The following is a 49420-nucleotide window of genomic DNA, read 5'->3' on the forward strand; positions in this document are numbered from 1 at the left end:
AATATCTCGGGTCAAAGATGACTTTGTTGTTGCCGAGCAGCATAATTTTTGCGATCGCGCTACTTGTGAAAGCAGAGAAAATTATTTGGCACAAGTCCCGAGTATTTGGCACAAGTCCCGAGCCAATCAGCTAGCTCGATGAAGATGACTGTTCGCCGTTGGCGAAGTTTTTAGTAGGTACCGAAGGTAGTGCTGGAGAAACAGAATCGTTTCCTTCCAGTGTTTGTTGCCAGTGAGGAATGTTGCCACTTAGCTGATGCATTAAGCTTGCCATTTCTAAGGCACTAAGAGCATAGTTCCAACCAAGATTACTCTTAATTCCCGCTCTTTCTAGAGCTTGCTGCATAGTGTCTACCGTCAAAATTCCAAAAACTACGGGAACTCCAGTTTGAAAACCAGCAGCAGCGACTCCTTTAGCAGCTTCTGAAGCAACATAGTCAAAATGAGGTGTTTGTCCGCGAATTACAGCACCCAAGCAAATTATGGCATTATATTGCCTAGAAAGAGCCATTTGGCGGGCTACCATAGCAATTTCAAAGCTGCCGGGTACCCAAATGTAATCGACTTGAGTGCCATCGGGATTGACATCAATTCCGTGACGCTTGAGACAGTCTTGACATCCTGCTAATAATTTTTCAGTTACTAGGTCATTAAATCGACCGATGACGATCGCCAAACGAAATATAGATGGATCTGCTGTAAAAGTACCTTCAAAAACGGTCATAGTTTGATAATACTAAGTAATAATTTGCATACCTACCTCTTAAGTTTAAACACATTTCGTCCCTTGCCAAACTAGAGCGAAGCGATCGCTCAGACTAAAAAGCGATCGCTTCAGAGCGATTGAGTGATGAAGATCTTGGCGGGCCTAAATGACAAAAAAGTTGAGAATTGCCACTAGCACTACCAACAGCGTCCAAATACCAGAACCCAAATATAACAATGTTTTGGATTGCTCCCAATTTTGGGGAGAAGCGTATGCCACTGGTACTCCAATAACCATTACAAAAGAAAACAGCACTAACGCCGATAGTGTCAACTGAAACAAAATAGTCATAGTTTATTCTCCTGAGACTGCCAAGCAAAATTAGCAGAGGGTTTAATAAAATTTTAATTTGATGAAATTTTTCCTGAATATTACGCTACCAAATATTGACTACATCTGAGAAGATCTATTCGGCGATAAGCTTAAATAATCTTCGCAACAGCTCAAACAGAGTAAAGATATTTAAAGATTTGTAAATTAACTTTAAACCAAGGCGAGCAAAAAGCTAAGGTGACTGATGAATATGGATTAAGGGAAAAGTTTAGCGATTATCAATGTTAAATTCTAGAGCTAGCGGTATTTTGCTACATCCCACATCTCTGCCTAGTCCCTATGGTATTGGTGACTTAGGCGAGTGTGCATTTAAGTTTATTGATTTTTTGGCAGATAGTCATCAGCAGGTATGGCAAATTTTGCCCATCGGACCGACTGGTTTTGGCAACTCTCCCTATTTATCCTATTCGGCATTAGCAGGAAATCCCATGCTAATTAGCCCCAGTAAATTGAAAGATCTGGGCTTACTCTCAGAAGAAGATTTAAATAATCTACCAGACTACCCCCTCGATCGCGTCGATTATGAATCGGTCAATTCTACCAAGCCACCACTACTAGAAAAAGCTTGTCGAGCCTTTCAGCAAAGAGGAACCAAAGAACAGTTAGATGACTTTCATCAGTTCGCCAATCGTCATAATGATTGGTTGAGCGATTATGCCTTATTTATGTCGCTTAAAGAAGCACATAATGGTAGCAGTTGGCATCAGTGGGACAAAAGCATCGCCAAGCGTCAGCCAGAAGCCATGACCGAATGGGCTAGTCGTCTCAGCGATCGCATTTTTTATCATCAGTTTCTACAGTATCAGTTTTACCGCCAGTGGCAAGACTTAAAACACTATGCCAACAGTAAAGGAATTAGTATTTTTGGAGATATTCCAATTTATGTCGCCCACGATAGTGTGGATGTCTGGGCACATTCAAATATTTTTCATTTAGACCCAGAAACGGGGAAACCTTCATTAATGGCAGGCGTACCACCAGATTATTTTAGTGAGACGGGACAACTCTGGGGCAATCCGGTGTATAAATGGGAAGAATTACAAAAAACTGAATTTCACTGGTGGATTAGAAGGATCCGAATTATCCTCGAATATGTAGATATGATTCGCATCGATCATTTTAGAGGTTTTCAAGCCTATTGGGCGGTAAAACAAGGAGAAACCACTGCCACCAATGGAACCTGGCTAGAAGCTCCAGGGGCAGAATTTTTTACCGTGTTAGAACAGCAGATGGGCAAACTGCCGATCGTTGCAGAAGACTTGGGAGTAATTACCCCAGAAGTAGAAGAATTGCGAGATAAGTTTAATTTTCCCGGAATGAAAATTCTGCAATTCGCTTTCGACGATAACCGCGAAAATGGTTTTCTACCCTTTAACTACGAAAATCACAACTGTATCGTCTACACGGGCACTCACGATAATAATACTACTGTCGGTTGGTTTTACGAGCGATCGCCTGAAGCTCGAGCTAGGATTGTAGACTATTTAGGCTGTCTATGTGATGAAGGTATTCACTGGGGTTTGATTCGTTTGGCACTCGGTTCAGTGGCTAAAACCGCAATTTTTCCTTTTCAAGATATTTTGGGCTTAGGAGCAGATGCCAAAATGAATACTCCTTCACAAGTGGGACATAACTGGGAGTGGCGTTGTCGCCAAGAAGCTTTTAATCAAGAACTAAGTGGTCGTCTGCGATATCTTACTTATCTTTACGGGCGCACGCCAAAAATAACCAACCAGTAGCGAGGGAGCAGGGGCAAATAGAGAAAGGATAGAGAAAGGGAAGTTTTTTAGGAAACAGGGTGATAGAGTAAAGACTCAAAGTTATGTCTCTAGATAACGTGAGGCGCGATAAGTTCTGCAACTTGAATGATGTGGAGTGGTTAACGGGACTTAAATAAAAATCAAGCCCAAACAAAGCCCAAACTCGCTTTATAAGCTGTGAATAGGTCAAGATTTTGGTTGAGCCATTTGAGATCGGTTTTTTTTTCTCTCGCTTTCGCCCAATAATCCCCCTAACCTAAATAGTTTCTAAATTCCCTTTTCTGCGATTTGTTTTTGAATAAATCATCAAATTTTTGAGACCATCTATCAAAACACGGTGGCATTGCTGCGGGAGTTGTTTCGTTCATAATGGCGAACGCTGTTAATAATAATGCTAAAGTTAATCAGCAAAAGCATTTTAACTCATTTTAGCCACCAAAATTGTCTAAGTACCGATAGCGTCAACAATGCCATCACCCAGACTAGGGTAAATCCCAGCGTAGTTGAATCATTGGGCGAAATGTATTTAGATGCCGAACTTACTAGGTTCTGTTGACACAATTAACGCAACCAAATTAAAGCCGAAGCAAATTCGGCAAATCCCAAATAACATTCGTCAGTTTTGTCAAAACGGCTGAAAACGCGACGATAGTATTTAAGTTTGTTAAAAAAGCACTCAACTAGATGTCGCTCCTTGTACAGATGTGAATCGTAATCTCTAGGGTTGAGGCGACCAGAACGAGGCGGAATCACGCCTTGAGCACCAGTTTCCTCAATCAAGACCACAAAAGCATCACAATCATAGCCTTTATCGGCAATTACCTGTTGAGCTCGATAACCAGCCACCAATGCCTCTCCTTGACTGATATCGGCGGTTTGCCCTGGAGTCAGAAGCAACCGCAGCGGATTGCCCAACGCATCTACCACAGCATGTAACTTGGTACTAAATCCGCCACAAGAACCTCCTAAAGAGTGTTTTTCTGACCCCCTTTTGCTCCTGCTGCACAGGGATGAGCACGAATCATGGTGCTATCGGGAATTAAACTTTCTAAGTCAGCAGAGTGGGACATTTCTTGCAAGAGACGATGCCAAACTCCCTTCTGACACCAACGCCGATATCGTTTGTAGAGGCTGTTCCAGTTGCCAAAACGTTTGGGTAATTCACGCCATTGAGCACCTGTGCGAGTAATCCAGAGAACCGCATTCAGAAAACGACGACAAGCTTTGGGGTCTTTGATACGGATGTCTTGTTGGTGGCTCAGAACAACGAAAATTTGCTGCCAAGCAGAATCGTCCAACTTAACACGAGATTTCATGAAGAATTTTTTGACTAAAATCAGCAACTTCAGGTACTTTCTCATCTTTGCCTCTTTACGTCAACAGAACCTACCAGACTCAAACAAAATCCGATTGTTGTTAAGCCATAAGTAGGCGTCAATTTAGACAATTCTTCAATCTTGCTTAAGGAAAATAGCGATAAACATCTCGCCGATGAAGCACACGTGAAAAAGTCACCTTTTCCTTTTGAATAAAAACACCAATCCGATAATCACCAACTCTTATACGATAGGCATTTTTATGTCCCTTAATTTTTTTAAGACTTTTGATTTCGGTGAGATTCTGACAGTCGGGAATGGTTTGAAATACTAAATTTTTAATTTCTGAATAAGTAGGTGTTTTTTTAAGTTTTTTGAGGTCTTTGGTAAAGCTGGGAAGATATTCCGTTTTCATTCTTCTTCAAGTGCTTTTAACGCTTCCTCTCGACTCATAGGCGTTTCGTCGATCGTTGTTTTCATAGCCTGATAGAGTGCCTCATCCTCTAATCCTTCTAACAATTGTTGATAGTCATCGAAGTTGAGAATAACTTGACGAATATTACCTTGAGTATCGGTAATCAGTTCTTGAGCAAAGGGATAATTACTATTATTCATATTTATTGTCGGGTAATTTTATCGATATTTAGAATTACAGGATAGCGATTCTAAGTTCTACTATGTCTTACCTCTTTTACCATTGTGGTAATTTCTGACCTAGTAGGCTGTTCTTCGTCTGTACCCAATTCATCTACTTTTTGCCACAGAGAAGATAGTTTATCTTGAGCGCGAGGTTGTATTTGCTTAAAAATCATCATCGCCACCTCATTCTGTTTTCCATCTGGAAGCTTTTTCAGTTCGGCGTAGCGAAGCCATGCCCTAAGGCTTATCGCTTTGTCTAATAGTTCGGTCATGGCATTATCCTGTTTGTTTCTATAATAAATTAAAGTCTTTACTGTTCTGTACCCATAACAGCCCTTGCCCTCTCAACTATGCGATCGATGTTTTCCTGACTAATCCAGGTAGACTTCATCGAACCGCGAAAAAGATCGACCTCTATCTGCATTCGCTTTAACTGAGAATTGAGTAGCTGATGAACCATTTCTCCCGCAGCGATCGCCATTTGCGAATTAATATTGAGGCTTTGCCCGTTTAGTAAAGCTCGTTCCGCGCAGGATAGAGTCTCATTGTCATCGGTTTGTAGCAGCAGCTCGGGATATTGAATGGTAGGTAAAGGCAAAGTAGTGCAGGTAGCTGGTTCTAAAATATAATCATCTAACTCCAGAGAATACCAGTTACCAATAGTCACTTGACCGTAGGTATAATCATTGCCACAATCAATCCACCAGCAAGGTATCTGACTAAATCCGTGAGCCATTAAACCAGAATATTCAATCATCAGTTCTTCAATACTCTTTCTGGCAGCAGCATTATCTACACAGCCAATAATCACCGTCGGCGCACTGCGATCGAGACTAACTACCGATGCCCCTGAAGCGATCGCGCCAATCTTTAGTTTGGGGAACATGGCTTTGTAACGTACAGCCAAAGCCTGGGCTTTGTTGTAGCCTAATTCATCCTGACAAAAGTTCTGTCGGTAAAGGTTTTTCTCTTCAATGCGATCGAAGTCAATTAAGGTAATCGAGATCTGTTTGTCCGCATCGTAAAACCAATTCGCCAGACGACAAAGGTGAGGCACGAGAAAGCTACCAGTTCCACCACAGCCAACTACATAGATACTAACCGAGGGGTAATTAAAATAGATCGGTTTGGCATTAATAATCGATAAATCAGAAAATTCTAATTGCAAATGTTTAGAAGGGGATGACATGGGAACAATAACTATTAATATTTTGATAAATTCGGTCGGAAGCCACATCGAGAAATAGTCCGTGGGCGCAGACTCTGCTGACAATTTCTAACCGATCCTTACTTCTGCCAATTACCGTACTAATTCTGCAACGATTCTCTTCTCGGTCGTCGGTAGCAGAAAAGAACGCCCTCATAGCTCCGTGACTGTGAATTTCAATAGCAGCGGGTTCGAGATGCTGTTCTAAGCATATGCAGGAAGTTGGCGTACATTCTTGTTCGGGACATATTACCTCCCAAGCAGTACCGCGCCAATAAAGATAGAATAATTGTTCTAAATTTGGGTATTGGTTAATGCGATCGATGATGCCTTTAACCTTGTTCTGTGGAACTTGTGGCACTATTAGTTCAAAGCTTGGAGATAATTCAGCTAAACCAGGAGTAGTAACCAGACTATGAGCTATGGTTGCGTTAAATTCGGTTCTTTTTACCGAACGAAAAATACCATTACCAGCCCAAAGATAACCAGAAGGTAGATCTTGAGCTGATTCTGGCTTGACTATGGAATGATTTAATAACACGGCTTGAGAATTTATCAATTATTTAAAGTACAACTAGACTACTGGCGAGAATATTCAGAAAGAAATTTGAGCCTAATGGAAATCTAATTAGGCAAAGTTGATTAATTTGTTTCGTATCGCAAGAAATGGGTGGCTTTACGTTATTAGCGTTGATAAAGTCATTAACAGAGAATACACAGATCGAACTACACAATTTTTAAGTATTAGGTGTCTATGAAGAACGAAGATTATCAGCGAATTGCCAAAGCGATCGCATTTATTCGTAAACATCACCTAAGTCAACCAGATTTAACAACTGTGGCACGACATATTGGACTCAGCGAATACCATTTTCAAAGATTGTTTACTCAATGGGCAGGTATCAGCCCCAAACGTTTTTCACAGTATCTAACTCTTGAATACGCCAAATCAAAGATCGAGCAGACTAAAAATTTATTAGACCTAACGTTAGAAACAGGTTTATCTAGCCCTGGGCGATTGCACGATCTATTTGTAAAGTTAGAAGCAATGTCTCCTGGGGAATATAAAGCAGGTGGAATAGGTTTACAAATTCGTTATGGTATTCATGACAGTCCATTTGGCAAATCTTTAATTGCTATAACTGCCCGTGGTATTTGCAATCTTCACTTCTTAGATCTAACTAACGAGCAGATGGCAGAACAAATCATTCGGCAATCCTGGTCAAATGCAGAAATTATCCATGACCAATACGCTACTCAAACTTTGTCTGAGAGAATTTTTGATTCAACAACTTTTGGGTGTAGAAAACCATTAACGCTTTTAGTTAAGGGTACTAACTTTCAAATTCAAGTTTGGCGTGCGCTATTGCAAATATCCTGTGGAAAAATATCCACTTACCAAACTGTTGCTGAAGCGATCGATCGTCCTACTGCTACTAGAGCAGTTGGCAATGCTATAGGAAAAAACCCTATCGGCTATCTTATTCCCTGTCATCGAGTAATTAGAAGTTCTGGCGAGCTTGGTGGCTATCACTGGGGGCAAGAGCGTAAAGCTACTATTTTAGGTTGGGAAGCTAGCCGTAACGTTGATGAAAAATAAAGATGGAGTAATGAAAATGGATCTGTCAATAAGTTTGTGTCAAAGAAAGTTAAAGTGGAAGCCGTCCTTCAAACTCGATGGCAAATCGATTTAAAGCAGCTTTCCAATCCCGTAAAGGTCTAGTCCATCTCTGAGATAAGTTATTAATCGCAAGATAAATAACTTTGAGCGCAGCTTCATCTGTTGGAAAAATCCGATGATTCTTCAACACTTTTCTAAGAGTCATATTCATCGACTCGATCGCATTAGTGGTGTAAATAATGCGACGGATTTCTGGAGGAAACTGGAAAAACGGAATCACGTGCTGCCAGTGAGCCAGCCAAGACCTACTAATTGGGGCATAAGTGGAGTCCCACTTGTCAGCAAAAGTTATTAGTGCCTGTTCGGCTTCAGCTTCAGTAGCGGCAGTGTACACTCGTTTGAGGTCAGCGGCAACAGCTTTACGGTGTTTGTAGGAGACATAGCGTAGGGAGTTCCTGACCATGTGTACCATACATAACTGTACGCGGGTTTGCGTAAATACCGTTTCAATCGCTTCGGCGAAGCCCGTCAGACCATCGATACAAGCAATAAAGATATCCTTGACTCCACGATTCTTTAACTCAGTTAACACCGACAGCCAGAATTTTGCCGTTTCTGTCTGGGTCATCCACAGCCCCAATAACTCCTTATCGCCTTCGATGTTGATTCCCAGAGCTAGATGGACGGCTTTGTTGATGACTCTTCCCTCCTGTCTGACTTTGACGACCAAAGCATCAAAAAAGATAATTGGATACACTGCCTCTAGGCTGCGATTTTGCCACTGGAGTCGCTCTTCATGAACCGCATTGGTTACTTGAGATACCAGGGCTGGCGATACTTCTACTCCATAAAGGTCTTGTAGTTGGGCTTGGATATCACGAGTGGTCATTCCTCTCGCATACAGGGCGAGAATCTTGTCATCGAAGCCTGTAAAACGAGTTTGTCCTTTTTTGACCATCTGAGGCTCGAATTGGCGATCGCGATCGCGAGGCACGGCAAGTTCCGCTTCGCCAAACTCCCCCTTAATGGTTTTACGGCTGTGTCCGTTGCGTCGATTTTGTCGCTCTTTTTTGCCCCGCTCTGCCTTCTGAGTCTCTAGATGTACGTCTATTTCAGCTTCTAAACAACGCTCTACGAGTTTTTTGGTCAGTTGTTTGAGGATTCCTCCTTCTCCAATAAGGTCTTCTGGTTTTTCATAGTCTTTGAGCAGTTCATCAATTAACTCTGGTCGAAAGGTCATAGTCTCATTCCTCACATTAATTCTATTTATTAGAGTGTGTTTTGACCTTTGACACAATTTATTTGGTACTGTTGCAAAAACTTAAGACAAACTTGTAGTATTTAACAAACGTAAATAACTACTAGACCAGATGAACTCAAAGCAACCATTTAAGTGGAAACATTTTCAAGGAGAAATAATTTTACTTTGTGTGAGGTGGTATCTCCGCTATGGTTTGAGTTATCGTGATTTAGCAGAAATCATGCAAGAGCGAGGACTATCTGTAGACCACACCACGATTTACCGATGGGTGATGATTTATGCACCACAAATAGAAAGAAGAGCCAGAAAGCATCTCATCTCAACTAATGACTCTTGGCGAGTAGATCAAACTTATCTCAAGGTCAAAGGAAAATGGAAATATCTATATAGAGCAGTTGACAGCAATGGTATTACCATAGAGTTTATGTTTAGTGCCAGGAGAGATAAACAAGCTGCTAAAAGATTCTTGAAGAAAGCCCTGAAATCGAGACATAATAAGCAGCCAAGAGTTATTAACGTAGACCAAAATCCTGCTTATCCCGCAGCAGTTGAAGAACTTCAAACGGAAGAAATTATCTCTAGTGAGTGTGAATTGAGACAGAACAAATATCTTAATAATATCATCGAGCAAGACCATAGATTTCCGAAAAAGCAGGCTAAGTATAAATTATACTTTCAACATTTCCACTCAGCATGGCGGACATTAAAAGGGTATGAAATCATGAATGTGATTCGCAAAGGGCAAATAAAAAATATCGCTAAAGGTGACATCTTGGGACAAAGAAATTTTGTCTATTCTCTGTTTGGGATCGCTGTCTAAAAAATTAGTTAATCACAGGTATATTCTCTCTGTTCGGATTTTTTGCAACAGAACCAGCCTATCTCTAATCGCCGGACTGTTTCTTTCTAATTATCCTGAAGCACTGTCGAGTTCCATTGGTATGCACCATCAAGGACTTTCATGGCGGCGCGTCCTGTTGATGTGGACTTCGGTAGTGGGGATTGCCGGAATTGGAGCAGCAGTAGGGAGTCTTTTTTTAGTGGGCATCTCATCGCTGTGGTTTTTCTTCCTTCAAGGCATAGCCGTAGGAGCCATCTTGACCGTGATTGCCGAAACGATGCTCCCGGAAGCGTATTTTAAGGGAAATTCGATTACGGGCTTCTCGACATTATTGGGGTTTTTAGCGGCTATTTTACTCAAAACATCTCTTTAAAGATAAACCATCTAATTAGTATGCTTAATTTATTCATTAACATAGCTCTTCGTTATTCAAAGTCCGATAATATATTGAAGAGATCTTAACTTTAAAGCATAATTCTCGGAGTCCATCCATTATGTAACCCAAACACTTTGGTTTGAATCATTACTTGACGAACCTTACTCCTGGAATTCGGCAGTATGGCGTTTATGACTGCTTTTGGAACACTGAGACGTTGTTTGATAGCGCAGAGCGACTCTGCTCCAGCTTCATCCTCCAATGGCAGCTTTCAATTTGTGTTTATGCCAGATACTTACCTGCGCCGAGAGTTTCACTCTGCTGCAGGACTCGCCGCAGTTCCAGGGGTGTAACTGAGCTGGTTTTGCGTGATTGAGTTCGAGCTTAGAGCAGTTTTCAGTTCACATCTATCGATAACAGAGTCAATACCGAGAGGAGAATACAAGTGATTTGCGACAAGAGAAGCAGTAATAGGTCGAGCAATCGGACGTTTCAGGACGTACTCCAGGTTAGAATGTTTCGGCGAAACGTACTTGCTCGTGGTACAGCGCTGTCAGCCACTGGCTTTTTAGCCGCACTGGCTGGGCATCGGGTCTTAGGTCGAGGTGCGGTTGCGGCAACTGCTGCAGGTTCCGGAACTTCTACCAACCAAGTTTCTGGTACGACGATTGTTCGGCGTCCAGATAGTCCTCTGTTCGGCTTTGCACCCGTTGCTGCGGCTGAGGCAGCCAAACCCGTACTCGCCATTTCCTCTGACTACCAGTATGAGGTACTAATCCCATGGGGAACCCCACTTCAGCCTGGTGCTCCAGAATATACTGGCGATCCCAATATCCGCCCGACAGCAGAGCAGCAGGCCGAACAGATTGGCATCGGTCACGACGGTATGTGGCTCTTCCCAATTGGGAACGGCAATGACCGGGGCATGTTGGCGATTAACCATGAGTTTGGCGGCAACACCCATGTGCTAGGGAAAGAAATACCCGAAAGCCTCGAAGATGTGCGTCTCTCTCAACATGCTCACGGCGTTTCCGTTATCGAGATTCAAAAGATTAACGGTAAGTGGCAGAGGGTTAACAACGCTAATAATCGCCGCATTCATGTCAACACACCTGTGATATTTAGTGGACCCGTTGCGGAGCATCCACTGTTACAGACACCAGCGGGCAACTCCCCGCAAGGTACTGTCAATAACTGTGCCAACGGTCATACTCCCTGGGGGACTTACCTGACCTGCGAGGAGAACTTCGATAACTATTTCGGCGCTACAGGTAGCTGGACAGCTACAGAAGCGCAAGACCGTTATGGCTTCAGTGCTGAGGAACCGGAATATGGCTGGCACAATTTTGACCCGCGCTTTGACCTCTCGAACGCGGATTACCAGAACGAAGAGAATCGCTTTGGCTGGGTGGTTGAGATCGACCCCATGAATGCTTCGCAAGCACCCGTAAAGCGGACTGCACTAGGACGCTTTAAGCACGAAAACGCAGAGGTTGTCGTGGGAAGAGGCGGACGCGCTGTAGTTTATATGGGCGATGACGAACGCTTCGACTACATCTACAAGTTTGTTTCAGCAGATAACTGGCGCTCGATGCAGGCTCGCGGCATCAGCCCTCTAGACGAGGGGACGCTCTATGTTGCCAAGTTTAACGATGATGGCACGGGCGAGTGGCTCGAACTCTCCACGAACAACCCAGCCCTTACAGCTCGATTTTCAGACCAGGCAGAAGTGTTAACCTATGCCCGGCTCGCGGCTGACATAGTAGGGGCTACGCCGATGGATCGTCCGGAGTGGATTGCGGCTGCTCCCAATGGCGAAATTTATGGTACCCTCACAAACAATACCCGCCGTGAAGAGATTGATGCTCCTAACCCGCAGGCACCCAATCCCTATGGGCACATCATCAAGTGGCAGGATAGCAACAACCACGTCGGCACCAGCTTCACCTGGGACATCTTTGTGCTCGCCGCAGATACTCACAGTAGTGAGGAGAGCGCCTTTGGTAGTCCCGATGGTCTCTGGTCTAATTCTGATGGCAGGTTGTTCGTTCAAACCGACGGGGAGCAACCCCAAATCGAGGGGATGAAATTGAATAATCAGATGCTCGTCGCTGACCCAAGTACGGGTGAAATTCGCCGGCTGTTTTCGGGTGTACCGGGCTGTGAGGTGACTGGCATTGCCACAACCCCCGATCGCCGAACGATGTTCGTCAACATTCAGCATCCGGGGGATGGCGACCCGACGTTAACCAATTTCCCACTACCAGTGGATGGTGTCACCATTCCCCGTGACGCGACGATTGTCATTACTCGTAAGGATGGTGGCATCATAGGCTCCTGATGCTCAATCTGGACTCTGGTCACCGCTCGCATCACCAATAGCTTGACAGCTGTTCCCATGATAGTTATCCTGAATTAATTTTATAGTCATTTCAATTAAGTTTTAGACAACGTATTCTTACTGTGACGAGTCTTTGAACAGTGAAAAGTGTTTCATTTTTATTTGAAATGACTATATTTCTAAAACTAATTCAGATCGAGCTGCTAAATGTGAGTCCAACTATCTATCTAAACTAGGCGGAAAGAGAGCCACTACATGAGGAACGGGACGGGGAATATATCCCACTAATGATTCACCTTGATAAGCTAGAGAAGTACTGGCACCAGAGTCCAACATTACTGCATCTCGTAATCCAACTTTTGCTAGTAACTTGCCCAAGGTTGCAGAATCAATTGGTTTGGCACTAACTCCAATAGTCGGTAGTCCATGGCGATCGATACCCCAAAAAGCTCGAAAACGTAGGGCATCAGAACCGTAAAGCTTGCCAAAACTTTCTTTTGGTTGTGGTCTTCCCGCTTTTACCAACCAAGCAGCCGTGACAAAAGCATCGTTAACCGAGTTAAGTTCGGCTTGTATTCCCTGCTGATGATTGTGCTTCTCGATATCAAAAGGTACGAATTTAGCTACCTTATCATTTATCAAAACCAAAGGACGACCTTGAAGTTTTGGGATCTCTCCTGGATTTCCTGGAACGAAACCCTGTCCTCTCTTACTCAAAACTGGTCCGATCATCACATTAGAGTCGAGATACTTCAGCGAAAAAAATCCACCATCAACGGCGGCAACTGCTCCCGTGCCAGCGATCAGCTCTGGAACTTGATAGCGAGTATCGGCATGAATGGTTTCGGGCTTACCACCAGCAATTAAAATTAACGGAACTTCATCGACCACAACCGTTTCTTTACGGATGGTTGCAGTAAAATTGAAGCCACATTTTGGTAGTAATAAACCTCCCGAAGCTCGAGGAACAACCTCTTCCAAACTGGACTGTCCAAAACGACCAATCGCCAATAAATCCTTAGATTCACCAGCGAAAATTTCTGTCTGGTTATCCATTGCCAATGCAGCCACATATCCTGCCTGTCTGACAAAATCTTTGACGCGATCGTTATGTTTACCTGCTGGATAGGTAAAATAGTCTATAGGTTCTTCTAATTTTCGCTCTAAAATCTGTTTGGACTCTTTAATTTCTCGTTGAAGCTCTGTATAAGATAATTTAGTTAAATCTTGAGGATGAGTGAGACTGTGACTGGCAATTGTAACCAATGGAGACTGGGCCATAGTTTTTAGTTGTTCCCAGGTTACGTGCGAGCGACCCGTATCGATCCCCAGATTTTTTGTGTAGACTGAAAAAACGGCTGGATAGCGATATCTTTGCAACAAAGGATAGACATACTGATAATGACCGCCGTAACCATCATCAAAAGTTAATAAAATGGGTTTTTCTGGTAGGGGATTGCCAGTACGCAAATGTGTTACTAATTGATGTAGGCTAATAGGAGTCAAACCACGAGATTTAATTAACTCAAAATCTGCTGCTAATTCTTCAGGAGTAACATCAAAAAAAACTTCTTTGTTCGGAAGAATATCATGGTACATAACTACTGGAACTTTAGCTTGTTGCGCTCGCTCGTGAATTGAAGGAAAAGGGGCGGCGGCTAAACGGAGAGAATCGGGATAAGCAGTATGTTTGAAGACTAGTTCTTCCGCAGTTGATGGGCGATTTTTTACTGGCTCAAAATTTCTGTTAATAGCTTCATATTTGTTACAAAATTGTTCTAAAGTTAGAGGTTTTTTGATATAATTATTAACTTTAGTAGTAGGCGATACCTCTACTTTTTCTTGAGAAAATTTACTAATTCGATTTATTAATAAACTTAAGGGGACGGTTAGCACCAAACCTAACAACGGGATGTATTTGAAACGTTTATTAGTAAGGGAAGATTTAATGATTTTAGGCAGCATAATTTATCGCTAACGACCGTTAGCACATCAAAACCAAACTAAACGTCACAAACAAATGCGATTGTATTGTTCTTTTGATAAGATTTTGTTGTCGAGTGATGAAGAAAAAAATAAGAAATAATTAACCTGAGTTTTGGATAAGCCTAAACCCTCATGCTCTCGTTGGTATATTCACCATTCTTTCGTAAAATGACTGGCAAAATCGTCCTAACCCAAATTGACGTTATCTGAAGTAAAAGGCGATGGCAAGATCTTTGACAACGTGCCCGAACGTTAACCAACCCCGCCAAGCGGGGTCCTCGATCGCGGCTTCGGGTTCGGCACCGCTCCTTAAGCTATGAGAGCGGCATCCGCTCCCGACACTCCCGCCAGTTTGCTGCCGATGCCCGTGGATGTCTCGTCGAACACGGTGGGGTCGCCGAACTCGAGACCCAAAATATCAGCGATGGCCAGGGTGGGCGCTAAGCCCGCATTGTAGTTACCGTCGAGCGGCGAGATCGTGACCTTGTCGGCAAGGAAGTTGAGACCCTCGCTGTTGGGGTCGTCCGAAAGAACCGGATCCTCGACGGTAAAGCGGAAGGTGTCCGTGTTGCCTGGGATCGGAATTAGCTCGACATCGATGTCCCGTGCCGTGGCCTCGTCGAGCTTGGTGAAGGCGACGTCGTCAAGGCTACCGGCGAGCGGCACGTTAATGTTGAGGCCGAGATCGTCCGTCAGGAAGGCCCCGTCGGCCGGTGCTGTCTCAAGCAGGGAGTCGATCGCCTCGGTTGCGATCGCGGCCGCGTTCGAGAACGCGTCCTCTGGGTTCTCGAAAGGCGATGACGGGAGTTCCGCCGACACTGCGATGGCGGGGATGTCGTTGTCGAAGATGGATGTCACTACCGGCGCGAGCGTCGCCGACGAGTTAGCCGTGATGCCAGTGCTGGGACCGGCACCGACACCCGAAACGACGAGGTCCGGCTCGTCCTCGCCGAGTACCTCCGGGATCAGCACCTCCAGCCCACTCGAAAGCGTCGTATTCGGCGTTGCGTTGACGGCGAAGTCTCCCGGCGCGAACTCCTGGGCGGCCCAGGGACCGAAGATTGTGAGCGCAGTACCCTTTTTCTATTTGTATTAGAGTTATATGAATCGATCCAGGCTAGAGCTTTGGTATACATTTCACGCTCGCAATCGGTGATTTCTATCCTGCGATCGCCTAACATGATATTTCTGAATTTTTGTTCTAGCAGCATTTCTTTTGTTTGTTCGAGTTTGGGATTAAAACTTAAAATTCGCTGCCAGTGACGATCGGCATCAATTATTAATTCATAAGATCTATATTGCGCCAACAAAAGTAAAGAATCTCCAGTTATTTCTTGCAGAAAACCAATAGTTACTTCTTTATTCTCAGTGGTTTCGGAATTGGTAACTAAAACTTTATTATCAGCTTTTAATTCAAGCTTTAAAGATAAAGACATACTGTTTGATAAAAATAAGGTTTTAGTTCATTTTGTCTCAGCTTAAGTCTGGCGAGTGCGATCGCAATCTTTCGATTGGTTCTATACTTAAAGATCTATTACCCAAACCTTCATGGGTTAAAATTTCTCAGGTAAGAACTTTAAGTACTAAAAGATTGGGTAGCGCGATCGCACTTTTAGAAGAAGATTTTGATAACATCGTGTAAGAATTCGCTCGCCTGTGCGGTAGATAGTAGAGAAAATCAAATCCATAATTTTGTCGGTGCAATTGGTTCGATATCTTTGTTCTTGCCGCCTACTTGAAATGTTTGTAGTAGCCATAAAATAGCACCATGTCGCAAGAAGATTTCTGCCAACTTGTCGTTAGCCAAACGGGGTAAGAGCGATCGCCAACTGGTGGAAGCATTGATAATTGTAGTAATGGGACGGTCTTCCAAACGAGTGCCAATAAGAGATTGAGTGGGATCGAGCCAATCTGAGCGAATTTCCCAGGGAATTAATTTATCTCTTAAGGTTTCGTTAAAAGCAAATAGTCGCTTCAAGCGTTGAGTTTGAGGATGTTGGGGATGAGCTTTCAGCCATTGTTGGATTTGGAAATTGTTGTCAATTTCGGCTAAAGTCATGTTAATTGCTTGATAGAGAGCCTGACAAGAATCTTGAACGCAAGAGTTAGCTATACCGACAAAGGTTGCCCCAGTACCATCGCCAGTACGGTAGCGCGCCATCATTTTATCTAGCTGATAGACCAAGGCGTTGAGGGGAAAGCGGCGCAGACCGTCAAAATTGTATTCTTCTAAAATGTCCAGTTTGACGATAATGTCGGTTACGGGACGAGTTCCCAACCAGCCAAATTGGCGATCGCCCATATAGTTAGTCCAGTCTAAATTACCGGCAATTATTCCCGTAGTGTTTTGAGTGTAGACTTGGCTGTAGCTAATTTTAAACATAAGTTCGCCACTTAGAGGATCGCGCATGACTCGAACCAAGCCAAAAGCAAAATGTCCGAAAAAAATACTCAAAGGGGCAAATTCCTGCTTTTTGCCGCCAATTCCACCATAAGTATGCAATACTAACAGGCGATCGCCTTCTTGAAATGAGGAGATTATTTTGGCTTCCTCCAGATTTTGAGGATTGAGTAAAACTGAGTCAATCTGACCCTGTTTTTGCTTTGCCCCCCGCCAATAGCGATCGCGAATGTAGTCGATAGTGCGGCGACGACCTGAAATAATTCGGCGCGTCTGGAGTTGAAATAAAGCGCGAGGCGCGATCGCTCGTACGGTAAAAATTCCTGCTGCATTGTTGGCACCGTAGATGTACCAGCCACTAGCATTTACAGGAGAGCATTCGATCCGATCGGCTCTAGCAGGAAAAACCCCTCGGCGATCGGCAATTACTTGGGGCAGATATATGATTTCTTCTCTGCCGTCAAACTGCTGGGAAACGCGATTATAGTGCCGTACTCGAAAAAGATTCGACTCTACTGGCTCTAAAAAAGTTACCAGCCCGAAGAACTTACCAGTTATGACAATTGGTTCTCGACTGATATACAAACAAGTAATCGATTCTTCTTTGAACACTTCAACAGCTAGACCCAACGAAACCATCACGTCATCGTTTGGTCTAGCACCTGCTAAAGATTCTAAAGGCTGTACCTGTCGCCAGTGATTTAAGCGGATCGGATGAACTGCACCTTTACTCATATTGTCGTATGCTTGTTCGGAAAAATCGATACCGATCTTGACCTGATTGACATAAGCCTGAAGATCCGGGCGATCGCTCCAACGTAAAGATACGGTTTGTCCGATTAAATTTCGATGGTGATGGGGTGCGTGGTGTACTTCAAAATAAACGCCTCGAACTTGGGAGCGTTCTTCTACTTGAGGTAAGATTAAACGTCCCAGCCAATTGCTTACAGGTAGATAATTTGTAGTTAGAGACTGCTCGATGGGATAATAACTCGGTCGATTAAAAGCAGCTTGAAGATAACGCTCGTAATTGCTGAGTGTTTGAGGTTTAGTCGAAATGTAATTTGGAGTCGCCGCCGGAAAAGGTTCTTTACCATCGCTGCGAGTTAGTATTCTGGTGACAATATCTAAAGTTTGGTCAAGATGGCTGCGTCCGTCGGGTAGTATTGCTGTTTCGTCTAAAGGACCTCCTACAGAATCGTGTTTTACGTCTCCCAAAGAAATAAAGCTAATTTCACCACGAATTTTAGCTAGATTCCAATTCGACCAAGAAAATAACGACCAACGTTGGGGAAATAAGTAGGGAGTCAAGCGAGTTACCCGATCTTTTTTGCCAGCTAGATAATATAAATGCTCTAATTTTACGATTTCAGTATTGCCGCTAATCACCCCTGCCAGGCAAATTACTTCTAAAGGAGCGGCTAACACTTTTTTTAAATAGGGTACTGCCCCTAGAGAAATTTGTCCCCCGCCACTGTAGCCAATTAAAGTTACTAATACCCCGCTTCCTGGTTGATAGCCGCGAGATAATAAACTGTCGATAATTACTTCTGCCGCACCCCGATTGTAGATGGGACCATAACGACGGTCTACCGATACCGCTACCTGGTACATATTGCGGAGCAAAATCAGAACCTCTAACATGGCCGTAGCCTCGATTTTTCGCCAGATAGCTGCTAGAGGTCGTCCGAGAGTAAGAGGAAGATTATTAACCGAATAAGGGATGATATCGCGGATTAACAGGCGATCGCTCGGTAAGGATTCTTGTAAGCGTTCTAGAAATTTTTCAACTCTAAAGGAGTAATCAAAAGAACTTTTGCCAATTCCATCTAAATAGACGATGTAGTGATTAATTTTAGAAGCTACTGGCTTAACTTGGATGGTGCTGGCATTGTCAGTAGATAAGTTGGGTAGTGGTAGATCGCGATCTTCGCCGTACCATCCCGCCCACCAACCCAAAGCTTCAAAAGGAGCCAGTAGTCCCGCTATGGTCATTAAAATTAAAATAATTCTGCCCAGATCGAACAGCAGTCCGAACAACTCACCTTGAAGCATTAAATACCATTGCCTCCACCAAAAATTAGCAGGAGACAAAAAAGCAATTATAGTTAAAGCTAAGACAACAAGTACCGAACGTCTGAGTAATTGACCGTTCAAGACTCTTCTTCTCCTAAAAGATTGGGAATATCCGAACTAGCAGGAGGAATTGGTAAGCCGCTATATAGCATTTGCTCCAACTGACTGGAGTCTTTAACCAACTTTACTCCGGCAATCCAATTAACTAGTTTATTGGTAACAGAAGCAATCCCCTTACCAAAAATGCGCTGGGAAAGTTGTAAAACTAACCAGCCAGCCAGACAGCATTCAAATGCCTCCCATATTCCTAGAGGTGAGATCGTACCCAATCCTCTAGCGATCGCCAGAAAAGTCCAAATTGAAAGAACGATTAAAATCGGCATCCCAAAATAGGGAATCACCATTAAAAAGCCAAATAATAAAGGAGCATAGCTAAATCCTAAAGTTTTAATCACCTCAAGCAAGGGAAGAGAAACTTGAAATAGCCAGTCGGCAACCAACCAAGTGCTTAATACCCAAAAATTATAGTTAAAGACAAATAATACTGCGGCGATTGCAATAGACAGCAAAAACCTCAGTGGACGCACCTGATTGACAAACAACATCACGCTTTGTCCCAGAGATTGAGATATACCTGCCAGCAAAACTACCAAAATGCTGGCAACTAAACCTAAAGGTAACTGGTTAATCTCATTTAAAGTATCGGTATTTAGCGTCAAGACACCAGAGACTAAACTCCAAAAGCAATCGAGTGCCGTCTCGCTGGCAATAGTTATCAGAAACATTTTTTAATTCTTTTTGCTCATTTTTTAAATTTGAGCCGCAAAACAAGGGAAAAGACCAAAAAAATTAATTTCTTTCGCTGGTAAAGTTTTTTATGATATAACCCAAAGCTTTCTAGACAATAAATATAATAAATACATTTAATTTATCACATGAGCGTTCGTGCCCTGTTTCGTGCTGCTAAAGTAGCAGATGCTTCTTCTCCCTATGACACCATTCATCTCAAAGTTTTCTATCCCGCTCGCATGTCGGGTGACGAGCGCGAACGGAATTTAGGAATCGTTCCTGCCGATCCCAACCAGTCTCCTTTTAAAATTGTTATCTTCTTTAGCGGTATTAACTGCGGTGCGGAACTATATCAATGGCTGGCAGTAAATTTAGCTAAACGGGGACTGGTTGTAGTTACCTTTAATTGGATTGCTCAAAATATACCCGGAATGGTTGCCGTGACACCTGGTGTCGATCTCAAGGCGTTGTCTCCTGATATCTACGGCACTATTCCTACGTCTTCAGCTTTACCCACGCTATTACAAGTGTTAGAAGATTTGCAATCTGAGGGAGTTTTGGCTGGCTTACTGGACTTAGACAGTATGGTTCTGGGTGGGCATTCGGCTGGGGGTAGGGTAGCAATTGAAAATGCCAAGCCTCAGTTTTTTCCCCAAGTGGTAGCTGCTTTTGCTTATGCGGCACATACAGCAGCAACGGTACAGTTGGGATACGAACCAGGTAGAATTTTGCCTCTAGCCGATAGTCTACGGTTATTGTCGATCGCAGGAACTAATGATGGCGTAATTGCCGAGAGTAGCCATCGCTACGGAGTAACTTGGGAACGAGCGACAACTCCAGTAGAGCGAACTTTCCAAGAAGCGATCGCTGGAGGTAGAGATGATAGTTATTTACTCTTGTTAGAAGAAGCCAACCATTTTACGATCGCCTATCCTTTCGATGCTACTACGGGTAGACCTTTTCTCGACTCTCCCATAACACGCTCGCCAGAGCTGCTGAGAAATTTCATCGCCAAAACTATTGGGTTATTTATCGACGCTCACGTTCGTTCCCAACCCCAAGCGTTGTCAGCACTCAACCAACTGTTAGAATCGAGTCATCCTGCGATCGCTCATATAGAACGAAAATAGTTAAAGCTTTCAAAACCTTAATTATTGGCAATAGCTCGGGCGATCGATCGCTTTCAGTCAGACTCAAGTCAATCTCAGTATCTTTCTACCGCAACTTTCAGCATAAAATGAACTAAAACATACTCAAAAAATTAAACCCGCTAGATGTTCGGCAAGCAACACGATACCTAGAAAAATAACGAGGTAACGGGTCAAGCCAAGCTTTTGCTCTAGCTTTTCGAGAAATTCTCTATTGGTTATAAACAAATTTTTTAAATATATATGATGCTCTTGATTTTGTCTTTCTACTTGCTTTTCAATTGCTCGATGCAGAGGATTAGAGGCATTGGTCAGTTCTAACATCTCATTTAAACCTATTTGAACTTGTTCGTTGACGCGGTCTTGAAAGATTTCTAATCCTTGGCGAAATTCGGTTTTGATGCTTTCGATCTGGAATTCTAATTCATCAAAAAGCTCTTGGCGGTTGAGCGAATTAATTTGAGCGTACTTTTCCTCTAGCTGAGATAAATTGTCAAGATGTTGAATTTCTAATTGAGATAAAAACTTTGAGGTCGATCGTTGCTCTTTAATTAAATCAGAAAACGATTTTTCAAATAGCCCTGGTCCGAGTTGAAAATAACCCCGTTGAATCTGATGAATGGTATTTAGTAGTTCTTTGGTAGAAGTATTTTTAGATACATAACCTTTAGCTCCAGCTTCTATGGCAGCATTAATATATGCTAAATCGTCATGGGAGCTAAAAATGATAACTTTAATTTTGGGAAAACGTTGACTGACCTTACTCGTTAGGGTAATTCCGTCCATCTCAGGCATCTCTATGTCAACCAGAATAATGTCTACCTGCTCGTTTTCGAGATATTTTAAAGCCTCGATGCCATTATTAACTTGACCGGCAATTTCAAATTTGTCTTCCTTTTCCAAGAGAGTTTGAAGAGCTTGTCTAACGAAGTTTAGGTCGTCTATGATTAAGATGCGAGACATTAATTTTTATATTAATTAATTAAACGAACTAAAATAGGCTGATGAAGCTTGATATACTACCTCACAAATATAGCAAATTACTTAATAAATTAATAGTAAAAAATTTAATTTTTTGAACTGTATATTTCTCTACAATAATTTCACCATAATCGCTCGCTAAAGGGATAATTTGCCACAGCTTTAAAACTTAGGAGCAATAAGCTAGTTGTTAGCTTTTCTCCAATTTTCTTCGGGTTTGACACCCAGTTTTTTAATATCGGTTAATTTTACAATAAGATAATTGCAGAGCCAATACTTTACTTAATATTTTTAATATTTTTTGGCTAGAGTTATTAATTATTAAATAAGCTTAATCCCACGGCTATTTCATTCTAAAAATGCTCAAAATGCGCGTACTTACATTTTGAGGGTTGGCAACGATTCGTGAGTGTGACTAGTTTAATTAAAAAGTAGTCCGGGAATTTATTTTAGAACAATTATCTGGCTCGGCATCTTTAAGATCGTCCTGTCAATGCGAAACTTCTACCAAGCAAGAACGGCTATAATAAGGCTCATGGTCGTCTGGAAAAATGAAGGGAGAGTATTGCCGCCGTGCCAGAAGGAGAGGCAGGTTAGAGTAATACGATCTGGGGTTGCGACTCTCATCCATGTGAAGTCAGAACGAAAGTTTTGCCACGCAGATGAAGTACATATAAATTAAAGCAGGGAGCATGACTAAATCGCCGCGAAGAATTCTAATTGTTGACGATATTGGTGAAAGTTCCGAAGAATATAAGCACCAACTCAACCAAGATGCCAACTTTGCTTGCCAGATTTCGATCGAACCCTACAATATTCAAACTTTTGCCTTTTGTTACTCTCAGCAGCTCGATGGAATTATCCTAGACCTTCATTCTTCTCATGGTGATTCCCTCAACTTTCTGAGTCAACTAAAGAAACACCTAGGAGAGAATTGTCCTCCGATAGTGGTCGTTGGTAGCGATGATGCTGAAGTCGCAGTACGGGCATTTAAAAACGGGGCGACGGATTATTTGATCGGAGACAGAATAAGCCCCGACGATCTGCGTTTGGCAATCAGACGTGCCATTGAGAGTGCTCAGTTAAAAGGAAAACTCCAGCGCGATTGGGCACAGTTTCAAATCTCTGTCGAGAATATGATGGACTGTTTTGGTATTTTTTCCTCCCTGCGGGATGAGTCAGGGCAGATTGAGGACTTTCGGATCGATTATCTTAATGAAGCAGCCTGTGAAAATAATTGCATGAAGAAAGAAATGCAGCTTGGTCGAGGGTTATGTGAGTTGCTACCCAACCATCGCGAGTCGGGGCTATTTGACAAATACTGTCGGCTGGTGAAAACCGGAAAACCCTTAATTGAAGAATCTTTGGTTTATGAAGATACCTATGGCGAACAACGATTGGTGCGGGCGTTTGATATTCGGGCAACTAAGTTTGAGGATGGTTTTGTTGCCTCTTGGCGGGATGTCACCTCTCGCAAGCGTTTGGAGTTGGAGTTAAACCAAACGGTAAACCAACTGCGTCAGGAGCAAAACCGACTGCAACGGCTAATTAATACTGCCCCCATTGGCATTGGGATTGGCTCGGTAAATGGTGAGGTCAAGATGATTAACGATGCCATGCTCCGTTTGCACGGGCTAACGCGGGAGGAATTTGAGCAAGCAGGTATGAATTGGCGGCAGTTTATTCCCCCCGAAGAAGTTGACCGAACGGAGAGGGAAATGGCACAGTTTCGGGAACAGGGCTTTGTCCCTTCGCGGGAAAAGTTGCTGTTGCGCCGAGATGGAACCAGAGTTCCTGTTTGGATTAGTGGGATACGTTGGCTCGAGGGGACTGACGAGCATGTATCCTATGCGGTGGACTTAACCCAGCTAAAGCAAACTGAAGCAGCCTTACGCCAGAGTGAAGACCGCCTTCGCATGGCAATTGAGTCCGCCCAATTGGGAACGTGGGACTGGAATCTCGTCACCGAGCGACTGATTTGGGATAAGGGATGCAAAGCTATGTTTGGCTTACCCGCCGATGTGGAAGTGACAATTGAAACCTTTTATGCAGGACTGCACCCAGAAGATCGCGATCGTCTCGAGAAATTAGTACGAGCATCCCTTAATCCAGAAGGTAACGGCAACTACGATACCGAATATCGCACTATCGGCATCCAAGACGGTATTGAACGTTGGATTGCAGCCAAAGGACAAGTTTATTTTGATGGTAAGGGAACGCCTTTACGCTTTGTGGGAACAGTGCTGAATATCACTGAGCAAAAACAAGCCCAAGCTTTACGCGAACGGCTATTAAAACGGGAACAAGCTGCCCGAGAAGAAGCCGAACATGCTAACCACCTTAAAGATGAATTTCTTGCAATTCTTTCCCACGAGTTGCGAACTCCCCTCAATCCGATTTTAGGATGGGCAAATCTGTTACAAAGTGGTAAATTTAGCGAAACGCAAACCAATACAGCTCTGGCGACCATCGAACGCAATGCCCGGTTGCAGTCGCAACTCATTGATGACTTGCTTGATGTTGCCCGTATTCTGCGGGGAAAACTGGTAATCAAGGAGAAAGCGACGGATCTCGCCCAGGTAATCGAAAATGCTCTGGATACGCTTAGAACAGCCGCCGAAGTAAAATCCATCTCCCTAGAGGCAGATTTACCCTCAATTGGGCAAATATCTGGTGATGCTGCCCGACTCCAGCAAATTGTCTGGAACTTGCTAACCAATGCCATTAAATTTACTCCCAGGGGTGGACGGGTAAAAGTTTGCCTCAAACGAGTAGAGAATCAAGCTCAAGTGACTGTCAGCGATACCGGGAAGGGGATTAGTGCCGAATTTCTTCCCCAAATCTTTGAATCGTTCCGTCAGCAGGATGTTTCCATTAACCGTCAGTTTGGGGGACTAGGTTTGGGACTCGCCATTGTCCGCTATTTGGTAAAGGCGCATCAGGGAACTATTACCGCCCACAGCCCCGGAGAAGGGCAAGGAGCGACCTTTACCGTTTCCTTCCCCTTACTCAATCTCCAACTAGAGAACCGCCAAGGAGAGGAGCCTAAGGGGTCAGATATCGATCTGACGGGGGTTCGTGTCCTCGCAGTGGATGATGAACCTGATGCGCGGGAGGTGTTAGCAGCGTCTTTGACTCACTACGGTGCGGAGGTGACAGTGGCAACCTCGGCAATGGAAGCCTTGGAAATTTTCGAGGCGTTTCAACCCGATGTACTCGTTAGTGATATCGGGATGCCGGAGGTGGATGGCTATAGCCTCATAGAAAAGATTCGTGCCCTCCCTCCCGAAAAAGGTGGAGAAGTGAACGCGATCGCGCTGACGGCTTATGCTAGAGAAGAAAACCGTCAACAGGCTTTAACGAGTGGTTATCAAGCCCACATTGCCAAACCCCTCGAACCCGCAGCCTTCGTGCAACTCGTGGCGGAATTGTCTTGAGGGTAGAACCTCGCTCTCCCACACCGATAAACGTGAAAATAAAACAGCCCTGGCTTAATCCAAGCTTTATTTTATTAGTATTTTTTATATTTTTTATTAGTATTTTTTATATTTTTTATTAGTATTTTTTATATTTTTGCTCGCCATAAATAAATTTGACCTTGCCAATCTCCGGAAACAAACATCTTGCCATCGGAACTAATAGTTAAAGCTCCAATATAATCTCTGTGTTCTGCTAAAGTATTTAGAAGAGTACCCGTTTTTAAGTTCCATACTCTAACTGTTTTATCCCAACTACCGCTCACTAAAGTTCGAGAATCGGCGGACAGTTCCACCTGCCAAACCCCATCGGTATGACCTTCTAAAGTATCGATCGCTCGATGGGTATCTAGATTCCACAACTTAATCGTGCCGTCGCCGCTACCGCTAACTAAATTTTTGCCATCGGCACTAATATCTAGAGCCAAAACAGCTAGAGAATGACCGGGCAAAGTAGCCTGCAAATCACCTCCAGCTACATCCCACAGACGAATGATTCCGTCTTGTCCCCCACTAGCCAAAGTTTTGCCGTCGGGAGAAAGGGCGATCGCATTAACTACCCAACCATGACCTTCAAAAATTTTATCTGTTTTACCAGTACTAATCTGCCACTGGCGAATAGTCCCATCCCAACTACTGCTAAATAAAGTATTATCGTCAGTACCAAAAACTAGATCGGTAATTGCTCCCCTATGTCCTTTAAGGATATGAAGCAACTGACCTCCAGCTAAATCCCAGATAAAAATCGTGCCATCTTCGCCACCAGTCGCCAACATCTTACCATTCTCAGCCAGGGCGATGGCATTAACAGAGGATTGATGGGCTTGCCAACTCGATAAGTGCTTGCCCGTTGCCGAGTGCCAAATGTCAATCTTGCCCGCGCTACTACCGCTGATAACTGTTTGACTCAAATCGTTATAAACTAGAGCGTCGATCCCACTAGCTAGACTGATTTTAGCTAGAGTGTAGTTACCCGAATCAACCCGTTGCTCTGCGTTCGGAGACGATGTAGTGGTAGTATGATGATTTTCGCCACCCCGCCACTGCAAATAGGTATCGATCGCAATTCCCGAAGCAATGGCGCGATTGCTGCTTTCATCTAATCTCACTAAACCATTAATTCCAATTAATTTACCCGCGGCATTTAAAATTGCTCCGCCACTCATTCCCGCCCGTACTAGATTAGTGTAGGTTAGAGTGTAACCAAATGTTAGTGAGGAGTCGGTCTGGCGAATTTCTCCGCTAGTAAGCTTAAAAATTGGCTGTCTGAGACTGCCTCCCGAGCGCGGCCAACCTGCAACATAAATAGTTTCTCCAACAGATGGCAGTGAGTTGTCTATGGCTGCAACGGTATAGTTGTTGTTGCTAGTAAACGAGAGTAAAGCCAAATCTAGATTGGGAATGATGGTGCGATCGCCAATCTGATGGCTGACACCATCGGCGGTAATCGCCTGATAATTATCGCTTTGGCTGACGACGTGAGCGTTGGTTAAGATAGTAAATTTGTTACTATCGCGACTTATAATAACTCCGCTACCGCGATTGGATTGACCGACGATTTGTACTGTAATTGGTCTGGCGATCGCTTGAGGTGTAGCAGCGACCAGTGGCGATCGCCCAGACAACGGGATCGGGCTAATAGTTACGATGATGCCTAAAGTCGAAAAAGAATAAAAATTATACACTTTAATATGTACTGATTTGACTGATAACTACAAATATTAATAATGCTCCCAAAAGTAACTTTAGCTTTAGTTTGGATTGGTTTTATCGTTTATGCTTTTACTTTTGCTCCTCCCCAACAACCAGACACTTTCGCTCTGATTACCGCTTTGGCTACGGGTAACTGGGAAGGAATCAATCCTTTAGTTATCGCCCTATTCAATATTATGGGCATTTTGCCGGCGGTTTACGCCTGTATTTTGCTAATAGACGGGCGGGGACAAAAAATTATGGCGGCACCTTTTGTTCTGTTGTCTTTTGGAGTGGGAATTTTTGCGCTGCTGCCCTATTTCGTGTTGCGTCAACCCAATCCCGTCTGGAAAGGCGAGAAAAACTGGTTACTAAAAATTGTCGATTCTCGCATTTTGGCAATTATTTTAGCTTTAAGCGCGATCGCCATTCTAGTTTTGGGCTTTACTCAGGGTAATTGGACGGATTTTGTCAGGCAATGGCAAACCAGTAGATTCATTCACGTTATGAGTTTAGATTACTGCTTGCTGTGTCTGTTTTTTCCCGTAGTAATTAAAGACGACTTAGAGCGGCGCGGCATCTACAACCGGGGAATTTTTTGGACGATTACTTCGCTCCCTTTACTGGGAACTTTGGTCTATTTGTGCCTTCGTCCCCCCTTACCTTCCGGTAACGAAACATCAGTTACCCATAATCAGAAACCGAAAGCGATCGAGCAATCCTGACTCGGTGTTGTTGGCTACAGTCATCTAGATATTGTGTCTGCTAACAATAATATTATGGGCGTTTGCCTGTTTGAGTATATAAAAATACCGACCGAAGTACATGAAACCCAAAATCATTGTCTGTGGCTTGGGACGCACTGGATACAAAATTTATAGTTTGTTGAGGCAGCAAGGAGCGGAAGTAGTAGGTATCAGCGATCGCTCGATAACTACCCGTCCCAATGAAACTATCGTGGTTGGCGATCCACGAGCGGCTACTACTTTAATACAGGCAGGGATCAAACAGGCGCAAACTTTAGTTCTGGCTAATAATGACGATGCCCTCAATTTGGCAATACTCACCCAAGCTAGAACGATCGCGCCTCGAATTCGCATCATCAATCGCTTATTCAATCAAACTTTGGGCGAACGCCTCGATATCACTCTATCAAATCACTTCAGTATGAGCGTTGCCGCTTTAGCGGCACCGATTTTTACCTTTGCCGCTTTTGGCGATCGCGCGATCGGACAGCTCAAGCTATTCAATCGCACTTGGCCGATTCGAGAAGAAATTATTGACAGCAATCATCCCTGGTTGGGTAGACAAATAGCCGAACTGTGGGACAATCCCCATCGGATGCTAATTTATTATCTACCTGCTAAAAGTGAAATCGATTTAGTTTCGGCAATAAATCAAAAAAAAGTTCTCGAAGTAGGCGATCGCCTGATTGTGGGAACTAGACCTACAGTAAGAGTCAGGAGAAACTCTTGGCGGCAAAGAATAGTTAAAGCAGTTTCCAATTTGCCTCAATATCAACGTCATGCTCGACCCGTCGCTTTAGTCAGTCTATCTTTATTAGGAGTTGTAGTTTTAGCCACGGCTGTTTACATGAGCGTCAACTTTAACATTTCTCTAGCTGACGCACTCTACTTCTCTGTAGGAATGATTACGGGGGCTGGAGGTAAAGAGGAAGTTGCCGAATACGCTTCCGATACGATTAAAATTTTTACCGCCATGATGATGGTAGTCGGTGCGGGAGTCATCGGCATTTGCTACGCACTGATCAACGATTTTATTTTGGGAAGTCGTCTCAAACAAGCCTGGGATGCGGCGAGAGTTCCCACTCGCAACCACTATATCGTCTGTGGTTTGGGTGGGATTGGAATCCAAATCGCCCGTCAACTTCACCAGCAGGGACATGAGTTAGTGGCGATCGAGCGAGATCCCAACAATCGCTACATGCACAGTGCTCGTTCTCTGGGGATTCCCGTAATTATCGAAGATGCCAGTCTAGCAGCTACCCTTAAAGCCGCTAATATCCAACGAGCCAAGACTTTAATCGCGGTTACTAGCAGCGATACTGCCAATCTAGAAATTTCCCTAACTGCTAAAGCGATCGCCCCTTATCTGAGAACCATCGTTCGCAGCTACGATCCTCAGTTCGCTCAATCGATGCAGGAAGTGTTTGAATTTGACTGTGTTCTATCGCCGATAGATTTGGCAACCCATTCTTTTGCGGCGGCGGCTTTGGGAGGCAGAATCTTAGGCAATGGTATGACTCAAGATTTACTCTGGGTAGCTCTGGCAACCATGATTACCCCCAGACATCCTTTCTGCCGTCAAGCTGTGGGTACAGTTGCCACCAAAGCTGATTTCGTGCCCTTATATTTAGAAAGAAAGGGAAGAACCATTCATGGCTGGCAACTACTCGAAACTTTTTTAGTTCCTCAGGATGTTTTGTACTTGACTATGCCTGCTAGCGGTTTAGACCAACTATGGCGGATTCCACCCTCGGAAGAGTTGTCCTTAGATCGTGCCTTACTCTAACCTCACACAATGGAGAGTCTATCTTGGTGCACGTTCGGTAGGTGAGCAAAGCGAGTTTCCGACTTGCTCCGCAACCACCAGGGTCGTACCGCTAAACTAGACATAGGGCAGATTTACTGAAAAAAGGGATTATTTTCAGCTTACTATTTGTCCTCTTTCTTATCCCGAACTCAGGTTACTTTAATAAAGCTTGACCGCTTTGAAATAATTCCCGTGCGTAATCCGTCCAAGTACCCTGTCCCCAATAGCGAAAACAACTGGTTTCTAATAACAGGACATAAAGTAATGCTTCTTGATACTCGCGACTTTTGGTAATTTCAGGCTCTTCAGCTACTAGAGAATCGTATTTGGCGTGAAACATGGCACTGAGTTGATTCATCGGTTCGAGAACATTTTCGTAACCTTTAACCCAGCTTAAATCGTTCGTCCAAGAGGCACCATCCATGTGAAATTGATGGTCGGTAGCGGTCAGTTCTTCTATAGCTTTGCCGACTGCTTCTGGTGTAGCTGCATCAGAAGAGACTTTTTGCCAGATTTTGTGTTGCCCTACTGCCTGACAAACAGGATAATCTTCGGGGTTGACCCCTGCAGCTTCAATTAATTCGATGTATTCCGTACCGTTAAGTCCGACCACATCGCTATTATCTTTGATGTCATACCAAACAGGTTGAAAATCACGGGCATATTCGTTCATCATTACTCCGCCATTTTCTCCATCGGCTATTTGAGTGACGCAACTGGGTACGGTAACATTGCCAATTTGCTGTCTATCTCTGCCTTTGGCTTCGTGATATGGTTGCATCTGAGCGACTAACTTAGTATCGGAACCCTGAGTTTTGATTAGAGCAGTAATGCTAATGGTTTCGCCATGAGAATTGCGGGCGACGAGGCGATTGGGAAGATACTTGTCATCGTGATGCAGTGCCGAACCGTCTGGTCTTTCGACAGAGTGTTCTTGCACTAGCAGCCAGCGATAGCCACATTCTTTTAAGGCTTTGATATATTCGTATAAAGTATCGGGATTGTTGGGTAGGTGCATTTCTGGGGGCGAGAATCCCTTGACCCGTTGTAGGGCATCGTAACCAAAAATTGCTGCAAAATATTGTTGCCAAGCTTGAATGTGAAGTTTGATGTCGGGAATGGGAGTAGAAGGAATTACCGCATGACTCCACATCGTCCCCAACCATTCGACATAAGGCTGATATTGAGGATCGCAGGTAATCTTTTTCAAATTATCGAGAATATGGTTGCGTCCCATTTGCTCGATTCCCCAGAGTAAGTTACCAGAGTAATCCAACATGATGCGAGGATTGCAGCCATTACTTACTAGTTCTGGAATCCAATCTCCCATACGGCTGTAGCACCAGGCAAAAACACTGGCGTTGTGATTATCTCCTTCACCCTGATGCTCGAACATATATTGGAGGTTGGAAATTAATTCGCCGTTTGCTCCTGCGGGAATAGTAGGCTGGTGCATATGTAGGGCGCAAGCAAAGCTAGCTTTAATTTTGTCTGGGTTAATCTTGCTGTTGGATAGAAAAACTGGTCGATCGCTGTTTACTAGGGAAGCAATTTCTCTTTCCCAACCGCAAATATTGGGTAAGCCGTGACGAGATGTTTCTAGAGAATCGGAAGTTGTTAGGGCGATCGCCATATGACTGTCCTTTAATTAATTACTGTTTGATGGCTATCATTTTATATCTAATAATTCAGTTGCGTTCAAACCGGTGTAATATCTAATGCACCTGACGGGCGATTTATGAATTGCCTCTAGTGGTCGAGCGCCACTTACCAATTTTTTTTCTAATATTAGGTGTAGTTAATATTCCCTGGCTAGGACTAAATAAAAACGCCAACGAGAAAAATCCAAAAACAACTAAAACTATGGCAGCACCAGAGGGTAAATCGCCATAGTAACTGATATACATCCCGCTAATACTAGCAACCGCACCAATTATCGCTCCTAGAATCATCATTTGCTGTAGTTCTCTAACCAGTAGATAGGCGGTAATTGCCGGTCCTACTAACAAGGACATGACCAGTAAAACTCCTACAGTCTGCATACTGGCAACTATGGTTAAAGTTATCGCACAAACCAAACCTAAATAAAGTAGATTGCACGGCAAACCACAAGCTCTAGCACCGAGAGGATCGAAAGTATAAAATTCTAATTCTTTATAAAATAGTCTGGTTAACAACACGATAATTGCCGTAATCATTCCCGTATACCAGACATCGCTGGGAGTAACTCCCAAAATATCCCCGAATAAAAGAGCTTCGAGATCGATACTATTAGTTTGCAGAGTAGTAATTAAAATGACTCCTAAAGCTAAAAACGTAGTTAAAGTCAGTGCCATCGCTGCATCTACTTTAATCTGCGATCGCTTTTCGATTACTATTACCAGTAAGGCACTCAAAATTCCGGCGATAAATGCCCCAACCGCTACATTAATCTCTAGAAAAAATGAGATCGCCATACCGGGTAAAACGGCATGAGAAATTACGCCACTCATCATTCCCATCTGCTGTAAGATGAGATAGCTTCCTACTACGGCACTGAGAATTCCTAAGAGAAAGCCAATAGCGATCGCTTGCCGCATAAATTCAAAGCTTAGTGGTTCGATTAGCCAAGTAAATAACACTATAAGTAAAAAAATAAAATGACACGATCGAGTCGAGCTGATAAGTTTGCTAGTAGTTAGTGGTTAGTAGTAGCAGTTTGCAGCAACTTAATAAGTTTTAACATTGTTGTCTTTAGTTTGCCCTAGCTACTTAGTTGTCAATGGTTAATGGTTAATTCCTCTTGGCAGCGAGCGCAAATCGGGAACCCATAGGCTTGCTGTAGATTTTCTTCTTTTAATACCTCTTCTCGTTTGCCCGAGGAAATTAGGTAACGGTTTAATAATAATAGTCGGTCGTAGTTATTGAGAGTTTCCCCCAAATCGTGGCTGATAATCAATAAAGTTTTCTCTCTTGCTTTTAGTTCGTCAAAAACATCAAACATAATCGCTTCAGTTTGGCGATCGATATTATTAAACGGTTCGTCGAAAAAAAATAAATCCGCTTCCTGAGCGATCGCTCTGGCTAAAAAGACTCGTTGTTGTTGTCCTCCCGAAAGTTCTCCGATCTGACGCTGGCGATATTGCCACATTCCCACTCTTTCTAAAGCTTGGCGAACGATTAACTCAGAAGCAACTGAAGGCTTTCGCAACCAACCCGTGCGCACGATTCGCCCCATCATTACCACCTTTTCTACAGTAACGGGATAATCCCAGTCGATTTGCGATCGCTGAGGCACATACGCCACTCGCTTTAGCTGTTTTTTTAGAGGACGAGAACCAAATTTAACCCATCCCTGGGCGATGGGTACGAGCCCTAATATGGCTTTAACCAAAGTACTTTTGCCCGCTCCATTAGGTCCCAATAGCCCTACTGTTTGTCCCGGCTGGAGTTGGAAGGATACTCTCTCGATAGCTAGAGTACGACGGTAATTAACGGTGAGGTTGCAGACTTCTAGCATTAGTGTTGTCCGAGCAAAAAATTTAGGATTAAAATCATTATTATTCTATAATAAGAATCATTATCATTCTAATTTAGCGAGTGGTAAATAAAAGCTTAGTGGAGTCAAGTATATTGATGTGGGGACAAATATCTAGCAAAAGCATCTTGGGTATTGCTTTATTGGGAATCACCGGTTTGACTGGTTGTAGCTTCAATCGCAACTCCAAAGCCGCTTTGACCCAAGAAAAGCCAACTGTAGTAGCAACTCACAGTATTATTTGTAATTTTGTCGAAACCATTGCCAAAGCTAGTTTAGATTTAACTTGTTTGGTGGATGGCTCTCAAGATCCCCACACCTATCGTCCTACACCCGGCGATCGCCAAGCTCTCGAACGGGCACAATTAATTCTCTACGGAGGTTACCAACTAGAACCTCAAATTATCGGCTTAGTGGAAACCACAGCAACAGCAGCCCCTAAAATTGCCGTTTATGAAACTGCAGTCACAGAACCAATTCTTGCCGAACACCACCACCATGAAGATGAAGAACATCGCGAAGAAGAACATCGCGAACCTATTTCAGAAACCGAAGCATCTCAACCGACGATAACTGGTAATTTAGCTCCCGAAACCAACACTACCGAAAAACCTCCAAGCGAACCAGAAACGGAAACATTACCAGCAGATCCCCATGTTTGGCACGACGTCGAGAATGCGGTGGCAATCCTAAAAACAATTCAAACAGCTTTGACTCAGCTCAGTCCCAGTAATGCCGCTCTTTATTTACAAAATAGCGTTGCCCTAGAAGATCGACTCCGGCAACTTAACATCTGGATTGAAGAGCAAATAGCTACTATTCCCGAAGCACAAAAAATTCTGGTTACCGTTCATGATTCTTTTAACTATTATGTTAATGCTTATGAGTTTAAAGATTACTTAAGTCTCCAAGGTTTGAGTGATGCAGAAACTCCCACTGCCTCACAACTGAGAGAATTAGCAATTCAAGTTCGACAGCAAGAAATACCGACAATTTTTGCCGAATCTACTGCTAGCGATCGCGTTATCGCTAGTGTCGCTCGCGAAGCTGGAGTTAATCTCGCCGAATCGAGATTGTTTGCTGATGGCTTGGGAGAAGCTGATAGCTACATTGAGATTATGGTTGCTAATACTTGTACCATTGTCAATGGTTTAGGAGGTAATTGCCGTCCGTTAGAAAATTAAATTTGGATGGAGTATAGATAACTAATATGAAATACTTGAATGTTTGCTCCAAATGACTAAAGTGGTTGCAGTCAATAATTTCTTGTGCCTCCTCCAGGCACGGAGCGTACAAGCTGTGGAGGAAACCTCTAGAGTCAGCTCCTTGTTTATGCCGCCCGTCGCTCTGCTCGATCGGTTTTATGTGTAGCATTCTTTTTGAGATTTCATATAACCTACAGAAATCGACTTTTCTTGGCGATCGCCAAGAAAAGTTATACTGTTTTCCGCTCTAAATCTTTAACTGCAGGTCCGTGTAATAGTTTGCCTTGATAGTCAAATCGCGCTCCGTGACAGGGACAGTCCCAACTTTTTTCGGCGCTATTCCAGTTGACGATACAACCCAAATGAGTACAGGTGGCGGCAACTCCATGGACATCGCCTGCCATATCTTTATAGACTCCCACTTTATCGCCATCGATGGTCATCAATTCGGCTTTTCCTGGAGCTAAATCGGACAGAGAACTTTTTTGTAAACCTTTAAGGCGATCGCCAATCCAGTGCATTCCCACATCGAGGTTTTCTTTAATTGACTCTGGAGTAACAAAGGAAGTGGCGCGGAGAGAATCGTAAAGCTCCGCCCAAGGATTGTCAATGCCCAAAACGCGATCGGCTAACATCATTCCCGATAGGGTACCTTTACTCATGCCCCAAAGACTAAATCCCGTTGCGGTATAAATGTGCTCGTTTGTTGGGGTTAACTTACCGATATACGGCAGTTTGTCGAAAGAAACATAATCTTCAGTCGACCAACGATATTTAATCTCGTTAGGTTCGATGCCAAAATGAGAGTTGGCATAAGTTTCTAGTTCTAAATAACTTTCTTCCGTATTGTTTTTAGAACCAACTTTATGACCGCCACCCCCAATTAGTAAGAGCACTTCACTATTATAGGGAGTGGTGCGAATTGAATGATAGTTTTGTCCAACGCCAATATACATTCCCTGCGGAGCTTTTTCAGGGGCGATCGCCGCACCGATTAAATAAGAACGTTTGGGATAAGTCTTGGCAAAAAATAGTCCTCGATCAAGTATTGGTAGATGGGTAGTTAGAAGCACATCTCGGGCGGTAAGAGTACCTCTTTCGGTAATCACCTGACAGGGTTTTTCTTCCTTTACAGTTTTGACTCTGGTATTTTCTAAAATATAGCTACCATCACCAGCAATCATCTTAGCTAAATGGAGCAGATATTTTCGTACGTGAAACTTTACCTGATTGGTAAATTCTACCGCCCCAGCAATTTCGAAAGGCAAACTGGTTTCTGTTACAAAAGAGGCAGGAAGTCCTAGTTTGGCAGCCGCTTCGTATTCCGAGCGCACCTTGTCTAAATTATCCGAACGTTCGGCAAAGCTGTAGGTACTGCAACGACTAAAGTCACAGTCTATTCCTTCGTTGGCAACCGTAGCAGCAACAAATTCTACTGCAGCTTGATTTGATTCCCCGTATAGTCTGGCTTTTTCCTCGCCTAGATCTTCGATTAATTCTCGGTAAATTAACTGATGTAGAGAAGTTACCTTTGCTGTAGTGTGTCCGCTGGCTCCCGAGGCAAGTCTCTCAGCTTCCACTACTGCTACGGTTTTACCTGCTTGTTTTAAGAGATAGGCAGCAGTTAAACCAGTGATACCACCACCAACGACAGCTACATCTACAGATATTGCTTCCTTAAAGGATGGATAATCAGTTTCTGGAGTGGAGTCTAGCCAAAAGGAAATCGGTTTGCCTGGAAGAGTCATAGTTACCTGTAAGGAAATTTGAGAATGGGGTGACTCTTTTAATTTAGTTCGATCGCCTGTTAGTAATTCATCTATCAGCAGTAGTAAACAACTAGCTAAACTTAAAATATCCAGCTTTTGATATATGGTTTTATTTTAGTTAGGGGCGATCGCGGCAAATACAAACCGCTCGATCTAACCTAACCCGTCGATGAAGATCGCTTTCTAACCCAAGAACTTCTGACGATGTTGAGAACTTCTGACGATGTTGTCCGATTGTTTGGTAACTCTGGCAACTCTGTTGTTGGAGATGAGTTTATTACATAACTCAAATTTATCCCTTCAATAACCGCTCCCTGTAAATTAGCTTGGCTGAGATTAGTTCGATCTAAATTGGCACCGGTCAGGATGGCACGCTCCAAGTTAGCATTAATTAAATTAGCATAGCTGAGATCGGCATAACTGAGGTCTGCATCGCTTAAATCCGCTCCTTGCAAATTCGCTCCTCGCAAACGAGCTAGCCTCAACTGAGATTCATTTAATCGAGCCTGCTCTAAATTTGCTTGACTGAAATTGGCGCAAATAAATAAAGCGCGCTCGCCCCTCGCCCGAATTAAGTTGACTTTAGTTAAATCTGTCCGCCACAGAGTTGCTTTACTCAAACACGCTTCACTTAAATTAGCTCGTTGCAGAACGCTGCCACTAAAATTGACCTTAGATAGATTTGCCTGTCTGAAACTAATGTCAGTTAGATTTAGTTCGCTTAAATTAGTTTGTTCTAAATCTACGCGACTAAAATCCCGTTCTCCCGAGCGATATTCCTCGATTAGCTGACAAGGTTCGATTCTTTGAGTTTGGTATTTTTGGAAGTATGGCTCGAACATTAGAATCTTAAAACCCCATTCACGTGCACATCGATAGCGAGCAATTGAGATAACACTACTTTCGCTAGCAATAATTAACGTTCGCTACTAGCCAGTGTGCTTTATATTTATCTGCAGTCCTCAATTGCAGTCGATCTAAATTTATTGTATTTATTTATGTTAACTATTGCTAAGTTTTTTAACAATATTCCCGATCGAAGATAAAGAATAGTAAAAAAAGCTTGACAGTTAATCATGTTGATGTGGATTGCAAAGCAAAAAAAATAGAGACGATCGGTCTCTACTTTAGTAATTAAAAAATTTTAGCTAGTGACTCAATCTACGGAAGCAAGTCTCGTTTTTTAGATTCGGTTACGATTTGTCGAACAATAATTTAGTTTCTGAGGCACCAGCCTGACGTAAAGTTTTAGTCATGTAGAAGCCGGCTAAGGCGATCGCCAACCATTGCACCAAAATCGAAGTCAACACCGTCGATAGGGTGGCGTATTCAGTTCCAATGGAGGGCAAAAAGCTAAACAGCCATGCTTGCGGAAAGTACTGAGGATTGATGTCCCCAAGACCAAAAATAACCGGAGGCAAGATTATCAAAGCCAAGATGCTGACTGAAGACCAAATCGCTCTTTTTTGACTTTTAATGTTTAATACCAGTTGCGCCACCAAACTATAAAACAGAATTATGTTGATGCTGAGTATTAAACCCCAAACAGCAGTAAAAGTTTTGTTTTCAAAAGGAAAGAGAAATACTGAAGGTAGAATATAAGCCGTAGCGATTAATAAGTTTATCGCGATTGCCACATTAGCCGGAGAGCGATCGCCAAAGAGCAATTCTTTCCACAAAACCTTACCGTTGCGTTCGCAATGATGGCGGTAACGCGCCCAGTCGTGTAGAGTTTGACGATGGGGACTTAAAGCGGCAATTAAACCGAGAAAGAAAATTAGCAGAAATACCTGCAAAATCCCCAAATTATGCATTAGATGGGAAGCTCGAGTAGATTGTAGGGTAAATCCTAAAGCAACAAACGCAAAGCATCCTGTCAGCCAGTAGCTTTGAGATTTACTCAATAAAGTACGTTGAGGATCGTGAAAACGGCGTTTTAAAGCTTCCCAAAGCCAATAAGTCCATAAAGCGTAGTTTAAGATAGTCAAACCAATACCCAGGCTGGCTGTCGTCCATAAAGAATGTCCGTAGAATAATAGTTCGGCTAATTCTCCAACATTACTATAGGGAAGGCGGTCGCTGGGAAGATAGGTAGCATCTGCTAAATACGGTAAAACTCTACCTGGATAAAAGAGATTCAACCAATCGAATAAATTGTTATTTACAGTGGTGTATTCTCTCATGGTTGCGGCGTTAGTTACAGATAAAAAGAAAGTAACCATACCGCTGACTAACCAGGGTTTTAAACTCGGCAAACCAGTGTCAACTAAACTAACAAGTAGAGCTACGCTGTAAAAGAAACCACAAGCAGCAACTATTACTAAATCGAAAGCTAAAATTTTACCCAAAGGTAAACGCGCACCCAAACCGGCGAATAAATGTAAGGGGAATGCCAAGATAATTCCCAAATAGAGTAAGCTGGGTACGCCCAAAATTTTACCCGTTAGCACGCTAGTAGCAGACTGAGGACTGAGGCGAATGAAATTTAAAGTTCCCCGTTCTTCTTCTTTCACTACATCGGCAACGATCGTATAGGTACCGATAATTAGCAAAGCAAAAATACCAACTAGGCTTAATAGTACGAACAAATCGAACCACAATAACTGCCAGTTAATCATCCAGTTATCTAGGAGATCGGTTTGACATAAAAATTTGTAGCGATGAAAATCTTTTCCAAAACAATAGCGACTGTATTGCGAGCCTATTTCGAGTGGCTCTGGTAGCTTGCCTAAAAAATAAAATAAAAATAAGGCTTGAGTAATTAAAGAAGCACTCACCACAAAAATAATATTTCGCGGTTTAAATTTCCCTTTTATTTCCCGAAATAGTTGAGCATTCCACTCTAAAAAATTTAATTTTGGCGCTCGCAGTTGCCAGGTTTTAAGACTTGGTTTCATGGTGTTTTAATCTTTCCGCTCGATGACAGTGACAAATTCCAACAGTTGACATAAATCAATTATTAACTACTATTATTTCTTCCTCCTTGAATAATTTGAGAAGTTAATCTCATAACAGCTAGAATATCCGATTAATGTTGAGTTGTAGCTAACAGCTTTTTAGGAAAATACCAAACTAAACCAAACTAAGACGCTTGTTGGTGACCTAACTTGAGAAAGATCGATTCTAAATCTTCTTGGGTACAGTGAAATCCAGTGAGAGGAATTTCCGCTCTAACGAGCGATCTCAAAAGTTCGGCACTTTCTGGTTCTCCTCCGGAAAAATATACTTTAAGACTGTTAGTTCCTGGTATTACCTCCCACTTTTCGACTAGAGAATTTTGGCTTAGTTCCCGTTGCAGTGTTTCCATCTTACCCAATGTCGCGATGATAATTTGTTTACGGGATAAACGCCGATACAATTCTTTTAAAGAAGCACTTTCGACTAAAAAACCCAATTCCATAATGCCGATGGAAGTACACAACTCGGCGAGATCGCTGAGAACGTGGGAAGAAATCAAAATCGTCATTCCCGCTTCCTGCAAGATCTTAATAATCTGACGAAACTGCATTCGCGCCAGCGGATCTAAACCTGATACGGGTTCGTCTAAGAGTAATAATATTGGTTCGTGAATAATGGTTCGCGCGAGAGATAAGCGTTGCTTCATCCCCCGTGACAGAGTAGAAATAATACTTTTGCGTTTGTTTTCTAGTTGGACTAATTCTAAGACTTCGTAGAGACGGTAACGGCGATAGGGTTGCGCGAGACGATAAAGTCGCGCGAAGTAGTCGAGATAGTCCCAAACGGTGAGATCGTCGTAGAGAGGAAAGTCATCAGGAAGATAACCCAGACGTTTTTTAAGTTGAGGATTGGTGTCATCCCGTAGCAAGCGCTCGCCGTTGAGGTAAATTTCCCCTTTAGTCGGTTCTTCGGCGGCGGCTAACATTCGAATTAAAGTGGTTTTTCCGGCACCATTAGGACCGATCAAGCCATACACTTCGCCGCTGTTAACGCGCAGATCGACTTCATTTACCGCCAGCTGACGCTCGAATCTTTTAGTTAGTCCGTAAGTAGCGATCGCCAATTCTTGACTCATTTATATTCATTTATTAAACCGATGTGCATCTAATTTGTGCTATCCTGGCATTTTTTTCCATACTCGATCGCAGAGCGACGGGTTCTAGCGGTCGACAATTTCAAACTCTAAATTTTGTTCGCTTAAGAAATTGTAGCTGTTGTGGTCTACAATATTAGTGTCCCTGAGTTCCAAATTGTAAAAATCAACCGCTTCGTAGTCGAAATAAGGACCTGCGTGCCAAGTACCCACCTCTAGTTTGATAAAACAGTTGCCAGGAATGCGAAATACGCTCATTTTATCTATTTCTGGTTGCGGTTTTGCCGATGGGGGACAAACTGCAATAAACCACTCTTTACCCTCTAACGAACCCAAACACTGTGTACAAAGCTGGTGACGAGTAATCTGATGAAATTTCCTTCCTCGATGGCTCAGGTGCATGATGTAAAAGCGAGGAATTCCATTGCTAAGATTTAATCTGGCATCAGTTTCATCGTAAGGTTTACCATCAGCAGAGGGTGTAATTAACTGACCGTAAACTCGAAATTTATCCGCACTAATCCATTCTGCTGGTAGTTGTTTGAGGACGACTGACTGTTTCATAGTTTTACGGCAAAACTAGACGAGTATATATTTTACCTAAAAATATTTTTATTCTGTTTTCTAATTAATCTAATAACTTATGCGATCGAAGTTTTTATAATCTGTAAGTATAGATAAAAAGCTTTTATACTCAACTCTATGTCATCACCCAAGCTAGAAACTCCTACTGAAGATAAAAATAGCGATGCTTATTTAGACGAACTTCCCGATGAATTGGAAATGTCTCTATTCGAGCATTTAGAAGAACTGCGACTGCGTATTTTTTACGCTCTAATTGCAGTAGCAATTGGAGTAGCTGGTTGTTTTATCTTTGTCAGACCGATCGTACGTTGGTTGGAAGTTCCAGCACAGGGAGTGAAATTTCTCCAGCTAGCACCAGGGGAGTTCTTTTTTGTCTCGATTAAAGTGGCTGGCTACAGCGGATTGGTAATTGCTACTCCGTTTATTCTCTATCAAATCGTTCAATTTGTTTTACCAGGATTGACCAGAAGAGAACGTCGTTTGCTCGCTCCCGTCATCTTTGGCTCTAGTATTCTTTTTTTTGCCGGCCTAATTTTTGCTTATTTTGCTCTCATTCCTGCCGCGCTCAACTTTTTTATCAGTTACGGTAGTGATGTCGTCGAGCAGGCTTGGTCGATCGATCGCTATTTTGAATTCGTGCTGCTGCTGTTGTTTAGTACGGGGTTGGCGTTTCAAATTCCGGTCGTTCAGCTTATTTTAGGTTTTTTAGGTATCGTTTCCTCTACCCAAATGATCGCTGGCTGGCGGATTGTGGTTTTAGGTGCAGTAGTCATGGGTGCAATTTTGACTCCTTCTACCGATCCCCTGACTCAGTCTTTGCTGGCTGGTGCGGTGTTAGGGTTATATTTTGGCGGTATTGGTGCGGTTAAACTGATTGGCAAGTAAAACGCGTCGCCATTCAAAATATCGATATTGTATGCTCACAAGGCTTTTCAGAACATCTGGTGCTAAATTCGGCATGTTTGTTGCGGCAACTATCTTAGGTTTGTATGGAATAGGCTGTGTAAGTTTGTGGTTTTATCAGACTCGCATGATATTTTTTCCAGTACGAGAAATTTATGAGACTCCCGAACAATATGGACTGGCTTATCGAGAGGTGTTTATTCCCGTATTGGATACTGGCGAGAGAATACACGGTTGGATTTTACCGGCATCCCAAGCTGGCTCGAGTTCTAAATGGCTAATATACTTTCACGGCAATGCCGATAATATTAGTTTCAATATCCCCAAAGCAACTAAATTACGCAATTTAGGTTTTTCAGTTTTATTCATCGACTATCGCGGTTACGGACTTAGCGACGGCACATTTCCTTCTGAGGAGACAGTCTATCAGGATGCAGCTGCAGCATGGAACTATTTAACTTACGAACGAGAGATCGAACCCAGTCAAATTTTAATCTACGGTTTTTCTTTAGGTGGCGCGATTGCGATTGAACTTGCCAGTCAGCATCCTAACGCTATGGGATTAGTGGTAGAAAGTTCTTTTACTTCAATTATGGAGATGACTAAAGCAACGTCTTGGCTGTCTTTATTTCCCCTCAAATTTTTAGTACACCAGCATTTTGATTCAATTAAAAAAATTGAGTCTTTGTCCGTGCCGGTTTTGTTTATTCACGGAACGAAAGATTTGGTAGTGCCCTATACCATGAGCCAACAACTATTTGCCGCCGCCTCAAAACCCAAACAACTCGTATTAATTCCTGGTGGCGGACATTATGATTCGGCTTTTTACGACCATCCACTTTATTGGGAAACTATTGAGAATTTCGTTCGTAGTTTTAAACAGAAGGAAGAGGGAAGAAGAAAGAGGGAAGAAGGGTAAATTCTTCCTTCTTTCTCTTTCCTTCTTCCTTCGAGCGCAGCGAGTTAAATGAAGTAATAAGGAACCACCATTCGCCTTACAGATTATGTCCATCTGCGGAAAAACGCGCCGTCTTCTCCTGCATTAACCGTCAACCGTTCGATCGACTGCATTTCTTCGGCGTTTAGAGGCTGGTAATTCTGTGCTACTTTAAAATTTGACTCTAACTGTGCCGGATCTTCTGCAGCAATGATGCAGCAATGTACCCCAGGCAGCGACAGACTATAACCCATTGCCTGATTCATACCATCGAGAATACCAGAGTTTAATAAGCGTCCGTAAGCTGGTACTTTCATGGCAATTACGCCGACATTTTTCTCTTGGGCTACTGGTAAGACGGTAGTGGAAAAGGGACGGGGATGATGTACGTCGGCGGCGTTAAGGGAAATTAAGGTAGTATCGAAATCATAGCGGCGCAATCCTTCAGCAATCACATCTGGTTCGTGGTGTCCCGTAATTCCAGCAAACTTAATCAGTCCCTGTTCTTTTGCCTGTTCTACAGCTTTTATTGCCCCATTATTGCCAAAAATCTCATCTAGTTCTTCAGTAAAAGAGACGTGGTGCATTTGCCAAGAATCGAGGTAATCTGTATTGAGGCGTTTTAAAGAGCGCTCTAGTTCGCGCCAGGCACCATCGTAATCTCTAAAATCGGTTTTGCTGTTGAGATAGATGTGATCGCGATATGGGGGTAAGACTTTACCAAAACGTTCTTCTGAAGGACCGTAATTAGCAGCTGTATCGTAATAGCGAATGCCTAATTGTAGAGCTTTTTCGATTAAAGCGATCGCCTCTTTTTCTCGCCCACTTTGAGATATTGGGGTTCGTCCCGCACCTCCTAAGCCAAAAATTGGTAGACTAATATTAGTTCTGCCTAATACCCTTTCAGGCATATTCGAAGTCGTTGGCAATGAGACGGCTTTGTTTTGCTGTTTTGTCAAAGCTTGGGCACCAATAACCGTTACCGTTGCTGCACTACCAATCAGAAAGTTGCGTCTATTGGTTCTCTGGCTCATGATAAATCGGGGTTTTTCTGTATCTTAGCGAATATTTCTGTAATTAATTTTTTGATTTTATATGGCGATTATTCACGGTAGTTGGATAGTTAAATCCGATGGAGATTACTTTTTTATTTGGGCTGAAGCTTGGCGTTCTCTAGTAAATCTAGATGCTACAAACGATACTCACGGAAGTTTCGTTCATCCATTTTGTTTGTCTGAAGGGGAATTATCGGATTTATTTAAAAATCATAATTTGGCGCTCGTCAAGGTGTTAAAACGCCAATTAAAAGATCTTTGGACTACCGAAAAAATTGTCATACCCACTGTAGTCAAAGGCAGAGGCAAGAACAAAAAATTACAGCCGTTATATGCAGGGGATACTATATCAGCAGAGAACGAATCTTCTTTAGAGAAACATCGCTGGCAAGTTGAAGGTATTTCTTTGACTCCTGCAGAGGCGATTGAAGTATTACAAATTCTCTCGTTAAATTCTTTACAGACTGATGCCAACTATTTTTCTGGCGAACTACGGTACGAAGCACATATTTATCGCTGGGCATTAGATTTAATCGTCAGACAAAAGTATTTACCGGGAATTGAAATTGAGGAACAAACAGTCAAAAGCGTCTGGCAACCTCTATTAGATAGCGAGATTGACCGGGTTAGGTTTGCTAAGTTTATTCAGTTAATGCCTTATGCTTGTTTGGCTTATGGCGATCGAAAAGCAGAAATACAGCCACAGAACTTATTATTGCGATCGTTGAGAACTATACTCAATGCTAGACTGCGTACCTGGGTCGATTTTAATCCGAAAGCGACTAGAGCTTTAACCATTCAACCCTGGTTGCGATCGCTTGCCGAATTTTCCAACGACTTAGAAACAGATAATAAAAATACCAATCGCTTAAACACCGCACTGTATAACTGGACGCTACCAATTAATGAGTATTTAGTTAGTAGCCAGAACGATAATTTTGGACGAGATCGCTATCGCGTTTGTTTTGCTCTACAACCACCACAGAAAACTGAAACTAATGGCGCGCAACCAGACTGGCAGTTAAATTATTATCTACAGGCACTAGACCAACCCGAATTTAGGGTAACAGCAGCTACTATCTGGCAATGTGCAGAAGATATTCTGACAGTTCACCAGAGAACTATCGAACATCCCCAAGCATCTTTACTCAAAGGACTGGGGTTGGCAAGCCGTATCTATGCACCGATAAAAGAAAGTTTAAACCAAAGCAATCCTATTAGTTGTCAACTCGATCCCATTCAAGTTTATGAATTTATTCGCTCTATTGCCTGGCAACTACAAAATAGTGGTTTGGGCATAATTTTACCTCCCGGTTTGGCATCGGGAGAACGCGAACAAAGATTGGGAATTAAAATTACTGCTGGAGTCGCTCCTAAAAAGAACGAGCGTTTGAGTTTGCAAAGTCTACTGAATTATAATCTAGAAATAGCCGTTGGCGATCGCACGGTTTCCCAGAAAGATTTCGAGCGTTTATTAGACCAAAAATCTCCCATAGTCGAAATTGACGGACAATGGTTGGCTTTGCAGCCTGCAGATGTCAAAGCGGCGCAAGCAGTATTGACTCAGTCTAACGAGCAAATGAGTTTGACCGTAGAAGATGCTTTACGCTTATCTACTGGTGACACTAATGTTTTAGCCAAATTACCCGTTACTAAATTTGAATCTACTGGAGTTTTACAAGAATTAATTAACAACTTAACGGATAATAAAGCTGTCGAACCAGTCAACAACATTAAAGGTTTTAAAGGTAAATTACGTCCCTATCAAGCCAAAGGTGTCGGCTGGTTATCTTTTTTAGAAACTTGGGGACTGGGAGCTTGTTTGGCAGACGATATGGGGTTGGGTAAAACCATCGAACTCATTGCTTTTTTACTATATCTCAAACAGCAAGATCTATTAACCCAACCCACTTTACTCGTCTGTCCCACTTCCGTACTCAATAATTGGCAACGGGAAGTCGAAAAGTTCGCTCCCGATTTAAAAACGGTAATTCATCATGGAGCAGAACGCAGTAAGGGTAAAACTTTTGCTAGAAAAATTAAAGATAAACAGTTAGTAATTACTAGCTATTCCCTGGTTCATCGCGATTTAAAAACTTTAGAACCAATTAACTGGCAAGGAGTAGTATTAGACGAGGCACAAAATATTAAAAATTCTGCCGCCAAACAGTCTCAAGCAGTACGCCAGTTGAAAGCAGATTTTCGCATTGCTCTAACGGGTACGCCTGTAGAAAATCGCCTCTCAGAATTATGGGCAATTTTAGATTTTCTCAATCCCGGATTTTTGGGCAAACAAAGTTTCTTTCAAAAACGGTTTGCAATTCCTATCGAAAAATATGGCGACAAAAATTCTTTAAACACCCTGCGATCGCTCGTCAGACCATTTATTTTACGGCGTTTGAAAACCGACAAAAATATCATTCAAGACCTACCAGAAAAACAAGAAATGAATGTTTTTTGTGGTTTGACAGAAGAACAAGCCGAACTATATCAAAAGCTGGTCGATGAATCTCTAACCGAAATAGAAGACTCTGAGGGAATTAAGCGCAAAGGACTAATTCTTACTTTGCTACTGCGCTTAAAACAGCTATGCAATCATCCAGAATTAATCGAAAAAAGCCAAGGAAAATCCCCCATAAATCTCGCTACTTTTGGCAATCGTTCCGGAAAATTATTACGTCTAGAAGAGATGTTAGCCGAACTAATTGCTGAAGGCGATCGCGCTTTAATTTTTACTCAATTCTCTGAGTGGGGCAAACTCTTAAAACCCTATTTAGAAACCAAATTAAATACTGAAGTTTTATTTTTATACGGTGCGACTCGCCGCGCAGCCAGACAAGAAATGATCGATCGCTTCCAAAACGATCCCAACGGTTCGAGAATCTTTATTTTATCTTTAAAAGCAGGTGGCACTGGCTTAAATTTAACTAGAGCCAATCATGTATTTCATGTCGATCGCTGGTGGAATCCCGCTGTAGAAAACCAGGCTACAGATCGCGCCTTTCGCATCGGACAAAAACGCAACGTCCAGGTACACAAATTTGTCTGTACGGGTACCTTAGAAGAGAGAATCAGTGACATTATTGAAAGCAAACAGGAACTAGCAGAACAAACCGTAAATGCCGGAGAACAGTGGCTGACCAAACTAGACAGTGATCGTCTTCGTAACTTGCTCTTACTAGACCGTGATGCGATTATTGATGAATAAAAAATTTTTGGACTATATAGGCGTTGAGTTAAACTAAGCCGAATAGTCACCTCTAGGACTTGTCTGCGAAACTGGACGTGAAGTAGGGTAGGTAGCCAGCGAATTACCATTATGGTACTTTTCCAACCACCCCCCTCCAAACTACGCATGACCGTTTCCGTATCACGTAGCTTTCCAGTAATTTTTACGTCTTAGAGCGTCACCATCGTAGCGTCCATATTGGATTTTCTCGTGGCACTGGCGGCAAACCACTAAAGTTTTACGGTTGCGTGCCGACATTTTCATCATCCATTCTGGGCGTTCTTCGTGTCTTTTTTGCTTAATATCTGCTAATTTGCGGATATGATGGACTTCAATATTGTCCTTAGCACCACAAAGAGCACATTTTTGAGCTAAAAGGCGTTGAACGACTTCACTACGTCCGTTCCAGATCTGAGTGTCCAGATTATCATCGATTTTGACCCACTTGTTCCAACGCAGAGAAACGCCACCAAAATAGGTTATTAGAGGTTTCCTAGAATCACCTTCCACTGTTACTTGTAGCACTCTATAAGTGCCATCTTTTGTATCAATGGTGTGCGATAACGTTTGTAAATTTTCTGGCAAGTAGTTTTGAACTTCTTCGCCAAAGTTTTTACCAGGAAAAGCTCCATAACTCGTTTTAGTTGAGAAAGCATATGGAGGTTGTAAGCCATACGGTAATACTGGACTACTCCTCGGTACTCCGCTTGATACTGGGTAACTATACTGTAGGCATCATCCGATACTCTTTGCGCTAGGTGTATCGGTTTTCCAGAGCGCAGATATTTGACACAATGGTCTTTAATTACGCTTTTGGGAACCTTTAATCCTACGCTGCCATTGATACATCTTTGACCTCGATAGTCATGTTTATTATCGGCGTGTAGTATGTGGATTTCGTAACCCAGGAATTTAGCCACTTCGGTCCTTGCATGGGTAACGAGCGTCTTTTCTTCACTGAGTTCCAGTTTTAACTCGTCACGTAAGAACGTGGCGAGCTTCTGTTTGATCTCCACCGTTTCGGATTTTGAGCCTATTACTCCCAACAGAAAATCATCGGCGTACCTTGTGTACCAAAGGCGACGAAAGTTGGGATCATTGGGGTTGCGGGACGGAATTGACTGCGCCTGTTGGCTCAGTTTCCGTGCCTCATCCAATTTTCCAGCTTGGCGTGCTTTTGAAGCAGCTTTAGTCAGTACATTGTAAGGTGGGTAGACTCTCCTTCGTTGACCACGTGTGTATGCTGGTATTAGCTCGTATTCGACGTATTTATCCAGCTTGTCTAACACCAGATTGGAAAGTATGGGACTTACAACTGCACCCTGCGGAACTCCGCTATAGGTGTCATGATATTTCCAGTTTTCCAAATACCCTGCATCCAGCAACCCCTTGATTAGACGAATCAAGCGATTATCGTGAATTTTCTCTTGTAGTATTTTTAACAGATAGTATGGTCTATTCTATCAAAACACGCGCAGATATCTCCTGCGATAAACCACTTTGTCGCTCGACTTTTCTGGGTAATTTCTAAGAGTGCTGTGTGACACCCGCGTTTGGGTCGAAAACCGTGGAAGTCTTCGCTAAACTGTGGCTCATAGTAAGCTTCTATTAGAGAACGAATTACTTCTTGAAGTAATTTATCCGACCAAGAAGGCATCCCAAGTGGTCTTAGTTTGCCGTTTTTCTTCGGGATATAAGTACGTCGCACTGGAGTCCATCTATAACGCTCATATCTCAGAGCCTCAATGATGGTGTTAATTTTCTCCAGCGACATTCCATCCACGTTTCCGGCGTAACACCTGGTGTCATCGCACCTGCATTGCTGTATAGCTTGGCGTAGGCGCGTAAGTACAAGTCTGGATTATATAACAGTCGATATACATTTTCTACATGCAATCCACGTTGTCCGCGCTCACGTATGATGTTCAGTATCGTTTCGGCTGTCCGCATCTCGCGTACCTCTCGATTTTTGTAACATCCAATTACCTGTTCTACTTCGCCCTGTAAACGGCTCTCCCGTTCTCCCTGGTAGGGCTTTACTCCCACGACTACTATTAGAACTCCGTTACCTTAGGGCTCGCGTCCCATAGGCAATCCCATGTTCCGTCACCATAGAACGTATAAAGAACGACTTAGGCTCCTACTCATATCCTTGAATGAGTTCATTACTCATCGCTTATTGGTCGGGGTGTACCATTAATGAAACTTGAATTAATGGTTACCAATAACATCGGTGTATAGACGTGCTACCGAAGGATGTGCAGTTCCATCGCTGGATATTAGGGTTCAAGCAGTTTAGCTTTAACCATATCGTTCAGGCGTTGCAGGACTGTAATGTACACGTCTTCTATTACTTCCCGCTTTACGAACATGCTCTTGTCCCCTCGCCCTTTCGGGTCTAGGTTAGTTGTTCACCTTGGAGTCGATTACCCCGAACTCCAGCCAACTGTGTTGGCGATTCTATTAATGCGTATCATGGCGCACACTTTCACTTCATCCAGCTTCTCAACAATCTGGTGCTTGTCATACACACCTTGATGAATTTGGTCATGGCAATGTTGGTGAAGTAGAGCCAAGTTATTCTTCCTATGATTTTGGCGACCGCC

41 protein-coding genes and 2 pseudogenes are annotated in these 49420 nt (G+C 43.0%); 15 read left to right on the top strand and 28 right to left on the bottom strand.

Annotation, left to right across the window (positions count from 1 at the left end; all coding sequences use genetic code 11):
- Positions 1-130: 130 nt before the first annotated feature.
- Together ribH and psbZ are read right to left on the bottom strand one after the other, a co-directional pair.
- On the bottom strand, positions 131-724 hold the full coding sequence (ribH, locus tag ACLFKQ_RS00585) for a 6,7-dimethyl-8-ribityllumazine synthase (RefSeq protein ID WP_448998001.1): 594 nt from the start codon (positions 722-724) through the stop codon (positions 131-133).
- Between the two features lie 144 nt (positions 725-868).
- Positions 869-1057, bottom strand: a complete 189-nt coding sequence (psbZ, locus tag ACLFKQ_RS00590; protein ID WP_448998002.1) for a photosystem II reaction center protein PsbZ — start codon at positions 1055-1057, stop codon at positions 869-871.
- Positions 1058-1320: 263 nt separating this feature from the next.
- On the opposite strand from psbZ, the gene malQ reads away from it, so the two are divergent.
- Positions 1321-2838 (top strand): 4-alpha-glucanotransferase, encoded by a 1518-nt coding sequence (gene malQ, locus ACLFKQ_RS00595; protein ID WP_448998003.1) that lies wholly within the window; start codon positions 1321-1323, stop codon positions 2836-2838.
- A 222-nt stretch (positions 2839-3060) separates the two neighbouring features.
- Here the strand turns inward: malQ and ACLFKQ_RS00600 are convergent.
- The 7 genes and pseudogenes from ACLFKQ_RS00600 to ACLFKQ_RS00630 form a co-directional block, all read right to left on the bottom strand.
- Positions 3061-3227 (bottom strand): annotated as a pseudogene (locus tag ACLFKQ_RS00600) (IS701 family transposase); the annotation flags it as partial.
- Positions 3228-3420: 193 nt separating this feature from the next.
- Positions 3421-4175, bottom strand: a protein-coding gene (locus ACLFKQ_RS00605) for an IS5 family transposase (protein WP_448998612.1) whose coding sequence is annotated in 2 segments (ribosomal slippage) — positions 3421-3852 and positions 3855-4175 — 753 coding nt in all. Because the reading frame shifts where the segments join, the coding sequence is not laid out codon by codon here.
- Between the two features lie 145 nt (positions 4176-4320).
- Complete coding sequence (locus ACLFKQ_RS00610) at positions 4321-4590, bottom strand: type II toxin-antitoxin system RelE family toxin (protein ID WP_448998004.1); 270 nt, start codon at positions 4588-4590, stop codon at positions 4321-4323.
- Positions 4587-4790, bottom strand: a complete 204-nt coding sequence (locus ACLFKQ_RS00615) for a hypothetical protein (RefSeq protein WP_448998005.1) — start codon at positions 4788-4790, stop codon at positions 4587-4589. Before ACLFKQ_RS00615 ends, ACLFKQ_RS00610 begins: the two co-directional genes overlap by 4 nt.
- Before the next feature lie 50 nt (positions 4791-4840).
- Positions 4841-5086, bottom strand: a complete 246-nt coding sequence (locus ACLFKQ_RS00620; protein WP_448998006.1) for a hypothetical protein — start codon at positions 5084-5086, stop codon at positions 4841-4843.
- A gap of 38 nt (positions 5087-5124) precedes the next feature.
- Positions 5125-6003, bottom strand: a complete 879-nt coding sequence (locus ACLFKQ_RS00625) for a ThiF family adenylyltransferase (RefSeq protein WP_448998007.1) — start codon at positions 6001-6003, stop codon at positions 5125-5127.
- Positions 5987-6580 (bottom strand): Mov34/MPN/PAD-1 family protein, encoded by a 594-nt coding sequence (locus ACLFKQ_RS00630; RefSeq protein WP_448998008.1) that lies wholly within the window; start codon positions 6578-6580, stop codon positions 5987-5989. Before ACLFKQ_RS00630 ends, ACLFKQ_RS00625 begins: the two co-directional genes overlap by 17 nt.
- Before the next feature lie 195 nt (positions 6581-6775).
- Here ACLFKQ_RS00630 and ACLFKQ_RS00635 point away from each other — a divergent pair, with 195 nt between their 5' ends.
- Positions 6776-7621, top strand: coding sequence for a methylated-DNA--[protein]-cysteine S-methyltransferase (locus tag ACLFKQ_RS00635; RefSeq protein WP_448998009.1), 846 nt, complete (start codon positions 6776-6778; stop codon positions 7619-7621).
- A 49-nt stretch (positions 7622-7670) separates the two neighbouring features.
- Here the strand turns inward: ACLFKQ_RS00635 and ACLFKQ_RS00640 are convergent, their stop codons facing one another.
- A complete protein-coding gene (locus tag ACLFKQ_RS00640; RefSeq protein WP_448998010.1) occupies positions 7671-8882 on the bottom strand; it encodes an IS256 family transposase in 1212 nt (403 codons plus the stop codon).
- Positions 8883-9012: 130 nt separating this feature from the next.
- On the opposite strand from ACLFKQ_RS00640, the gene ACLFKQ_RS00645 reads away from it, so the two are divergent.
- From ACLFKQ_RS00645 to ACLFKQ_RS00660, 4 genes are all read left to right on the top strand, one after another.
- Positions 9013-9723 (top strand): IS6 family transposase, encoded by a 711-nt coding sequence (locus ACLFKQ_RS00645; protein ID WP_448997902.1) that lies wholly within the window; start codon positions 9013-9015, stop codon positions 9721-9723.
- Entirely contained in the window at positions 9692-10117 is a 426-nt protein-coding gene (locus ACLFKQ_RS00650) for a hypothetical protein (protein WP_448998011.1), read from the top strand. The genes ACLFKQ_RS00645 and ACLFKQ_RS00650 overlap by 32 nt, the downstream gene beginning before the upstream one ends.
- Before the next feature lie 194 nt (positions 10118-10311).
- The gene (locus ACLFKQ_RS00655) at positions 10312-10473 is read left to right on the top strand and encodes a hypothetical protein (protein ID WP_448998012.1); all 162 of its coding nucleotides are present in this window, start codon (positions 10312-10314) and stop codon (positions 10471-10473) included.
- Between the two features lie 161 nt (positions 10474-10634).
- Complete coding sequence (locus ACLFKQ_RS00660; protein ID WP_448998013.1) at positions 10635-12461, top strand: PhoX family protein; 1827 nt, start codon at positions 10635-10637, stop codon at positions 12459-12461.
- 219 nt (positions 12462-12680) lie between these two features.
- Here the strand turns inward: ACLFKQ_RS00660 and ACLFKQ_RS00665 are convergent, their stop codons facing one another.
- The 3 genes from ACLFKQ_RS00665 to ACLFKQ_RS00675 all read right to left on the bottom strand — a co-directional run bounded on the left by ACLFKQ_RS00665 (position 12681) and on the right by ACLFKQ_RS00675 (position 15883).
- Entirely contained in the window at positions 12681-14426 is a 1746-nt protein-coding gene (locus tag ACLFKQ_RS00665) for a polysaccharide deacetylase family protein (RefSeq protein ID WP_448998014.1), read from the bottom strand.
- Positions 14427-14756: 330 nt separating this feature from the next.
- The gene (locus ACLFKQ_RS00670; RefSeq protein ID WP_448999422.1) at positions 14757-15509 is read right to left on the bottom strand and encodes a 5'/3'-nucleotidase SurE; all 753 of its coding nucleotides are present in this window, start codon (positions 15507-15509) and stop codon (positions 14757-14759) included.
- Positions 15413-15883, bottom strand: coding sequence for a hypothetical protein (locus ACLFKQ_RS00675; RefSeq protein ID WP_448998015.1), 471 nt, complete (start codon positions 15881-15883; stop codon positions 15413-15415). Before ACLFKQ_RS00675 ends, ACLFKQ_RS00670 begins: the two co-directional genes overlap by 97 nt.
- A 32-nt stretch (positions 15884-15915) precedes the next feature.
- Between ACLFKQ_RS00675 and ACLFKQ_RS00680 the strand changes: the two genes are divergently transcribed.
- The gene (locus ACLFKQ_RS00680) at positions 15916-16089 is read left to right on the top strand and encodes a hypothetical protein (RefSeq protein ID WP_448998016.1); all 174 of its coding nucleotides are present in this window, start codon (positions 15916-15918) and stop codon (positions 16087-16089) included.
- A gap of 36 nt (positions 16090-16125) precedes the next feature.
- On the opposite strand, the gene ACLFKQ_RS00685 is transcribed toward ACLFKQ_RS00680, so the two are convergent.
- Entirely contained in the window at positions 16126-19005 is a 2880-nt protein-coding gene (locus tag ACLFKQ_RS00685) for a hypothetical protein (RefSeq protein WP_448998017.1), read from the bottom strand.
- Positions 19002-19709 (bottom strand): hypothetical protein, encoded by a 708-nt coding sequence (locus ACLFKQ_RS00690; protein ID WP_448998018.1) that lies wholly within the window; start codon positions 19707-19709, stop codon positions 19002-19004. The genes ACLFKQ_RS00685 and ACLFKQ_RS00690 overlap by 4 nt, the downstream gene beginning before the upstream one ends.
- A 150-nt stretch (positions 19710-19859) precedes the next feature.
- Here ACLFKQ_RS00690 and ACLFKQ_RS00695 point away from each other — a divergent pair, with 150 nt between their 5' ends.
- Positions 19860-20843 carry an alpha/beta hydrolase family protein gene (locus ACLFKQ_RS00695; RefSeq protein ID WP_448998019.1) on the top strand — a complete coding sequence of 328 codons (984 nt, stop codon included), beginning with the start codon at positions 19860-19862 and terminating at the stop codon, positions 20841-20843.
- A 123-nt stretch (positions 20844-20966) separates the two neighbouring features.
- On the opposite strand, the gene ACLFKQ_RS00700 is transcribed toward ACLFKQ_RS00695, so the two are convergent.
- Entirely contained in the window at positions 20967-21824 is an 858-nt protein-coding gene (locus ACLFKQ_RS00700) for a response regulator (protein WP_448998020.1), read from the bottom strand.
- A 710-nt stretch (positions 21825-22534) separates the two neighbouring features.
- On the opposite strand from ACLFKQ_RS00700, the gene ACLFKQ_RS00705 reads away from it, so the two are divergent.
- Complete coding sequence (locus tag ACLFKQ_RS00705) at positions 22535-25279, top strand: hybrid sensor histidine kinase/response regulator (protein WP_448998021.1); 2745 nt, start codon at positions 22535-22537, stop codon at positions 25277-25279.
- 128 nt (positions 25280-25407) lie between these two features.
- Here the strand turns inward: ACLFKQ_RS00705 and ACLFKQ_RS00710 are convergent, their stop codons facing one another.
- Positions 25408-27003 carry a trypsin-like peptidase domain-containing protein gene (locus tag ACLFKQ_RS00710; RefSeq protein ID WP_448998022.1) on the bottom strand — a complete coding sequence of 532 codons (1596 nt, stop codon included), beginning with the start codon at positions 27001-27003 and terminating at the stop codon, positions 25408-25410.
- Positions 27004-27045: 42 nt separating this feature from the next.
- On the opposite strand from ACLFKQ_RS00710, the gene ACLFKQ_RS00715 reads away from it, so the two are divergent.
- Together ACLFKQ_RS00715 and ACLFKQ_RS00720 are read left to right on the top strand one after the other, a co-directional pair.
- The gene (locus tag ACLFKQ_RS00715) at positions 27046-27735 is read left to right on the top strand and encodes a DUF2834 domain-containing protein (protein ID WP_448998023.1); all 690 of its coding nucleotides are present in this window, start codon (positions 27046-27048) and stop codon (positions 27733-27735) included.
- A gap of 100 nt (positions 27736-27835) precedes the next feature.
- Positions 27836-29542, top strand: a complete 1707-nt coding sequence (locus ACLFKQ_RS00720; protein ID WP_448998024.1) for a potassium channel family protein — start codon at positions 27836-27838, stop codon at positions 29540-29542.
- 175 nt (positions 29543-29717) lie between these two features.
- Here ACLFKQ_RS00720 and ACLFKQ_RS00725 read toward each other — a convergent pair whose 3' ends face one another.
- The 3 genes from ACLFKQ_RS00725 to ACLFKQ_RS00735 all read right to left on the bottom strand — a co-directional run bounded on the left by ACLFKQ_RS00725 (position 29718) and on the right by ACLFKQ_RS00735 (position 33062).
- Positions 29718-31196, bottom strand: a complete 1479-nt coding sequence (locus ACLFKQ_RS00725; RefSeq protein ID WP_448998025.1) for a glycosyl hydrolase family 57 — start codon at positions 31194-31196, stop codon at positions 29718-29720.
- A 103-nt stretch (positions 31197-31299) separates the two neighbouring features.
- Positions 31300-32142, bottom strand: a complete 843-nt coding sequence (locus tag ACLFKQ_RS00730) for a metal ABC transporter permease (protein ID WP_448999423.1) — start codon at positions 32140-32142, stop codon at positions 31300-31302.
- A gap of 179 nt (positions 32143-32321) precedes the next feature.
- Positions 32322-33062: a metal ABC transporter ATP-binding protein gene (locus ACLFKQ_RS00735; RefSeq protein ID WP_448998026.1), complete on the bottom strand. Its 741-nt coding sequence runs from the start codon at positions 33060-33062 to the stop codon at positions 32322-32324.
- Between the two features lie 116 nt (positions 33063-33178).
- Between ACLFKQ_RS00735 and ACLFKQ_RS00740 the strand changes: the two genes are divergently transcribed.
- Positions 33179-34264 (top strand): metal ABC transporter solute-binding protein, Zn/Mn family, encoded by a 1086-nt coding sequence (locus ACLFKQ_RS00740; RefSeq protein WP_448998027.1) that lies wholly within the window; start codon positions 33179-33181, stop codon positions 34262-34264.
- A gap of 251 nt (positions 34265-34515) precedes the next feature.
- Here ACLFKQ_RS00740 and ACLFKQ_RS00745 read toward each other — a convergent pair whose 3' ends face one another.
- The 5 genes from ACLFKQ_RS00745 to ACLFKQ_RS00765 form a co-directional block, all read right to left on the bottom strand.
- The gene (locus ACLFKQ_RS00745) at positions 34516-36033 is read right to left on the bottom strand and encodes an FAD-dependent oxidoreductase (protein WP_448998028.1); all 1518 of its coding nucleotides are present in this window, start codon (positions 36031-36033) and stop codon (positions 34516-34518) included.
- 179 nt (positions 36034-36212) lie between these two features.
- A complete protein-coding gene (locus ACLFKQ_RS00750) occupies positions 36213-36896 on the bottom strand; it encodes a pentapeptide repeat-containing protein (protein WP_448998029.1) in 684 nt (227 codons plus the stop codon).
- A gap of 351 nt (positions 36897-37247) precedes the next feature.
- Entirely contained in the window at positions 37248-38951 is a 1704-nt protein-coding gene (locus tag ACLFKQ_RS00755) for a hypothetical protein (RefSeq protein ID WP_448998030.1), read from the bottom strand.
- 185 nt (positions 38952-39136) lie between these two features.
- Positions 39137-40087, bottom strand: coding sequence for an ABC transporter ATP-binding protein (locus tag ACLFKQ_RS00760; protein WP_448998031.1), 951 nt, complete (start codon positions 40085-40087; stop codon positions 39137-39139).
- An 84-nt stretch (positions 40088-40171) separates the two neighbouring features.
- A complete protein-coding gene (locus tag ACLFKQ_RS00765; protein WP_448998032.1) occupies positions 40172-40669 on the bottom strand; it encodes an ureidoglycolate lyase in 498 nt (165 codons plus the stop codon).
- A gap of 138 nt (positions 40670-40807) precedes the next feature.
- On the opposite strand from ACLFKQ_RS00765, the gene tatC reads away from it, so the two are divergent.
- On the top strand, positions 40808-41575 hold the full coding sequence (tatC, locus tag ACLFKQ_RS00770) for a twin-arginine translocase subunit TatC (RefSeq protein ID WP_448998033.1): 768 nt from the start codon (positions 40808-40810) through the stop codon (positions 41573-41575).
- Positions 41576-41648: 73 nt separating this feature from the next.
- Complete coding sequence (locus ACLFKQ_RS00775) at positions 41649-42512, top strand: alpha/beta hydrolase (RefSeq protein ID WP_448998034.1); 864 nt, start codon at positions 41649-41651, stop codon at positions 42510-42512.
- Positions 42513-42595: 83 nt separating this feature from the next.
- On the opposite strand, the gene ACLFKQ_RS00780 is transcribed toward ACLFKQ_RS00775, so the two are convergent.
- Positions 42596-43564, bottom strand: a complete 969-nt coding sequence (locus tag ACLFKQ_RS00780; protein WP_448998035.1) for an aldo/keto reductase — start codon at positions 43562-43564, stop codon at positions 42596-42598.
- A gap of 61 nt (positions 43565-43625) precedes the next feature.
- Between ACLFKQ_RS00780 and ACLFKQ_RS00785 the strand changes: the two genes are divergently transcribed.
- Entirely contained in the window at positions 43626-46793 is a 3168-nt protein-coding gene (locus tag ACLFKQ_RS00785; protein WP_448998036.1) for a DEAD/DEAH box helicase, read from the top strand.
- Between the two features lie 162 nt (positions 46794-46955).
- On the opposite strand, the pseudogene ACLFKQ_RS00790 reads toward ACLFKQ_RS00785, so the two are convergent.
- Together ACLFKQ_RS00790 and ACLFKQ_RS00795 are read right to left on the bottom strand one after the other, a co-directional pair.
- Positions 46956-48764 (bottom strand): annotated as a pseudogene (locus ACLFKQ_RS00790) (reverse transcriptase domain-containing protein).
- A gap of 476 nt (positions 48765-49240) precedes the next feature.
- Positions 49241-49420: hypothetical protein (locus ACLFKQ_RS00795; protein WP_448998037.1), on the bottom strand; the 180-nt coding region annotated here is incomplete at its 5' end.

The sequence above is a fragment of the Myxosarcina sp. GI1(2024) genome, from assembly GCF_053543375.1.

Coding starts and splice junctions, on each gene's coding strand:
- ACLFKQ_RS00785 (WP_448998036.1), top strand. CDS start 43,626: ATGGCGATTATTCACGGTAGTTGGATAGTTAAATCCGATGGAGATTAC.
- ACLFKQ_RS00615 (WP_448998005.1), bottom strand. CDS start 4,790: ATGAATAATAGTAATTATCCCTTTGCTCAAGAACTGATTACCGATACT.
- ACLFKQ_RS00695 (WP_448998019.1), top strand. CDS start 19,860: ATGAGCGTTCGTGCCCTGTTTCGTGCTGCTAAAGTAGCAGATGCTTCT.
- ACLFKQ_RS00635 (WP_448998009.1), top strand. CDS start 6,776: ATGAAGAACGAAGATTATCAGCGAATTGCCAAAGCGATCGCATTTATT.
- ACLFKQ_RS00715 (WP_448998023.1), top strand. CDS start 27,046: ATGCTCCCAAAAGTAACTTTAGCTTTAGTTTGGATTGGTTTTATCGTT.
- ACLFKQ_RS00610 (WP_448998004.1), bottom strand. CDS start 4,590: ATGAAAACGGAATATCTTCCCAGCTTTACCAAAGACCTCAAAAAACTT.
- ACLFKQ_RS00655 (WP_448998012.1), top strand. CDS start 10,312: ATGACTGCTTTTGGAACACTGAGACGTTGTTTGATAGCGCAGAGCGAC.
- malQ (WP_448998003.1), top strand. CDS start 1,321: ATGTTAAATTCTAGAGCTAGCGGTATTTTGCTACATCCCACATCTCTG.
- ribH (WP_448998001.1), bottom strand. CDS start 724: ATGACCGTTTTTGAAGGTACTTTTACAGCAGATCCATCTATATTTCGT.
- ACLFKQ_RS00700 (WP_448998020.1), bottom strand. CDS start 21,824: ATGTCTCGCATCTTAATCATAGACGACCTAAACTTCGTTAGACAAGCT.
- ACLFKQ_RS00755 (WP_448998030.1), bottom strand. CDS start 38,951: ATGAAACCAAGTCTTAAAACCTGGCAACTGCGAGCGCCAAAATTAAAT.
- tatC (WP_448998033.1), top strand. CDS start 40,808: ATGTCATCACCCAAGCTAGAAACTCCTACTGAAGATAAAAATAGCGAT.
- ACLFKQ_RS00735 (WP_448998026.1), bottom strand. CDS start 33,062: ATGCTAGAAGTCTGCAACCTCACCGTTAATTACCGTCGTACTCTAGCT.
- ACLFKQ_RS00675 (WP_448998015.1), bottom strand. CDS start 15,883: ATGTCTTTATCTTTAAAGCTTGAATTAAAAGCTGATAATAAAGTTTTA.
- psbZ (WP_448998002.1), bottom strand. CDS start 1,057: ATGACTATTTTGTTTCAGTTGACACTATCGGCGTTAGTGCTGTTTTCT.
- ACLFKQ_RS00745 (WP_448998028.1), bottom strand. CDS start 36,033: ATGACTCTTCCAGGCAAACCGATTTCCTTTTGGCTAGACTCCACTCCA.
- ACLFKQ_RS00720 (WP_448998024.1), top strand. CDS start 27,836: ATGAAACCCAAAATCATTGTCTGTGGCTTGGGACGCACTGGATACAAA.
- ACLFKQ_RS00740 (WP_448998027.1), top strand. CDS start 33,179: ATGTGGGGACAAATATCTAGCAAAAGCATCTTGGGTATTGCTTTATTG.
- ACLFKQ_RS00640 (WP_448998010.1), bottom strand. CDS start 8,882: ATGACCTTTCGACCAGAGTTAATTGATGAACTGCTCAAAGACTATGAA.
- ACLFKQ_RS00705 (WP_448998021.1), top strand. CDS start 22,535: ATGACTAAATCGCCGCGAAGAATTCTAATTGTTGACGATATTGGTGAA.
- ACLFKQ_RS00660 (WP_448998013.1), top strand. CDS start 10,635: ATGTTTCGGCGAAACGTACTTGCTCGTGGTACAGCGCTGTCAGCCACT.
- ACLFKQ_RS00645 (WP_448997902.1), top strand. CDS start 9,013: ATGAACTCAAAGCAACCATTTAAGTGGAAACATTTTCAAGGAGAAATA.
- ACLFKQ_RS00665 (WP_448998014.1), bottom strand. CDS start 14,426: ATGCTGCCTAAAATCATTAAATCTTCCCTTACTAATAAACGTTTCAAA.
- ACLFKQ_RS00775 (WP_448998034.1), top strand. CDS start 41,649: ATGTTTGTTGCGGCAACTATCTTAGGTTTGTATGGAATAGGCTGTGTA.
- ACLFKQ_RS00750 (WP_448998029.1), bottom strand. CDS start 36,896: ATGTTCGAGCCATACTTCCAAAAATACCAAACTCAAAGAATCGAACCT.
- ACLFKQ_RS00725 (WP_448998025.1), bottom strand. CDS start 31,196: ATGGCGATCGCCCTAACAACTTCCGATTCTCTAGAAACATCTCGTCAC.
- ACLFKQ_RS00780 (WP_448998035.1), bottom strand. CDS start 43,564: ATGAGCCAGAGAACCAATAGACGCAACTTTCTGATTGGTAGTGCAGCA.
- ACLFKQ_RS00765 (WP_448998032.1), bottom strand. CDS start 40,669: ATGAAACAGTCAGTCGTCCTCAAACAACTACCAGCAGAATGGATTAGT.
- ACLFKQ_RS00625 (WP_448998007.1), bottom strand. CDS start 6,003: ATGTCATCCCCTTCTAAACATTTGCAATTAGAATTTTCTGATTTATCG.
- ACLFKQ_RS00760 (WP_448998031.1), bottom strand. CDS start 40,087: ATGAGTCAAGAATTGGCGATCGCTACTTACGGACTAACTAAAAGATTC.
- ACLFKQ_RS00620 (WP_448998006.1), bottom strand. CDS start 5,086: ATGACCGAACTATTAGACAAAGCGATAAGCCTTAGGGCATGGCTTCGC.
- ACLFKQ_RS00730 (WP_448999423.1), bottom strand. CDS start 32,142: ATGCGGCAAGCGATCGCTATTGGCTTTCTCTTAGGAATTCTCAGTGCC.
- ACLFKQ_RS00690 (WP_448998018.1), bottom strand. CDS start 19,709: ATGTTTCTGATAACTATTGCCAGCGAGACGGCACTCGATTGCTTTTGG.